Here is a 57,671-nt window from a genome sequence, read left to right as displayed (position 1 = left end):
GGTGTCCTCGGGTCGGTGATGTGAACCATTGCCTAGCAAGTGGCAAAGGTTTGGGCAAGCGTCAGGGCTGCGTCGGCTGCGCGCTGTCGGGGTCATCCAGATCGCTGCCATCGCCGATCTGCGCATTGATCCGCTGGGTCACCAATTCGGTCACGTCAATAGCGGAGATCGCCACAAAGACCGACCGGCGTTCCAGGATCACGGCGGCGCGGGCCTCTTGCATGACCTCTTGCAGGACGGGCTGCACGGTGATGGCCATCTGGCGCCGGGCCTCGTCGGGGCGGGCGCTGACGGCGCGGGCCTTGGCATCCTGTTCGCGCCGCAGCCGTTGAACCTTTTCGTCAAAAGCCTCGGCCAAGGCCTTGAAATCCTTGGCTGCCAGCGTGGCGCGCTGTTGCGTCAGGCGGCGCTCTTCATCGGCCAGTTCGGTTTCGATCCGGCGGTTTTCCTGCGACAAGGCCGCGCCTTCGGCCTCGATCTCGGCCATGATGCGCTGGCCGAAATCGCTTTCGGCAAAGACCCGTTCGAATTCGATGACCAGAACCGGGCTTTGGATCACGCCTTCGTCAAGCGGTCCGCCAACGGATTGCGCCGCCAGGCCCAGCGGCCACAGCCCAAGCACCAGCAACGCAAGCCAGCGGCGCATCCGATCAGAATTCGGTCGAAACGGTCAGGTTGAAGTTCAGCGGCACGTCGCGCTTTTCCTTCTTGATCGCCTCGGAGAAGTTCAGGCGCAGCGGACCGATGAAGCTATCCCAGAAGACCGAGACACCGACCACGTGGCGGGCGCTGAAATCTTCGTAAAGGACGTTGGCCGTGCTGCTGTCCAGACCCCAGACCGAGCCGATGTCATAGAAGACACCACCGCTGATGCCGTATTCCTCGGGCAGGCCCAGCGGGAATTCGGCCTCAAAGCTGGCGACGGCGTAGAAATTGCCGCCCAGCTTGTCGTTGACGTCGGTGCCGGGGATGTATTCGCGCGGGCCCATGCCGCCGTATTCAAAGCCGCGCATCACGTTCGGCCCGATCACGAAACGGTCGTTCACCCGGCTGCTGCCCTTGGAATAGTGCAAGGCGCCGCCTTCGAACGAGGCACGCAGGGTCACCTCTTCGTTCATGATCTTGGTCTGCGCCACGGCGCGGGCCTTGGTACGCACGAAATTGGTGTCGCCGCCAAGCCCGCCGAAATCCTGACCGAATTCCAGCAGCACGCCGGCATTGGGGTTCAGGCCGGTGCGGCGCGTGTCATAGCTGAAGGTATACCCAAGCGAGCTGTCAAACCGTTCGCCCAGCGTGCCCTCGGCGCCGATGATCTCGCCGATGGTGGCATCGGGGTCGGGCGCGGCGGGGTTATAGACGTTGGTCTGGTCCAGGTCACGCAGGTCCGAATAGCGCAGCGTATAGCGCAATTGCAGCGCGCTGTTTTCCGACAGCGGAAAGGTGATCGTCGGCTGAAAGGTGCCTTCGGCGGTGTTGTAATAGGCCGACAGCAGGCTGGTTTCGGAATAGTTCAGCCCGATGCCAAAGGCGACGTCACGTCCCAGGAACCGCGGTTCGATGAAGGCCAGCGAATAGCGGTTCGACGACGACGCGGTCTGAATGGCAAAGCTGAAAGTCTGCCCGCGGCCCAGGAAGTTGCGTTCCGAAAAGGCAATCGAGGCGCCGAAACCGTCGGTGCTGGAGTACGAGCCGCCAAAGCTGAGCGCGCCGGTGGGCTTTTCCTCGACGTTGACGTCGACGATCACCTGGTTGGGGGTCGAACCTTCGCGGGCCTGAACGTCGGCGGTTTCAAAGAATCCCAGCGCGCGGATGCGTTCGGCGCTTTCGCGGATGGCGCGCGGGTTGAACGGGTCGCCCTCGACCACGTCGAACTGTTCGCGCACGACGCGGTCCAGCGTGGTGGTGTTGCCCTCGATGTCGATGCGTTCGACAAAGATCCGCTCGCCCCGGGTCAGCTGCAGCTCTACATCCAGCGTCAGGTCGCGGTCGTTGCGGGTGATGCGCGGATCGACGCGGACAAAGTTAAGCCCTTCCTTGATCGCCAGCCGTTCCAGGCGCGCGATCTCGTTTTCGACCAGGCTGGGCGAATAGGTGGCACCGGGACGCGCCTTGACCACGCTTTGGAACAGCTCGGGATCGACGTCGGGCAAATCCGAGGTCACGGTGATCTCACCGAACTTGAACTGCTGGCCTTCCTCGATGTTGAAGGTCACGAAATAGCCGTCGCGTTCCTCGGCCAGCTCGGCGTTGACGCCGGTGACACGGAAATCGACATAGCCGCGCGAAGCATAGAAATCGTTCAACAGCTGTTTGTCGAACTCGATCCGGTCCTCGATGAAGGTATCCTTGCGGATGAAGGCGCGCAGCAGGCCGGCCTGCTTGGTTTCCAGAACGCGGCGCAGCCGGCGGTCGGAATAGGTGCCGTTGCCGACAAAGCCGATCCGCTCGATTTCCGACACGCCGCCTTCGAATACCTCGAACACCAGGTCGACACGGTTGTCGCTGCGCTTGATCACCTTGGGGGTGACGCGGGCGGCGATGCGGCCCTGCTGGCTGTAGGCTTCGGAAATGGCCTGGGCGTCGGATTCGGCCACCCGCGGGCTGAAGACGCGGCGGGATTCGGACTGCACGATGGCGGCCAGGTCTTCGTCCTTGATCCGCTTGTTGCCTTCGAAATTGATGCGGTTCACCGTCGGATATTCGACAACACGGATCACCAGGGTCGATCCCTGCGGGATCAGATCAACGGATTCGAACAGGCCGGACCCGATCAGCCGCTGATAGGCATCGTTCAGCTGCGCTGCGCTGACACGTTCGCCGCGCGCGATACCGGCATAGGACAGGATGGTGCTGCCCTCGATCCGGGCGTTGCCCTCGATCGAGACGGCGTTGAAGGCAAAGCTCTGTGCATAGGCGACCTGCGGCAGCGTGACCGCCCCCGCCCCAGCGCCAAGCGCAATAGCCAGCGCCACCACCCTGGAAGCCCTGGAAACCCGATTTGCTTTCAAAAATCTGCGCGTGCTACGCGCGGAAATGACCTGTGCCATTCTCGCCAATCCATTCCGACATGCCTGAAGAAGTCACTATCGGGAATGGTGGGCCTTGTCAAAAGCCCAAGCGCCCCTTGTGCACAAGATGTAGCGTAAGAGCAGCAAATTGGCGCAAACCGGCCCAGGCCGCCTGCGCCGCTTGCCTGTTCACACCAGCATCATGCCAAGGTAGGCCCCGAAGAACAGGGCAAAGACGATGGTCGAGATATAAAGCAGCCGGTCCCAGTTGATCGAGACAAGCAGGCTCATGCTGCGGTATCCGGCGTGAATCGTTTGCATGGATTCGGTCCCTTTGTTTGCAGGACCTTTCTGACAGGTAAATGGGGCAGGATTTTGACCCCTGCCCCGCTTATTGTGGTCAGTTGCAGAACAAATCGTTGCCCAGGCCAAAGATCATCAACGCCAGGACAACAGTCAGCCCCATTGTCATCAGAACTTTCAGCGCCGTGTCGCTGGGCGGACGCCCGGAAACGGCCTCGTAGGCGTAGAAAACAAGGTGGCCGCCGTCCAGCACCGGGATCGGGAACAGGTTCAGCAGGCCGATGGCGGTGGACAGCACGGCGATGAACCAGATGAAGTTCGACGTGCCCTGGCTGGCCATGTCCCCCGAGGTTTCGGCAATGCCCAAGGGCCCGGACAGGTTGCAGGTGCTGATCGCCCCCGTCGCCATGTGCCAGATCCCCGAGATCGAGCCCTGGATGATGCGCCAGACCTGTTTGACACCGCCCCACAGCGCCTCGGTGAAACCGGGGGTGACGGTGGCCGGCTCGAACAGGATGCCGCCGACGATGCCGATGCGGTAATAGGTTGCGAACCCGCCATCGGGCTGCGGTTCATCCACCCGGCGCGGCGTCAGGTCCAGTTCAAGGATCTGACCATCGCGCCAGACCTCAAGCGCCAGCGTCGCCCCGTCCGAGCTTTCGACCTTGTCCTTCAGCTGGTCAAAGGCAAAGACCGGCTCCTGGTCGATGCTGATGATCACGTCGCCCTGCTTCATCCCGGCATCCCCCGCGGCCGAGCGCGGCGCGATCTGGGTCACGAAGGGCGGATAGACATAGGGGCCCGAAACCGTCATCTCGGTGCCGTCGCGCAGCACGGAATAGTCAAGAACCGCCTGTTTCGGCAGGCTTTTCATAAAGGCTTCGTAGGCCACGGGATCGTCGAAACCCGGCGGCGCCTTGCCTGCGATGCCGGTGATCTGGTCGCCGACCTGCAATTCCTGCGCGCCGGGCAGCGGGCGCAGATCGCCCACGGTCAGTGGTTCGGCGACAACGCCGCGGAACATGATCACGCCGGTAAAGATCACGATCGACAGGGCAAAGTTGAACAGCGGCCCGGCGGCCACGGTCGCGGTGCGCGCCCAAAGCGGCGCCCCCTCCATGGTCGAGCGCAGCGCCTCCTTGTCGAGCGATTTGTAGACGTCTTCGTCGCGCCCGCCCGATGCATTCGCATCGCCGCGGAATTTCACGTATCCGCCAAACGGCAAGGCCGCGATCTGCCATTTCGTGCCATAGCTGTCGTGTTTCGACCACAGCACCGGCCCGAACCCAAGCGAGAAGACCTCGGGGTAGATCCCGGTTTTCTTGCCGACGATATAGTGGCCGTATTCATGGATGGTCACGATCACGGAAAGCGCGACAACGAAAGCGATCAGCGTCCAAAGCATCCCGCCGAACTGCGGGATCAGGGTGGTCATATCCAAAATTCAGCCCCCTTTTAGAGCACTCATTGTGTCATTATCTCACGCGCCTTCTGCCGTGCGAGATGGTCTGCATGATGCACGTTATCAAGAGTAACTTCGGCATCAATAAGGCCAGTATGGGCCGAAAGACTGGTTAACACCTCTTCGACAACGCCCGCCATGCGGGTGAAATTGATGCGTTTTTCGATGAACCCATCCAGCGCGGTTTCCTTGGCGGCATTGAACACCGCGCCGCTCAGACCGCCGGTCTGCATCACCTCGCGCGCCAGGCGCAGTGCCGGCCAGCGGGTTTCGCAGGCCGGGCGAAAGGTCAGCTGCCCCAGCTTGACCAGGTCCAGCCGCTCGACCGGCAGGGTCTTGCGATCGGGATAGTGCAGCGCAAAGCCGATGGCATGGCGCATGTCCGCCGGGCCGACATGGGCCATCAGCGCGCCATCGTTGAACCCGACCAGCGCATGGATCATCGATTCCGGGTGCACCACGGTTTCGATCTTGCCCGGGTCGATCTGGAAAAACTCTTTGGTTTCGATAAGTTCCAGGGCCTTGTTGAACATCGACGCACTGTCGATGGTGATGCGCTGCCCCATGTCCCAGTTGGGATGCGTCGCCGCCTGTTCCGGGGTTGCCTTGTGCAGGTCCTCAAGCGGCCAGTCGCGAAAGGCACCGCCCGAGGCGGTGATCACAATGCGTTCGACCGCGGCGATGTCTTCGCCCAGAAGCGCCTGGAACACCGCCGAATGTTCGCTGTCGACCGGCAGCAGACGCCCGCCCGCCGACTGCGCCGTGCGCAGCATCAAGGGCCCGGCGCAGACCATGCTTTCCTTGTTGGCCAGCGCCAGCGCCGCGCCGCCCTGCAGCGCGCGCAGCCCCGGTTCAAGCCCGGCGGCGCCGACGATGGCGGACATCACCCAATCGGCGGGCCGCTCGGCCGCCTCGATCAGGGCGGCGCGCCCGGCGGCGGCCTCGATCCCGGTGCCGGCCAGGGCATCGCGCAGGGCCGGCAAGGCTGCCTCGTCCGCGACCACGGCGATCTGCGCGCGCAGCCGGATCGCATCGCGTGCCAGCCGCGCGGCATTGGCGCCGCCGGTCAGGGTGACGACCTCATAGGCTTCGGGGGCGCGGGCGATCAGGTCGATGGTGCTTTGCCCGATCGACCCGGTGGCCCCTAGAATGGAAATGCGTCTCATGGCCCTATCCGAACAGGCCCAGGACGGCGGCCAGCGCGCCGACGGCCAACAGCCCGTCAAAGCGGTCCAGAACCCCGCCGTGCCCCGGAATGATGTTCGAGCTGTCCTTGACCCCCATGCGCCGCTTGATCGCGCTTTGGGCAATGTCGCCCAGCTGAGAGGCAAAGGACAGCGCCACCGCGATCAGCACGAACGGCATCAGCGCCGGGCCTTCGTCAAACAGCGCGCCATGCGACACCAGCGCCAGCACCGCTGAGCCGAACCAGCCGCCCAGAACGCCGGACCAGGTCTTTTTCGGGCTGATCGCAGGCCAGAATTTCGGCCCGCCCACGGCGCGCCCGGTGAAATAGCCAAGGGTGTCGGTCACCGCCACCAGCCCCACAAGGTACAACAGCAGCCCGCGCCCGAATTGCGCCGACACGGTCCAAAGCCCCCAAAGGCCCAGCACGAACAGCACCGCATAAAGCGCCAGCGCCCGCACGTCGGACGGGCCAAGCCCGCCAGCCTGCTGTTTGATCCGGGCGATGCGCCACAGCTCCCATGCGCCGATGATCCCGGCCACGCCCAGCAAAAGGCCAAAGGCGCCATGCCCCGAAAGGATCGCCGCTAGCCCGATCACCACCATGACAAGGGCCGAAATCAGCCGGGTGCGCAGATCGCTCCAGTTCGCGCCGCTCATGTCTTGACCGCCCCGAAACGGCGATCGCGCTGCGCGTAGGATGTCACCAGGCGGCCCAGTTCCTCGGCGCTGAAATCGGGCCAGAGCGTGTCGACGAATTCGTATTCCGCATAGGCCGACTGCCAGAGCAGAAAGTTCGATATCCGCGCCTCGCCGCTGGTGCGGATCACCAAGTCGGGGTCGGGCAGCACATGGGTGTCCAGATAGCGCGGCAGGGTTTCCTCGTCGACCAGCGCCGGGTCCAGCTTGCCGTCGGCCACGTCCTGCGCCAGCCGCTGGGTGGCGCGCGCCACCTCGTCCCGGCCGCCATAGTTCAGCGCGATGGTCAGGTTGGTGCCGGTGCAATCCTCGGTCAGGGTTTCCAGCTCATCCATGAGGTTGATCAGCTTGTCGTCCAGCCGCACGCGGTCGCCGATAAAGCGCACCTGCACGTCCTGTTTTTTCAGCGCCCGCGCCTCTTTCGAGATGTAGCGCCGGAACAGGCTCATCAGACCGGCGACCTCGACCTGGGTGCGTTTCCAGTTTTCCGTCGAAAAGGCAAAGATCGTCAGGTACTTGATGCCCAGATCGGGGCAGGCCTCGACGACCTCGCGCACGCGTTTGGCGCCGGCGTGATGGCCGAACAGGCGCGGCCGGCCGCGCATCGTGGCCCAGCGTCCATTGCCGTCCATGATGATGGCCACATGGCGCGGGCCATCGGTCTCACGAAAGGGTTTGGTCATCGGGCAATCCTTGAAAAACGGGTCGGCAGGCGGTCATAGACAATCCGCGCCGCATTGGCAAAGCCGCCGGCCCGCGTATCGGCGCCCCGGCGCCGCAGGGCGGCAATCCGGGGCTGGGCGCGGGCCTGCGCGGGTCAGACCTGCATGATTTCTTCTTGTTTGTTCTCAAGCGCTTCATCGACGTTCTTGATGTATTTGTCGGTCAGGTCCTGAACTTCCTGTTCCCAGAACTTCTGATCGTCTTCGCTCATCCCGTCGGACTTGGCCTTCTTGATCTGGTCCATGCCGTCGCGGCGCACGTTGCGGATGCTGACGCGGGCGTGTTCGGCATAGTTGCCCGCCACCTTGGTCAGCTCGCGGCGGCGTTCTTCGTTCAATTCGGGGATCGGCAGCATGATGATGGTGCCGTTCAGCTGCGGGTTGATGCCCAGCCCGCTTTCGCGGATCGCCTTTTCGACCTTGCCGACCAGCCCCTTGTCCCAGACGTTGATGGTGACCATGCGCGGTTCGGGCACGTTGACGGTGCCGACCTGGTTGATCGGGGTCTGCGAGCCATAGGCATCCACCATGATCGGCTCGAGCATCGAGCCCGAGGCCCGCCCGGTGCGCAGCGATGCGAATTCGGTCCGCAAGTTGGCGATCGCCCCATCCATACGGCGTTTCAGATCATCGGTATCCAGTTCGAAATCATCGGACATCTGCTCGTCTCTCCCATCGTCCAGGCGCGCCCCTTGGGGCGGTGTTTTGCTGTTCCTGCTATAACCCCAGAATGTCGCGCTTGTATAGGGCGCGCCGAATGGACTGGCGGCGAAAACCCCGGCGGCGGGGGGTTGATCGCCGGGCAGACTGTCTGGGCAGGGCGTCGTGGTGGCGATTTGCCCCGGTCAGATCTGGCGGACTTCCCTTTTTCATGCGGCAAATGCCCATGCCGTTGCCGTTTTGTGCTGCAACGGTCCGATTTCATGCAGGATTGCCGACACGCCGCGCCGATTGCCCAGCATCTTGGACGGCAAGGATATATTTACCGTTTTCGTGCACAAAAAGCCCAAGTCCGGGGTGAACCGGACCGCAAATGCCCAAACTCATGCACGAAAGTCCATCATGCAGGTGTCGCTTGTCTTGTTCCCGGAAATGCCGATCCTGACCTATGCCCTGACGCACGAGGTGCTGACGCTGGCCAATCGCTGCGCCGGGCGCGACCTGTTTTCGTGGCAATGCCGCACCGTCACCGGCCAGCCGATCACCACGCAAGAGGGCGTTGCCCTGCCCCCAGATCTGGCCGGTTGGCAAGACGCCGAAAGCATCGACCTGATCCTGTTGTGTGCCGGCAGCCAGCCCTTGCGGCATCTGCCCATGGGCCTGCGCGGGTTCCTTGGCCGCGCCGCCACTGCGCAATCGACGCTGGGCGGTCTGGGGACCGGCACGCTGGTCCTGGCCGAACTGGGCCACCTTGAGGGGCGCGAGGCGGTGCTGGAGGGCGCAGACCAAGTGGAACACCGCGGGAAATGGCCCGGCATCGCCCGCTCGGGCGCGAATTTCTGTATGGATCGCCAAAGGCTTACCGCCCGCAGTGGGTTGCCGGTTGTCGATGCGCTTTCGGCCTGGATCGGGCGCACCGCATCCCCGGCGCTGGCGGCGCAAGTCTCGGACGCCTTTTCGCCGGGTCCGTTGGCAAAGCCCGGCGAAACCCAGAAACTGCCCCGGACATCCGATCCGGTCTTGATGCGGATGCAGGCGGTCATGGCCTCGAACCTGGAACAGCCCATCGCGCTGGAGGTCGTCGCCCGGGAGCTGGAGCTGAGCCCGAAACAGATGCGGACCCGCTGCCAGAACGGGCTGGGGGTCACGCCGATGCATGCCTATTTGCAACTGCGTCTGGACCGCGCCCGGGCGCTGGTCCGAGAGACCGAGCTGAGCGTGCAGGACATCGCGACCGCCACGGGGTTTGTGTCGCCGTCGGCCTTTACTCGCAGCTATCGCACGCACTTCGGGGAAACGCCGCGCGACATGCGCGCGGCCCGTCGCCCCAGGGCTTAGCTGTGCACCCGGGTATAGGTGCCCTGCCCGGCCAGGATGCCCTTGAAGCCGCCCGGCTCGTCCAGCGAAAAGACGATGATCGGCAGGTTGTTGTCGCGCGCCAGGGCGATGGCACTGGCGTCCATCACGTTCAGGTGCTTGGCCAGGACATCGTCGTAGGTGACGTTGTCATAGCGCACCGCATCGGCATGCTTGACCGGGTCCTTGTCATAGACGCCGTCCACCTTGGTCCCCTTGAAGATCGCCTCGCAAGCCATTTCATTCGCTCGCAAAGTTGCCGCCGTATCGGTGGTGAAATAGGGGTTTCCGGTGCCCGCCGCAAAAATGCAGACACGCTTTTTCTCAAGGTGGCGCACGGCGCGGCGGCGGATGTAGGGTTCGGCCACCTCGTCCATGCGGATCGCGGAAATCACCCGGGTAAAGACGCCCAAGCCCTCAAGCGCGGATTGCATCGCCAGCGCGTTCATAACCGTCGCCAGCATGCCCATGTAGTCGGCGGTGGTGCGCTCCATCCCCTGGGCGCTGCCCGCGAGGCCGCGAAAGATGTTGCCGCCGCCGATGACCATGCAGATCTCGACGCCCATGTCGCGCACGGTCTTGACCTCGTTGGCGATGCGCTCGACGGTGGGGGGATGCAGGCCAAAGCCTTGGGGGCCCATCAATGCCTCGCCCGAGATCTTCAACATCACGCGATTGAACTTGGTTTGTGGCGTGCCGTTCTCGCTCATGTTGCGCTCCGTCTTGGCTGGGGGATATGATCGCGTCATGTTTGGCGCAAAACCGCAGCGGCTGCAATGGCCGAGCGCCGCGTTGCGGCGAAGCCCAGGGGCAGAAACGGACAAGGCACGATGACAACCTCGCAGATGGAGGCCGCCAGCGCAGTGGCGCGTGGGTTCGATCCCGCGCGGCACGTGTTGATCGCAGGGCCCACCGCCAGCGGCAAATCGGCCCTTGCGCTGGCGCTGGCGCGTGATCAGGGCGGCGTGATCGTCAACGCCGATGCGATCCAAGTCTATGAAAACTGGCGCATTCTGACCGCGCGCCCCAGTGCAGAGGAGGCGGCGTTGGCGCCGCATGCGCTGTATGGGCACCTGCCCGCGGATCACCCCTATTCGGTCGGCGAATGGCTGCGCGACGTGGCGCGGCTGTTGCAAGGCGGCCAGCGGTTGATCATCACCGGGGGCACCGGGCTTTATTTCACCGCGCTGACCGAAGGGCTGGCCGATATCCCCGAAACGCCTCCGCACATTCGCGCCATGGGCGAGGCGCGGCTGCAGCGCGACGGGTTGGAGGTGATTGCAGGGGAATTGGACGCCCAGACCGCCGCCAGAATCGATCTGCGCAATCCGGCCCGCGTCATGCGCGCCTGGGAGGTGCTGAAAACCACCGGCAAAGGTCTGGCGCAGTGGCAGGACGACACGCCCGCGCCGCTTTTGCCGCTGGATCATGCGCAAACCGCCCTTTTTGATGCACCAAAGGACTGGCTGACCCCAAGGATCGAAACCCGCTTTCACACGATGGTCGCGGCTGGCGCGCTGGACGAGGCGCGCGCCAATCTTGCGACCTGGTCGCCTGCCCTGCCAGCCTCGAAGGCGATCGGCGCGGCCGAGCTGATCGCCGTGCTGCAAGACCAGATGACCCTGCCCGAGGCCATCGCCCGCGCCACCATCCTGACCCGCCAGTTCGCCAAGCGCCAGCGCACCTGGTTCAAGGCCCGCATGAAGGCCTGGCAGACCATCCATCCATCGGTGCTGGCATGAGCACGGTCCCCACCTTTCTGCGCAAGGCCATGCCGCCGCCCCCCGCCCCCAAGGGGCCGATCAGTTGCGGCTCTTTCGGGCTGGCGGCGCAGGGGGCGCCGTGGAAATACACCCTGCATCATGACCGCGCCGAGAATTTCCTGCTGTGGATCACCCGCGGCCAGGGGCGCGTGACGATCAACGGCATCCGGCGCGGCGTGTCGATGCACTCGGCCTTGTACCTGCCGGCCGGAACGCTGATGTCCATCGACCTGCCAAACACCGCGCAGGCGCTGTATCTGGAAAGCCCCGCGGGGCTGACCGGCACCCTGCCCAAAGAGCCGCTTTTGCTGCGGGTGCGGGACAGTCTGGCGCAGGCGGAACTGACCGGGGCGATCGACACCATGCAGCGCGAACTGGCGCAGCGCCGGCCGTTTCTGGACGATGCCATCGCGGCGCATGTGTCGCTGGTCGGGGTCTGGCTGAACCGCCAGCTGCGCGCCGGCAGCGCCGACGCCCCCAAGGAAAAGGCTGCCGAACGGCTGACCCGGCGCTTTGCCCAGATGGTGACGCGCGACTATCGCACCCCGATGCTGATGGCCGATTACGCCGAGGCGCTGGACGTCACGCCGACGCATTTGACCCGGGTATGCCGGCAGTGCAGCGGACGGACCGCCGCCGACATCCTGACCGAACGCAAGCTGCACGCGGCCCGCATCGCCCTGGAGCGGCCCAAACCGACGGTGCAGCAGGTGGCGCGCGACCTGGGCTTTGCCTCTCCGGCCTATTTCACGCGGTTCATGCAGAACCATACAGGGTTGTCCCCCAGCGCGCTGCGCAACCGGACAAAGGCCCGCGCCTGACGCATTTCCCGCGACCTTGTCCATTTGCGCCCTTGATTGTCGCATTTGAATAAGGGACATGTCGTTTTTGAGCCATGAAACGGCGAAAGCAATCATTGACGCGGCTTGGCAAGTCATGCGCAATGGGCAGGACACGGGGGCACGTCCAGGACGCCGAAAGCGGCACAGGGACAAGAACAAGACCCCAAAACCACGAAACTTGTGTCACAGGGAGATAAACATGACGCAATCGCAAACGCGCGGCCGGATCCATCCGGCAGCCGAAATGTATGCACAGGAACTGAAGGCCGGCACGCTGAGCCGCCGTGAATTCCTGGCGCGCAGCACCGCACTGGGACTGTCGGCATCGGCCGCCTATGCCCTGGGCGGGCTTGGCAGCCCGGCTCAGGCCGCGGCGCATTCCCAGCAGGGCGGCACCCTGCGCATCCAGCAAGAGGTGCGCGCGCTCAAGGATCCGCGCACCATGGACTGGACGCAGATTTCCAACTTTACCCGCGGCTGGCTGGAATACATGGTCGAATACAACCGCGACGGCAGCCTGCGCGGCATGTTGCTGGAAAGCTGGGACACCAATGACGACGCCACCGAATACACGCTGAACCTGCGTCCCGGTGTGACCTGGAACAACGGCGATGCCTTCAACGCCGATGACGTGGTGCGCATGTTCGCCTATTGGTGTGACAAGACGGTCGAGGGCAACTCGATGGCGGGCCGCATGGCGTCGCTGGTCGATCCCGAAACCAACAAGCTGCGCGATGGCGCGGTGACCAAGATCGACGATGTGACCGTCAAGGTCACGCTGCCCACGCCCGACATCTCGATCATCGTCGGCATGGCCGATTACCCGGCAGCCGTGGTGCACGCGGACCACGACCCCGACACCATGCTGACCCAGGCCCTGGGCACCGGCCCCTACCTGCCGGACGGGCTGGAAGTGGGCGTCAAGGGTGCGCTGGTGCGCAACGAGAACCACACATGGTGGGGCGCAACCGCCGAAGGCATCGGCGGCGCCTACCTGGACCGGATCGAGTTCATCGACTACGGCACCGACCCGGCGGCCTGGATCGCGGCGGTCGAATCCGAAGAAGTCGACATGCTGTACCAGAACGTCAACGAATTCATCGACATCGGCGATGCCATCGGCTGGGAGAAATCCGAAGTCGTGACCGGCGCCACGGTGGTTCTGCGCTTTAACCAGCAGACCAAGGTCGGCGACATTGCGCCCTATTCGGACGTGCGCGTGCGCAAGGCGCTGCAGATCGCGGTCAACAACGAAACCTGCCTCGAGCTGGGCTATGCCGGTCTGGGCGTGGTGGCGGAAAACCACCATGTCGCGCCGGTTCACCCCGAATACGCCGACATCGGCGGCACCGAGTTCAACCCCGATGCCTCGATGGCGATGCTCGAAGAGGCCGGAATGGCCGATTTCGTGCACGAGCTGATCACCCTGGACGACGGGTTCACCAAGAACACCGGTGACGCCGCCGCCGCGATGATGCGCGACGCGGGCATCCAGGTGGAACGCACGGTGATGCCGGGCTCGACCTTCTGGAACGACTGGGCCAAGTACCCGCTGTCGATCACCGAATGGAACCACCGCCCCCTGGGCGTGCAGGTTCTGGCGCTGGCCTACCGGTCGGGCGAGGCCTGGAACGAAGCGGGCTATTCCAACCCCGAATTCGACGCCAAGCTGAACGAAGCCATGTCCATCGCCGATGCGGACAAGCGCCGCGAGGTGATGAAGGACATCGAAAAGATCATGCAGGACGACGGCGTGATCATCCAGCCGTACTGGCGGTCGCTGTACCGTCACTACAAGCCGGGCATCGTGGGCGCCGAAATGCACCCCTCGTTCGAGATCCACGTCTACAAGCTGGGCTTTGCAGCCTGACAATGACCAAGGCGGCCGCCCCCATCCGGGGCGGCCGTCCCTTTCCGATCTGATCGGAACCCAATGAAAAGACAGGGCAAACCCTGCTTTCACAACAACAGGGACGACCATGGGATTGTTCATACTCAGGCGCGTCGGTGTGATGATGCTCACCGCTTTGTGCCTAACCTTCATCGTCTTCTTCCTGACGAACCTCTATCCGAACCTGGAAAAGCTGGCCAAATCCGAAGGCAACTTCCGGATGACGGATATCGAGGTCGCCACCTGGCTGAGCCGCAACGGCTATCGCTCGCCCGTCGATCCCGATGTGCTGGCGCAGTTCCGGTCCGGCCAGATCACCCAGGAAGAGGCGTCATCCCTGGTCAACACCGGCTTTGATCCGCGGCTGCTGCGCAACTATGGCGAATGGCTGGGCGTGCTGCCCGGCTTTGTCATCGAAGACAGCGAAGGCAACGTCAGCGCGCGCTGCGTTCTGCCCGGCATGACGCTGGACCAGGCCCCGAAATTCTGCGGCATCCTGCAGGGGCACTGGGGCTGGTCGACCCAGTTCAAACAGCCCGTGGGCGACCTGGTCGCCACCCGTCTGGGCTTGACCGGCAAACTGATGTTCTGGGTGATCGTGCTGATGGTGCCCTCGGCGTTGATCGTCGGGGTGTTGGCGGGCATGCGCGAAGGGTCGGTCACCGACCGCGCCCTGTCGACCTTTTCGATCACCACGACCGCGACGCCGGAATATGTCTCGGGGGTGATCTTCATCGCGCTGCTGGCCAGTTCGAAATACGGGCTGTCGCCGCTGCTGGTCGAATGGGGCTGGATCGAAAGCAAGACCCTGTTCAAGGGATCGGCCGCCAGCGCCATGGACAACGCGACCTTTGAAAACTTCTTTCTGCCGGTGCTGACCATCGCGCTGTATGGCATGGGCTATATCGCGCGGATGACGCGGGCCTCGATGGCCGAGGTCATGACATCCCAGTACATCCGTACCGCGCGGCTGAAAGGCGTGAGCTTTCCCAACATCGTGATGAAACACGCCCTGCGCAACGCGCTGATCGCGCCCTTTACGGTGATCATGCTGCAGTTTCCCTGGCTGTTGAACGGCGTGGTGATCGTCGAGACCCTGTTCAGCTACAAGGGCTTTGGCTGGAACCTGGTGCAGGCTGCCGGAAACAACGACATCGAAATGCTTTTGGGCGTCTCGGTCGTGTCGGTCATCGTGGTGCTGGTGACGCAGCTCATTTCCGACATCGGCTATGTCTATCTCAACCCGCGCATCAGCGTAACCTAAGGGGCTGCTCATGGAACCGCTTACATGGACCGGCAGCCTGGGCGCTGTGCTTGATCCGATCCTTTTCTACCTGGTCCCGGCCTTTGTCGCCGTGATCGCGCTGCGCATGCTGCTGTCGGTCTTTGAACCGGACACCGGCATCCAGACCAATGCCGACGGCACGATCATCGCCACTGGCGGTGTCTGGGGTCTGGTGCGGTCGGTGTCGAACCTGCTGGGCCTGGCGCTGATCGCGCTTGTGCTGGCCTATATCGTCATCGGCGCGGCCATGGGCCCCAAGGCCGGCATCGTCGGCGCCGTTTGCCGCCAGTTCACCCCGGTCTGGGTGGCGCTGGTGCTGACCTTTGTGCTGTCGATCCGTTACAAGCGGCGGCTTGGCCTTTATGGCAAGCTGTTCGACAGCACCGTCGGGATGATCGGCTTTGCGCTGGTGATGTTCTGGGTCTACACGGCCTTTTTCACCGCCGCCTTTGACTGGATCGCCACGCACGAGGCGCTCAGCCAGGCCTCGGGCATGAAGAACAAGCTGCCCGGCACGCCTTTGCGCGGCGCCGAAGAGGGTGAGTACGCCTGGTACCTGCTGGGCGGCGACAATCTGGCGCGCGATGTCTTTACGCGCATGGTCAAGGGATCGACCATCGTGATCGCCATCGCGCCGATGGCGACGCTGTTCGCCTTCATGGTGGGGATCACCCTTGGCCTGCCCGCCGGGTACTATGGCGGACGGCTGGACACGGTTCTGAGCTTTCTGGCCAACCTGATCCTGGCCTTTCCGGTGATCTTGCTGTTCTACCTGCTGGTGACGCCGGAAATCGTGGCGACCGGGTTGCCGCAATACCTGGCGGTTTTCCTGTTCGTCTTTCCGATGATCTTTGCCGGGGGGCTGATCCATTCGCGCTATCGCACGCAACCGGCCAAGAACCTGACCTGGCTGGTAATCATCCTGACGCCGATGTTCCTGGTCTACATGGCGGCCGTGAACGCACCGGGCAGCAAGATCGGCTTTTGGCCGCTGGATTTCATCCCGATGGACGGCGGGTTGCTGACGGTCTTTGTTTCGGTCGTGTTCGTCAATTCGCCCACGGTGTTCCGCATCGTGCGCGGCCTGACCATGGACATCAAGACGCGCGACTACGTGGCCGCGGCGCAAACCCGCGGCGAACGGCCCTGGTACATCATGCTGTGGGAAATCCTGCCCAACGCGCGCGGTCCGCTGATCGTCGATTTCTGCCTGCGCATCGGCTATACCACCATCCTTTTGGGAACCCTGGGATTCTTTGGGCTGGGGCTGTCGTCCGAAAGCCCGGACTGGGGCACCACGATCAATGACGGGCGCAAGCTGTTGTCGATCTACCTGCACCCGGCGATTGCGCCGGCGCTGGCGCTGCTGAGCCTGGTGTTGGGGTTGAACCTGCTGGCCGATGGCCTGCGCGAGGAATCCTTGCGCGATTGAGGAATGTCGGACCGGGGGCGCGGCCCCCGGACCCCGCCGCGCCAAGGGCGCGCGAAAAATGAGATATTTTCGGCAAGAGGAAACTGCAAAGGTTTCCCGGCTGCTCCGATAGGGAGAAATGGAATGAAAGACGCATATGACGGGCCCATTCTGGAGATCGACCAGCTGTCGATTTCCTTTTTCACCCGGCTGCGGGAAATCCCCGCCGTGATGGATTTTTCCGTCAAGGTCATGCCCGGCGAGGCCGTGGGCCTGGTCGGCGAATCCGGCTGCGGCAAATCCACGGTGGCCCTGGGCGTGATGCAGGATCTGGGCAAGAACGGCCGCATCGTCGGCGGCTCGATCAAGTTCAAGGGCCGCAACCTGAACGAGATGAGCCAGGAAGAGCTGCGCGATATCCGCGGGTCCGAGATCGCCATGATCTACCAGGAACCCATGGCCAGCCTGAACCCGGCGATGAAGATCGGCCAGCAGCTGATGGAAGTCCCGATGATCCATCAGGGCGTGTCCAAGGACGAGGCTTACGAGCGCGCGCTGCAGGTGGTCACCGATGTGAAACTGCCCGACCCAAAGCGGATGCTGAACAGCTATCCGCACCAGTTGTCGGGCGGGCAGCAGCAGCGGATCGTCATCGCGCTGGCGCTGATGGCCGAACCGTCCCTGTTGATCCTGGACGAACCCACCACCGCGCTGGACGTGACGGTCGAGGCGGCGGTGGTCGATCTGGTCAAGGAGTTGGGCAAGAAATACGGCACCTCGATGCTGTTCATTTCCCATAACCTTGGGCTGGTTCTGGAAACCTGTGACCGCATCTGCGTGATGTATTCCGGCGAGGCGGTTGAAACCGGCAGCATCGAGGACGTCTTTGACGAGATGCAGCACCCCTATACGCAGGCGCTGTTCCGTTCGATCCCCCTGCCCGGTGCCGACAAGAACGCGCATCCGCTGGTGGCGATTCCCGGCAACTTTCCCTTGCCGCATGAACGCCCCGAGGGCTGCAATTTCGGCCCGCGCTGCGATTATTTCGAGGCCGGGCGCTGCGATGCGCAAAAACGCATCCCGATGGAAAAGATCCGCGGCAACGACCGGCATTTCTCGCGCTGTCTGAAGGTCGATGAAATCGACTGGGCGGCGCCGCCCGCCAACGTGCAGACCAAGGAAAAGCCCGAACCGGGCAAGGTTGTCCTGAAGATGGAGAACCTCAAGAAATACTACGAGGTGGCCTCGAACGCGCTGTTCGGCGGATCGGGCGCGAAAAAGGTGGTCAAGGCGAACGAAACGCTCAGCTTTGAAGCCCGCGAAAGCGAGACATTGGCCATCGTCGGGGAATCGGGCTGTGGCAAATCCACCTTTGCCAAGGTTCTGATGGGGCTGGAAACCGCCACCGACGGGCAGATCCTGCTGGATGGCCGCAACATCGAAAGCACGCCGATCGAAAAGCGCGACACGCAGACGATCGCCGATGTTCAGATGGTGTTCCAGAACCCGTTCGACACGCTGAACCCCTCGATGACCGTCGGACGGCAGATCATCCGTGCGCTGGAAATCTTTGGCATCGGCAAGACCGATCAGGACCGCCGCCAGCGCATGCTGGAGCTGCTGGACCTGGTGAAACTGCCGCGCGCCTTTGCCGACCGCATGCCGCGCCAGTTGTCCGGCGGGCAAAAGCAGCGCGTCGGCATCGCCCGCGCCTTTGCCGGCGATGCACGCATCGTGGTGGCCGATGAACCGGTGTCAGCGCTGGACGTCAGCGTGCAGGCGGCGGTGACCGACCTGTTGATGGAAATCCAGCGCGAACAGAAAACCACGCTGCTGTTCATCAGCCATGACCTGAGCATCGTGCGTTATCTGTCCGATCGCGTCATGGTCATGTACCTGGGCCATGTGGTCGAACTGGGCACCACCGACCAGGTCTTTGCCCCGCCCTATCACCCCTATACCGAGGCGCTGCTGAGCGCCGTGCCCATCGCCGATACCAAGGTGCAAAAGCAGCATATCGTGCTTGAGGGGGACATCCCGTCGGCCATGAACCCGCCGCCGGGCTGCCCGTTCCAGACGCGCTGCCGCTGGAAGGACAAGGTCGCCGGGGGCCTGTGCGAAAAAGAGGTGCCGCCGGTGCGCATGCTGGCCGAGGGTCACCAGGTGAAATGCCACCTGTCCGACGCCGATTTCGCCAGCATGGAGCCGGTGATCAAGATGGCCGCTGAATGAAACGCAAAACGCCGGGGTCAGGCCCCGGCGTTTTTTCAATGGCTTGCAAAGGCAGGGCCGAAAGGTTCAGCTGCCCCAGATTTTCTTGACGTAGTTCTTGGTCTCGCGGTAGGGCGGCACGCCGCCGTGCTTTTTCACAGCGCCGGGACCGGCGTTATAGGCCGCCAGCGCCAGCCGCCAGGACCCGAATTCCTGGTACTGCATTTTCAGATAGCGCGCGCCGCCTTCCAGGTTCTGGCGCGGATCATGCGGATCGACCCCCAGCACCTTGGCGGTGCCCGGCATCAGCTGGGCCAGCCCGATCGCCCCCTTGTGCGACCTGGCCGAGGCGTTGAAGCGCGATTCCTGGTTCACCAGCCGCAGGAACAGATCCTCGGGGACGCCATGTTTGCGTGCGGCGGCGCGGGCCATTTCGGCATATTCGCCGCGATAGCTGCCGCGATACTTGGGCAGGCTGCCCTCGAGCGTGCCGTATTTCGTCGGCGTGATGACCGAAGGCGGCTGCAGGCGGACCGAGTTGTTGTACTGCTGCGAGGCCCGCGTATCGAGCACCCGCGTCTGGCTGGAAAACAGGCGCGCGCGGCCCTGGGTGGATACCTGTTCGGCCATCGCGGTGGTCGCCACCAGCGCCAGAACCACGCCCAGGGATATGCCCCTTGTCACTCGAACCATGCCGTCACCCCGAATTGTCCCAACAAAATCTGGGTGCACTATACCTGCCTGAAAGGATTCGACCACCCCAAGCCAATGCCCCCCTTATGGTTCCGGTCGTGCTGGTGTAGGTTGCGGCAAATATCTGCCGATAAGATTCGAAGGGAAAGATGCATGGCCGGTTCGGTAAACAAGGTGATCCTGGTGGGCAATCTGGGGCGCGACCCCGAGGTGCGCTCATTCCAGAACGGCGGCAAGGTCTGCAACCTGCGCATTGCCACATCCGAGACATGGAAGGACCGCAACACCGGCGAGCGCCGCGAAAAGACCGAATGGCATTCGGTCGCGATCTTCCAGGAAGGCCTGGTGCGGGTGGCTGAACAATACCTGCGCAAAGGCTCCAAGGTGTATATCGAAGGCCAGCTGCAGACCCGCAAATGGCAGGATCAAAGCGGTCAGGACCGCTATTCCACCGAGGTGGTGCTTCAGGGCTATGGCGGATCGCTGGTCATGCTGGACGGCCCGCAGGGCGGCGGCAGTGGTGGCGGCGGCGGCGGTGGTTATGGCGGCGGCGCGGGCGGCGGCTATGGCGGCGACAGCGGCGGCTATGACGATCCGGGTTATGGCGGCGGACCCAGCCAGGGGTCGGGATCGGGCCCCGCACGGGCACCGGCGCGCGACATCGACGACGAAATCCCGTTCTAGGGCCAACCGGCCCCGAACCGAACGATACAAGAAACGGCGCAGGGGCCCCTCTGCGCCGTTTTTTATTGGCCGGGCTTGATATGGGTCGTGGCACGGCGATGCCTTGATCCCTATCTGTAGATCAAACCGGCAAGAATAGGAGCTGTCGCAATGTCCTGGTCATTCCCCCTGGGCCGCCTTCTGGGATCCGAGCTGCGGGTCCATGCGACCTTTTTCCTGCTGCTGGCCTTTGTCGCGGCCTCGGCCTATTCCGAGGGCGGGGTCACGGCGGCACTGAGCAATACCCTGTTCATCCTGGCGCTGTTCGCCTGCGTGGTGGCGCATGAATATGGTCATGCGCTGATGGCGCGGCGCTATGGCATCAAGACCCCCGATATCACGCTGCTGCCGATCGGCGGCATGGCGCGGCTGGAACGCATGCCCGAACAACCGGGGCAAGAGGTGCTGGTGGCGCTGGCCGGGCCTGCGGTCAACGTGGTGATCTGGGCGGTGCTGATCGGATTTGGTGCCTCGACCGACATGGAGGCGCTGGCCGATCCTGCCACCGCCTCGGCCTTTCTGGGCAGGCTGGCGGCGGTGAACCTGTTCCTGGCGATCTTCAACCTGATCCCGGCCTTTCCGATGGATGGCGGGCGGGTGTTGCGGGCGCTGCTGTCGTTGCGCATGGACCGGGTCAAGGCGACGCGGATCGCCGCCAGTGCCGGTCAGCTGGTGGCCTTTCTCTTTGCCTTTTGGGGGTTGAGCTCGGGGAACCTGATCCTGGTGCTGATCGCCGGTTTCGTCTTTCTGGCGGCCCAGGCCGAGGCCAGCGATGTTGCCAGCCGCGATATCGCCAAGGGGCTGTTCCTGCGCGACGCGGTGATCACCAGTTTCGAATCCCTGTCGCCGACGGACCCGATGCATGTGGCCGCGCAGACCCTGATCCGCACGACGCAGCACGAATTCCCGGTGCTGGACGAAGAGCGGCGCATGATCGGCTTTTTGACGCGCGGGGCGCTGTTTCAGGCCATGGCCGAAGGGCTGAACACCCATCCGGTCGCCGAGGCGATGACCACCCAGATCCCCACCCTGCCCCTGGCGGCGCCGCTGTCCGAGGCGCTAGACGCGCTTGCCACCGCGCCTGCCGTGGCCGCCACTGACCGCGCAGGCCGGATGCTGGGCTATCTGACGCGCGAAAACGTCGGGGAACTGATGGTGCTGCGCGCCCGGCGGTAAGGCCGGATTGGGGCTCTGCCCCAAACCCCGGGATATTTGCGGCAATTGGAAGAGCCGGGGTCTGGTTTACCGGTCTTCGAGTTGTTCGCGCAGCAGGCCAAGGACCTTGTCGGCAGGCACGTCCGAGGTGATGAAGCTGTCGCCGATGCCGCGCGCCAGGATAAAGCGCAGGTTGCCGTCGATCACTTTCTTGTCCTGGCCCATCAGGTCGAGAAGCGCCTCGGCCCCGGGCAGATCGCCGGGAATGTCGCGCAGATCGCGCTTCATGCCCATCTTTGCAAGGTGTTCGCGCAGGCGGCTTGGGTCCTCTTGCGGGCACAGGCCAAGGCGGGCAGAGAGTTCGAAGGCCAGGGCGCAACCGATGGCGACGCCTTCGCCGTGCAGCAGCCGGTCGGAAAAGCCGGTCGCCGCCTCGAGCGCGTGGCAGAAGGTGTGGCCAAGGTTCAAAAGCGCGCGGTCGCCCTGTTCGGTTTCGTCGCGCAGGACGATGTCGGCCTTCATCTGGACCGAGCGTTTCACCGCATAGCTGCGCGCCGCGGCATCGCCGGCGGCGGCCCTGGGGGCGTTTTCTTCGAGCCAGTGAAAGAAGTCGGCATCGCCGAGCAGGCCGTATTTGACGACCTCGCCGTAGCCGGCCAGGAAATCGCGCGGGGTCAACGTGCCCAGAACGTCGATATCGGCCAGCACCAGCGCAGGCTGGTGGAAGGCGCCGATCAGGTTCTTGCCCTGCGGCGCGTTGATCCCGGTCTTGCCGCCGACCGAGCTGTCGACCTGCGCCAGCAGCGAGGTCGGGATCTGCACGAAACGCACGCCCCGGCGTAGCACGGCGGCGGCAAAGCCTACCAGATCGCCGATAACGCCGCCGCCAAGGGCGATGACGATGTCGCGGCGTTCGACCTTGTTTTCCAGCAGCCATTCGACGGTGCGGGTGAAATGCGGCCAGCTTTTCGTCGCCTCTCCGGCGGGCAGGGTCAGGGACACGGCGCTGATCCCGGCCGCCTGCAGCCCTTCGAGCAGACTGCCCAGGTGCAGGGCAGCGACGTTTTCATCGCTGACGATGGCGACGCGCGGGCGGTGCAGCAGCGGCGCGATTTCAGCGCCGGCGCGGGCCAGCAGCCCCTGCCCGATCCGCACCTGGTATTCGCGCCCTTCCAGCGGGACATGGACGATTTCGGTCATTCAAGAGCCTCCAGCACATCGGGGCGGGTTTCCAGCAGCGTGTCGCAGACCAGCCGGGCCATTTCGTCCAGCGTACGATCGGCGCGCGAGGTCACGGTGATATCGGCCAGCCGGTACAGCGGCACGCGTTTTTCGTAAAGCGCGGCCAGCGTCCCCTTGGGATCGGCCGAGCGCAGCAGCGGGCGGGTGTCCTTGTGGCGCACCCGGTTCCACAGCACCTCGAGATCGGCATCCAGCCAGACCGAGACGCCCTTTTGCGAAATGCCCTGGCGGTTGTCGGCGGACATGAAGGCCCCGCCGCCGGTGGACAGAACGCAAGGCGTGCCATCCAGAAGCCGGTCGATCACCTGGCTTTCCTTGCGGCGAAAGAAAGGTTCGCCATCGCGCTCGAAAATCTCGGCGATGGTCATGTTGGCGGCCTGCTCGATCTCGTGGTCCGAATCGCGGAACGGCACGGCCAACCTGTTGGCCAGGGCCCGGCCCACCGCCGTCTTGCCCGCGCCCATCATGCCGACCATCACCACGGTCTTGTGCAGGATCAATCGATTGGTCCGCTTTGCATCGGCCATCTTACGCCCATTCGTTTCTTCGTTGCGTGAATGACGTGAACGAGACAAAAAGGCTAGGTATAAACCGAAAAAATCACCGAGGCAGGGAGACGCGCGCATGGGGCGCATATTGAAATACTTGTTCTATCTGCTGGTTCTAGGGGCCATCGGCCTTGTGGGCTATGCCTATGTGGGGCCATTCTTTGGTGCGGACTTCAGCCCGCCCCAGACAGAGATTCGCCTGCCCGTCGACCTTGATGCCCGATAACGCCCCCCTTTCCCGCCTGATCTGCGGCCTGCGCTGCGCGCTTTGGGCCGGTGTGATTGCGGGATATGGCGCGGCGGCCAGCGCCCAGAGCGAGCCTGTCGCCGACAGCGCCACCGCCCCGCGGGTCGAGGCCATGCCTCTGGGCCTGCCCGGGCTGGGCGGCGCGGGGCTTTTGTCGCCCAAGACGACGGGCCTGCCCGCGACGCTGTGGCTGGGGTCCGATCCGGAACGGCTGCGCAGCCTGATCCGCGCCGCCAAGCCGACGGTTCCGGCGCTGCGCGACCTGTTGCACACCTTGATGCTGGCCGAGGCCGATCCCCCCGCGCCGGGCGCCGATGGCATTGCCCACCTGGGCGCGCGGCTGGATTGGCTGATCGCGCTGGGCGCCGTCGAAGAGGCGCTGGCGCTGATCGACATCGCCGGACACGACGACCCGCAGCTGTTTGCGCGCTGGGCCGATCTGAACCTGTTGCTGGGACAGGCGGCAGCGCCCTGCGCCGCGCTGCGCACCCGCCCGGGCCTGAGCGACGATCTGTCCATGCGGATTTTCTGCACCGCGCGCGAGGGCGATTGGCAAAGGGCCAGCCTGCTGCTGACCACCGCCGCCACGCTGGGCGATCTGGCGCCGCGCCAGGTCGACCTGCTGGAACGGTTTCTGGACAACGAAATCGCCGAGGAACGCCCGCCGCTGATCCCGCCGGTGCGCCCCACCGCGCTGGAATTCCGCCTGTTCGAGGCGCTGGGCGAACCGCTGCCCACCGCGCCGTTGCCGCTGGCCTATTCGGTGCTGGACCTGGGCGGCGACAATGGCTGGCGCGCCCAGATCGAGGCCGCCGAACGGCTGGCGCGGGTCGGAGCGGTTCCGGCCAACCGTTTGTTGGGGCTTTATACCTTGCGCGAACCGGCGGCCTCGGGCGGGGTCTGGGACCGGGTCGAGGCGCTGCAACGCTTTGAGGCGACGCTGTCGCGCGGCGCACCCGACGCCGTCAGCCTTGCCCTGCCCCGGGTCTGGTCGCAGATGGCCAGCGCCGGGCTTTTGGTGCCCTTTTCCGAGCTGTTCGCCGACCGGCTGGCGCGCCTGCCTTTGTCGGGGCGGGCCACGCGCATGGCGGCGCGGGCCGGGTTCCTGTCACCGGGCTACGAGGATCTCAGTCTTGCTTTGGGCGACGAAGGGGTCGAAACCCGGTTCCTGACGGCCATCGCGCGCGGCCAGTTGCCACCGCCCGCCGAGGCGGTCGATCTGCCCCATGCCGCCGCCGTGGCCGCGGGCTTTGCCGGCGCGCCGGTGCCCGAGGTGCTGACCGAACAGCTGCAACAGGGCCGCCTGGGCGAAGTGATCCTGCGCGCCGTGGCGATGTTCGCCTCGGGGGCCGAGGGAAACTCGGCCGATCTGACCGATGCGCTGGCGACCTTTCGTGCCGTGGGGCTGGAAAACATCGCGCGCCGCGCCGCCCTGCAGATCATGCTGCTGGACGCCGAGCGCGCAAGACGATGAGCGCGCGCTTCTGGATTGCCAATTTCCTCGAGGCGATGGCCGCCGAACGCGGCGCCGCCGCCAACACCCTGGCGGCCTATGAACGCGATCTTGTGCATGTCCAGGATTGGCTGGGCGACCAGGGGCTGGATTTCACCGATGCGCAAAAGGCCGACGTGGAATCCTACCTGGTGCATTGCGATACTCAGGGCCTGTCCCGTGCCACCCGCGCGCGGCGTCTGTCGGCGATCAAGCAGCTGTACCGCTTTGCCTTCGAGGAAGGCATGCGCGCGGACAATCCGGCGGTTCAGATCGCCGGCCCCGGCCGCGACAAGCGCCTGCCCAAGACCCTGAGCATCGAAGAGGTGGACCGCCTGTTGCAGGCCGCCACACGGCATGGCCGCACGCCCGCCGACCAGCAGCGCAACGCCTGCCTGATGCAGCTGCTTTATGCCACCGGGATGCGCGTGACCGAACTGGTGTCGCTGCCGCTGGTGGCGGCGCGGGGCGATCCGCGCATGTTGTTGATCCGCGGCAAGGGCGGCAAGGAACGCATGGTGCCGCTGTCGCCCCCCGCCCGCGAGGCGCTGGCCCTATGGCTGGCCACGCGCGACGATCAGGACGCGGCGGCGCGCGCGCAGGGCAAACCCGTCTCGGCCTTTCTGTTCCCGTCGCGCGGCAAGGCCGGGCACCTGACGCGCCACGCCTTTTACATGCTGATCAAGGATTTTGCCGTCGAAGGCGGCGTATCACCGGACAAGGTGACGCCGCACACCCTGCGCCATGCCTTTGCCACGCATCTTTTGGCCAATGGCGCCGACCTGCGGGCGATCCAGACCTTGCTGGGCCATGCCGATGTGGCCACGACCGAGATTTACACCCACGTCCTTGAAGAACGGCTCAAGGAATTGGTTCTGGACCATCACCCGCTGGCCAAGGACTGAGCTTGCCGGCGCAGATCGGGCGGCAGGATGTCCTCGGACGGCCACCAGCCGCTGCGCAACGCGCGGTGATAGCCCTGGGTCAGCCCGGCGGCCTCCATCGCCGATGCGGCGGCTTCGAAATCATAGTCCAGTCGGCCAATTTCGGACCGACCATCGGGATACAGGATGCAATAGCGCGTCGCCGGGGCGCCGTCATTGGGCGGCAGGCCGATCACTCCGGCATTGATCCAGGCGGTGCCCGCCAGATCGCGGCGAAAGGCGATGCCGCTGTGCCCGGCCAGGATTGCGGCCGGATCGGTATTGCCACCGGCCAGCCCCTGCTGAAATTCGCCAATTTCGCCCAGCAACGCCCCGTCTGTGGCGGTGGGCCAGACAAAGCGGTTCACATGGGTGGTGCCGCCATGCACGACATATAGATCGCCCCATTCCGTCGACAGCCGCAGCACATCGGGCAGACCCGCCATCCAGTCGCGCGCCGCCCGATCGACATGAGCATTGGCATGGGTGTACCAGCCCGCCGCCAGCCTGTCGCAGGTGGTGCCCGCGTCAAAGCCGCAGCCGCAATCCAGCGCGCCTTCGGCCAGTTGCCGTTCGACATTGCCCGCAATCACATGGCAGCCCCAGTCGCGGATCTCGGCGATCGTATCCATGGGATCGGCGCAATAGCCGACGATATCGCCGGTACAGATGCAGCGTTCGGGCGCAATGCCCAGCCGCTTGGCGGTCTGCCGGATCGCGCGCGTCGCCTGAAGGTTGGAATATGGCCCACCAAAGACCAAAAGCGGTCCGGGCGGCACTGTGCCGATCTCTTGCATGGTCCTGACGAACATCACGGCTCCTCTTGAACGTGGCGCGCTGCGCCCCCATAACCATCCAAGCATTATAGGAAAGCCCGAACTATGGAACCCGAGACCAGCGTGCTGGACGCCGCCTTCTGGATCACATCCGCGTCAATCCTGGCGCTGCTGACGATGTCGGCCTTTTTCTCGGGGTCGGAAACCGCCCTGACGGCCGCATCGCGCGGCAAACTGCGGGCCGGGGCCGACAAGGGTTCGCGCGGGGCGGAAAAGGCCCTGAAGATCACCGAGGACAACGAACGCCTGATCGGTTCGGTCCTTTTGGGCAACAACCTTGTGAACATCCTTGCCACCTCGTTGGCGACGGCGCTGTTCACCCGCGCCTTTGGCGAAAGCGGCGTGGCCATCGCGACGCTGGTGATGACCCTGCTGGTGCTGATCTTTGCCGAGGTGCTGCCCAAGACCTATGCCATCACCAACCCCGAAACCGCCGCCGCCCGTGTCGCCGCGCCCATCGAGGTGATCGTGCGGCTGTTTTCGCCGATGGTGTCGGCCGTGCGCATGCTGGTGCGCGGGGTGCTGCGGCTGTTCGGCGTGCAAACGGACCCTGACAGCCATATCCTTGCCGTGCGCGAGGAAATCGCCGGAGCCCTGCAACTGGGCCACTCCGAAGGTGTGGTGCAAAAAGAGGACCGCGACCGCATCCTGGGCGCCCTGGACCTGAGCGAACGCACCGTCGAGGAAATCATGCTGCACCGCTCGGCCATCGAGATGATCAGCGCCGATGCAGAACCGCAGGAAATCCTGCAGCAATGCCTTGAAAGCAGCCACACCCGCCTGCCCGTCTATCGCGGCGATCCCGAAAACATCGTCGGCGTCATCCACGCCAAGGACCTTGTGCGCGCGATGTACAAACTGTTCGAGGATGCCTCGGCCGCCGAGGACCGCTTCAAGGGGTTCAAGGTGACGGATGTGGCGATGAAACCCTATTTCATCCCCGACACCACGTCGCTGGACGACCAGATGCGCCAGTTCCTGCGCCGCCGCACGCATTTCGCGCTGGTGGTGGACGAATACGGATCGCTCGAAGGGTTGATCACGCTCGAGGACATCCTCGAGGAAATCGTCGGCGAGATCACCGACGAACATGACCCGCAGGCCGACCACAGCATCCAGCGCGCCGAGGATGGCAACTATTGGCTGGACGGGTCGATGACGATCCGCGATTTCAACCGCGCCACCGACTGGTCCCTGCCCGATGACGAAGCCAACACCGTCGCCGGCCTGGTCATTCACGAAGCGCAGATGATCCCCACCGCCGGCCAGGTTTTCAGCTTTCATGGCTTCCGCTTCGAAGTCATGGAGCGCGAGAACAACCGCATCACCCGCCTGAAGGTGCGGCCCCTGTGACCCGGCGCGCCGGGTCCAACGGGAACACCAGCCGCAACCGATAGCCGCCCACCGCCGGCCCCGCCTGCAGCGTGCCGCCCAACTGGTCGGCGGCCGCATCCATCAGGCGCATGCCGATGCCGGTGCTGTTGCCCGCCGGGGCGCCGCCGCCGGTGCCGTTGTCCTCGCAACTCAGGACAAGGTCATGGTCTTGCTGCGTCACGGCAATCGCGACATGCCCCTGCGCGCCTTCGGGAAAGGCGTGCTTGAACGCATTGGCGGCGAATTCGCTGACGATCAATGCCAACGCCGCGGCGCGTTGCGGGCTGACCATGGCCGGGGCCAGCGCGCTGGTCACCGTGATCCCGTCCGGGGCCTGCCGCGACAGCAAGGCCACCATGCGCCCCAGGTATGTGTCCAGGGCCACCTCGCCGTGTTGGCCCGATTGGTACAGCGCGGCGTGCAATTCCGCCACCGCCGTCACACGGCGGTTGACCGCCTCGAGGATCTCGCGGGTTTCCGCGTGATCGGACCGCGACCGGTAGATGCGCAGAAAAGACGACACCGTCTGCAGCGAATTCTTGACCCGGTGGTCGATTTCATCGCGCAGCACCGCTTCGGCGGCCAGCGCGCGGCGCAGGTCCAGCTGGCGCATCACCTGGTCGGCCATGACGCGCAGCACCTCGCGCTGCGTATCGGTCAGCTGCCGGGGCTTGTCGTCCAGCACGCACAGCGTACCCAGCTTGTGGCCCGTCGGCGTGACCAGCGGTGCGCCTGCGTAAAACCGCATCTCGGCCAGCGGACCGCAGCACAAAGGGTTGTCCAGGGTGCGCGGATCGCCCAGCGTATCGGCGATCTCGGTCATCGCGTCGTCCAGTATCGCATGCGAACAGATGGATTGTTCCAGCGGGGTTTGCGTCGGCTCCATCCCGATGCGGGCCTTGAACCACTGGCGGGTTTCATCGACCAGGCTGACCAGCGCAACCGGCACATCCAGCAGCTTGGCCACCAACCCCACGACATCGTCGAACGCGGCCTCTGGCGCGCTGTCGAGGATGTCATAACTGTGCAATTCGGCCAGGCGCGCGGCCTGATCTTCGGGGACATCGGCCAGCATTGCTTTGCCTCATAACATACAGCAGGAAAACAAGTTTACCGTGTTTGCCGCTCGGCGCAACCAAAGAGCCGCCCATTGTCAGGCGCGCAGGCGTTTGCCTTCGGGATCAAAGGGCGGCACGGACAGGATGCGCGCCTTGTGCGGGCGGCCAAGGACCATGACGGTGACGTCGTCGCCGGGTTTTGCCGTGCCCGATTTGATATACCCCAGCGCCAGGCTTTTGCCGACACTGTACCCGTATCCACCGGAAGTGACGCGGCCAACCCCCTGACCTTCATGGAAAATCGGCTCTCCTCCGCTGGCATCGGCGTTTGAGGCCTTAACCGCCTCTTCATCAAGGTGAAGAATGACCAAATTCTCGCGTGGCGGGTAATCTTTGACCGCCAACAGATTGTCCTTGTTCAGGAAATCCTTGTCCAGCTTGCACAGCCGGTCCAGCCCCACCTCTTGCGGCCAGTATTCGGGGCTGTATTCGCGGCTCCACGATCCATAGCCCTTTTCGATCCGCAGGCTCATCAAGGCCCGGCTGCCCACCGGGCCTGCGCCCACCGCTTGCCCTGCCTCCAGCAACGCGCCATACAGCTGCGCCTGATCCTCGGTCCTGCAGTGCAATTCCCAGCCCAGATCGCCGGTGAACGATACCCGCAGCGCGATCACCTCGACCCCGCCCAGCACGATCCGTTGACTGGCCATAAAGGGGAAATCGGGCGTCGCCAGCGATGCATTGGTCAGCCGCTGCAACATCTCGCGCGAACGCGGCCCCGCGACGTTAAAGCCGCAATATTGCGTGGTCATCGAGGCAACCTCGGTCCCCTCGGGAAGCGGCACGGCGTTGAAAAACCGCTGGTGATACCGCTCGGCCATGCCTGATCCGATGACCCAGAATTCGTCCTGCGCCAACCGGGTCACGGTAAAATCCCCGGCGATCCCGCCGCGTTTGGAAATCAGCGGCGTCAGGCAGGATTTGCCCACCGCGCGCGGCATCCGGTTGGCGAAAAGCGCGTTCAGCCAATCCTCGGCCCCAGGCCCGGTGACGCGGTATTTGGCAAAGTTCGAAATGTCGATGATCCCGGCGTTTTCGCGCAGATTGCGCGCCTCGCGCCCGACGCTGTTCCACCAGGGCTGGCGCGTAAACCCGGCGCTGTCGGGCGTCTCGGCGTCGAAATAGGCCGGGTGTTCCCAGCCGAAATTCAGGCCAAAGACCGCGCCCATGTCCTTTTGCTGCGGATACACCGGGCGCACACGCGCCGGACGGCCCGCCGCGCGTTCCTCTCCGGGAAAGTGGATCTTGAAGCGGTGCGCATACTGGTCCTTGACCCGCGCCTTGGTGAATTTGTCATCCGCCCAATCGCCAAATCGCGCCACGTCCCAGGCGAACATGTCGTACTGCATTTCGCCTTCGATGATCCATTGCGCCGCCATCAGCCCCATGCCGCCCGACTGGCTGAACCCCGGAATGATGCCGTTGCAGCAGAAATATCCGCGCAGTTCCGGCACCGGCCCCATCAGCACATTGGCATCCGGAGACCAGATCATCGGCCCATTTATGACCCTTTTGATACCCGAAGTGCCCACCACCGGCACCCGGTCGATGGCGCGCATCATGTTGTCTTCGATCCGGTCCAGATCGTCGGGAAACAGATCATGGGCGAAATCCAGCGGCGTGCCCTGTTCGGCCCAAAGCCGCACGTCACGTTCATAGGCGCCGATCAACAGGCCCTGACCTTCCTGCCGCAGGTAATATTCGCCATCGCGATCCGCGACCGACGGCAGCCGCCGCCCCAGCGCCGCGACCTCGGCAATGGTTTCGGTCACGAAGTACTGATGCTCGGTCGGTTGCAGCGGCAGGGTCAGCCCCGCCAATTTCGCCACCTCGCGCCCCCACAAACCGGCGGCATTCACCACCCAGGGCGTGTGGATGTCTCCCTTGTCGGTGCGCACGATCCACGTGCCATCGGGCTGCTGCTTGGTCGCTGTCACGGGGGTAAAGCGATGGATTTCCGCCCCGCGCGCCCGCGCGCCCGCGGCATAGGCCGCCGTCACGCCGCTGGGATCGACATTGCCGCCGTCGGGTTCATACATGATGCAGCGAATGCCGTCGAAATTGACCAGCGGATGCAGCCGCTCGGCCTCGTCGCGGCTGACCTCGTGGAAATTCATCTTGTACAGCCGGGCCTTGGCCTCTTGCAGGCGCAGCTGGTGTTCCCGCTCAACAGTCTGCGCCAGGTACAGGGACCCAGGCTGGAACACGCCGCAACCCTGCCCGGTCTCGGCCTCAAGCTCCTTGTACAGGGTCATCGTGTAGTGCTGAAGGCGGCTGATATTGGTGCTGTCGTGCAACCCGTGGATGTTGGCGGCTGCGTGCCATGTGCTGCCGCTGGTCAATTCGTTGCGTTCCAACAGGACCACATCGGACCAGCCCAGCTTGGTCAGGTGGTACAGGATGGAACATCCGATGACGCCGCCACCGATGACGACCGCCTGAGCATGGGTGCGCATGAGACCTCTCCGCAAATCCTGATCCTTACCCTGCCCCAGCGCCATGGCGCACAATCGCCTGTTACCGACATATCGCGTCGCCACGGGCCAAGTGCTTTGGCGGTTTCTCTTTTCAAATGACGGCAAACGCGGTGGTCTGACCGCCGGTAAATTGCCTTTGGAGAGAACGCGCCATGAAAACCACCACCCGTGTTGTCGTGATCGGAGGCGGCGTTGTCGGCGCCTCGGTCCTGTATCACCTGACGAAACTGGGCTGGTCCGATGTCATGCTGGTGGAACGGTCCGAGCTGACCTCGGGCAGCACATGGCACGCGGCGGGCGGGTTCCACACGCTGAACGGCGACACCAACATGGCGGCGCTTCAGGGCTATACCATTCGCCTTTACCGAGAACTCGAAGAAATCACCGGGATGAGCTGCGGGCTGCATCATGTTGGTGGCATTACGCTTGCCGACAACCAGGAACGGTTCGATATGCTGTTGGCCGAACGCGCCAAGCACCGCTACATGGGCCTTGAGACCGAAATCGTCGGCCCCGAGGAAATCGCCAAGCTGGCGCCGATCGTGAACCTCGATGGCATCATCGGCGCGCTTTACGATCCTTTGGACGGGCATCTTGATCCGTCGGGAACCACCCACGCCTATGCCAAGGCCGCGCGCATGGGCGGTGCGGAAATCGTCACCCATTGTCACGTGAAGGAAACCACGCAACGTCCTGATGGCACTTGGAATGTCGTGACCGACAAGGGCACGATCCATACCGAACACGTGGTCAATGCAGGCGGGCTTTGGGCGCGCGAAGTCGGGGCCATGGCCGGTGTCTACCTGCCGCTGCACCCGATGGAACACCAGTATATCGTCACCGACGAAACGCCCGAGATCTACGAGCGGGACAGCGAGCACCCCCATGTCATGGACCCGGCTGGCGAAAGCTATCTGCGGCAGGAGGGGCGCGGCCTGTGCATCGGGTTCTATGAACAGCCCTGCCGGCCCTGGGCGGTGGGCGGCACGCCGTGGAATTTCGGCCACGAGTTGCTGCCAGATGACTTTGACAAGATCGAGGAAAGCATTGAATTTGCTTACAAACGCTTTCCGGTTCTGGAACGTGCCGGGGTGAAATCGGTGATCCACGGGCCGTTCACCTTTGCCCCCGATGGCAACCCGCTGGTCGGTCCGATCCCCGGCCTGCGCGGCTATTGGAGCGCCTGCGGCGTCATGGCCGGGTTCAGCCAGGGGGGCGGCGTGGGGCTGATGCTGGCGCAATGGATGATCAAAGGCGAATGCGAACGTGACACCGCTGCGATGGACGTGGCGCGCTTTGGCGATTGGATCAGCCCGGGCTATACCCTGCCCAAGGTCATCGAGAACTATCAAAAACGCTTTTCCGTCAGCTATCCGAACGAAGAACTGCCCGCCGCGCGGCCCAACCGCACGACCCCGATGTATGACATTTTTGACGGCATGGGCGCGGTCTGGGGTGCGCAATACGGGCTTGAGGTGGTCAACTACTTCGCCGAGGGCGATGAGCCGCGCTATGAAACCCCGTCTTTCCGGCGCTCAAACGCCTTTGACGCCACCGCGCGCGAGGTCAAGGCCGTCCGACAAGCCGTTGGAATCAATGAGGTTCACAACTTTGGCAAATACCGGGTCACTGGCCCGAACGCCCGTGATTGGCTGGACCGGATCATGGCCGGCCGCATCCCCGCGCCGGGGCGTCTGGCGCTGAACCCGATGCTGGCGCCATCGGGGCGGATCATCGGGGATTTCACCGTGTCCTGCCTGGATGACCAGACCTTTCAGCTGACCGCCAGCTATGGCGCGCAGGCCTATCACATGCGCTGGTTCCTGCAACATCAAGAAAGCGGCGTAACCATCGAAAATGTCAGCGATAAACTGAACGGCTTTCAGATCGCGGGCCCCAAGGCGCGCGACGTTCTGGCCGCCTGCACAAGGGATGCGGTCGATCTGAACTTCATGGATATCCGCAAGATGACGGTGGGCATGACCAACTGCCTTGTGCAACGCGTCAGCTATACCGGCGATCTGGGCTACGAGATTTTCTGCGATCCGATGGCGCAGCGGCAGCTGTGGCAGACGCTGTGGCAGGCGGGCCAGCCGCACGGCATGAAACCCTTTGGCATGCGCGCGATGATGAGCCTGCGGCTGGACAAGTTCTTTGGCTCTTGGGGGGCGGAATTCAGCCCCGATTATACCAGCGCCGAAACCGGTCTGGATCGGTTCATTGCCTGGAAAAAGCCCGCCCAGTTCATCGGACGCGCCGCCGCCGAGGCCGAGCGCGCAAGCCCGCCCGCCCGTGTTTCGGTCGCCTTTGCGGTGCAGGCCGAGGACGCGGATGTGCAGGCCTATGAACCCGTCTGGATTGATGGCGCGGTGGTGGGCTTTTGCACCTCGGGCGGGTATTCGCACCATGCGCAGCAGTCGATTGCCCTTGCCCTGGTCCCGCGCGACATGGCCCGACCGGGGCTGGAGGCCGAGATCGAAATCCTTGGAAAACGGCGCAAAGCCAAGATGTTGACCCAGCCACTGTTTGATCCTGATGGGGCGCGGATGCGGGGCTGACACAAAATCGGGCGGCGCTGACACAGCGCCCCCTGACAAAGTGACGTAGGGTCTGCTATACACACGCCATGCATGATATCGCCATTTTGATTCCCGCTGCGGGTGCCAGCTCGCGGATGCGGGGGAAAGACAAGCTGCTGGAACAGGTCGACGGGTTGCCGCTGCTGCGCCGTCAGGCCGAGCAAGCGCTTGCCACCGGCTGCCATGTGGCCGTCACCCTGCCCGATCATGACCATCCGCGCGCCGAGGCCCTGGCCGGGCTGCCGGTGCAGGTGATCGCCGTGCCGGACGCCAGTGAAGGCATGTCCGCCTCGCTGCGGCGCGGGGTTTCCCTGTTGCCGGGCGGCATGCGCGCGGTGATGATCCTGCCGGGCGACATGCCCGAGCTGACGACAGCGGATATGTCCCAGCTTATCAATGGGTTCGAGGCCACTCCACATCCAATGCTGCAACAGGCGACCAGCCTTGATGGCACGCCCGGCCACCCGGTTCTGTTCCCGGCTGATTGCTTTTCCGCCCTGATCCGGCTGACCGGCGACCAGGGCGCGCGCGACGTGGTCAAGGCCAATGCGCACCGGCTGTCCCGGATCGCGCTGGACGGGGCCCGCGCCCTGACCGATCTGGACACGCCCGAGGCATGGGCGCGCTGGCGCGCCGACACCCACGTCTGAGCAAGATCACAACAGACTGAGCAAGGCCGCCTCGTGCCGTTTCAGCGACCGGCGCGCGGCGACATAGGCCGCCAACCCTTCCCGCTGCGCAAGCTGCGGGAATATATGGAAAATCTCGGCGCGCTGATCCTGGTCAAGCGCGCCTAGCGTAACCTCTCCGGGTTGGAAACTCTCGGTCCATATCCCGGACGAGCAGACCAGTTCATGCTGATCGAACATGAAATGCACATAGGTCACCGCGCGATCGCCCGACACCTGCCGAATGCCCCGCTTGCCCAGAAGTTGCACCGCCGGAACCAACACCTCTTGTTCGCCGAACAACAGCGCCGTTTCGGGGGTCGAAATCAGGACCCGGTGCTGCGGTGACACCCGCAAGGGGCACAGCGGCAATCCCCCGCTCAGACTGCCCGCGGCGATCCGGATCGGGCGCAGGGCTGGAGATTTGGCCAACCGCCGGGGCGACAGCCGCGACGCACCGCACCAGCGCACCTGCTGATAGCCATTGTCCCGCGTCAATATCCAATCCCCGACGACGATATCGCGCGCCTTCACCTCGCCGCGTTGGGTTTTGATCCGCACGTTGTCGGCGAAACAGGCGACACCGGTGTTTTCGGCGGTGAAAAAGGCCGCGTCCGGCGTGGCATTGGTAAAGGTCAGGCTGCCCGTGCCAAAACTGTTGTTGTCCGAATAGTCGACGCCCCCGACGCCGTCGTTGGACTGGTTCAGAACGCCGTCATCGGCCTGGTCGGCGCGCAGTTCGAAAATATTGTCATAAAAGCCGGACAGGTTGATGAAATCGTTGTCGCCGGAATTACCATCATTCAAGGTGCCGGTGTTGCCGATGTTGAAATCGGTGATCGCGTCATTGCCATCACCGGCACTGTAGACAAAGACGTCATTGCCAGCCCCGCCGGAAAGCACATCGGCGCCCAGCTTGCCCTGCAGCGTGTCATTGCCAAGACCGCCCACCAGCGTATCGGCGCCCGCGCTGCCGCTGATGGTGTCATTGCCGCCCTGCCCGTCGAAATAGTTGTTGGCGACGTCACTGCCGGTGGTGATCGTGTCGTTGCCGTCACCGCCAAAGACGGTGTTGTTGCCGCTCCAGGCGTCGATGCTGTCGGCGCCGCTGCCGGCCTGAATGTAATCGTTGCCTCCGAACAGGATGTGACTGTGACCGAGGGTGGTGGCAGAGGCGTCGATGGTGTCGTTGTTGCCCGAATAGGCGAAATTCTCGACCTCGAAAATCTGGATGGTTTCGCCCGTGGCCGCATAATCGATGGTAGCGGTATAATTCCCGGAAAACACCACGTCCGCCGTGGTGTTGACGCCCCAGGAGCCGACGTAAAAGCTGTCGTCGCCGGTGCCGCCATAGATGACCTCGTTTCCGGACCCGCGGGCGGCATAAACCGTATCATCGCCCGACCCGCGGCTCTGTTGCACAAATCGCGTGAGGGATTCATCTCGTGAATCCAGCGTGGTAGCTGGGATGCATGAGCAGACCCATACCCCCGACCTACAAGACCAGAAACTGGCCAGCCTACAATGAAGCGCTCAAGCGCCGGGGCTCGCTGACGATCTGGTTCGACCCTGAGATGATCTGGGATGCCGTGCCGACAGGCAGGCGTGGCCGCCAGCAGAGCTATAGCGACGCCGCCATACAGACGTGCCTCTCGATGAAAGTGCTGTTCGGCATGGCGCTCCGGCAGACGACCGGGTTCGTCGAGAGCCTGCTGCAGCTGGTCGGTCTGAACTGGACGGTGCCCGACTTCAGCACGCTATCTCGCCGCCAGAAGACCTTGGCCGTCAACATCCCATACCGCGGCTCCAAGGGGCCGTTGCACCTGTTGATAGACAGCACCGGGATCAAGGTCGAGGGCGAAGGCGAGTGGCACGCCCGCAAGCATGGCGGCCCTAAACGCCGCGTCTGGCGCAAGATCCACTTGGGGATTGATGAGGAAACGCTGGAGGTTCGGGCCGTCGAAATCACCGGGAGCCACATCGGTGATGCGCCGATCCTACCCGACCTTCTCGACCAAATCCCGCAGGACCAGGAAATCGGTAGCGTCACGGCTGATGGCGCCTACGACACGCGCAAATGCCACGATGCGATTGCAGATCGCGGCGCCCATGCCGTCATCCCGCCCCGCAAAAACGCGAAGCCCTGGAAGACGATCACCGCCGGAGCCGTGGCGCGAAACGAGGCCTTGCGCGCGGCGAAATACCTGGGCCGCGCACTCTGGCGACGATGGAGCGGATACCACCGCCGAAGCCGCGTCGAGACAAAAATGCATTGTATGAAGTTGCTGGGCCAGCGGCTCATGGCGCGGGACTTCGACCGCCAGGTCGCGGAACTCCAGGTCCGCATTGCCGTCCTGAACGGCTACACCGCGCTCGGCATGCCCGTCACGGAAGTCGTAGGATAAGTCCGCCCGGGGAAAGGGGAAACTCGGCGTTCAGCCGATTTGTGCAACAGAGCCCCGACCCGCCATAAAGCGTGTCATCGCCAGCGCCGCCGAACAACCGGTCATTCCCGGCCTCGCCATACAGAACGTCATTACCGTCGACCGTGTCGATCTGGGACGGGCTGTCGCCATAGATCGCGTCGTTCCCGGCGCCGCCCAACAACGTGTCCGATCCGTCATAGCCCCGCATCGTGTCGTTGCCAGCGGTCCCCACAAAGGAGTCGTTGCCAGAGGTGCCGTTGATATCAGCCATCGCGCACGCCCACAGGTCCAGAGACGACCGCAGCGGCAGGCTGACACGCCAAAGGCAGGCGCACCGCAGCAAGCGCGGGATCAGACAGGGCGATTTCCGTCATTCGAGCACCGGTTACCGTCAGCAAATGGCCGTTCATTGCACCTGATAGCAGCCGCATGCTGTCGTTATGTTAAGGCGCTTATTTTCCGAATAAATTCATCGAATTGTCATAAAAAACGGGGCAGGTTTCCCCGCCCCGTTTTCGTTACGCGTTCCGGCCCCGGCAAGGGACCGGAACGAGCTGCATATTCTCGTTCCGGACCCGGCAGGGTCACTTGGTCAGCAGGTGTGCCTCGTGCTTTTTCAACGAGCGGCGGGCAGCGCCATAGGCCTTGAGGCCCTCGGCATGCTCCAGCTCGGGGAAGAGCTCAAAGATTTCCTGACGCTGGGCATTGCCGATGCCCTTGAGCGTGTAGTCGCCGGGCTGGAAGCTTTCGGTCCAGGCACCGTTCGACAGGATCACCTCGTGCTGCTCGAACATCACGTGGATGTAGGCAACGCCCAGGCTTTCGACCTCATCGACCCCTTCAAGGCCGACCAGATGCTTGGCCGCGACCAGGACTTCGCGCTCTTCAAAGTAAAGCGCGGTCTTGTCGTTGGCCACCAGGATCCGGTGGTTCGGCGACACCAGCATGTCGTGCTCGGGAAGGTTGTTCCCCAGCGCGCCCTTCTGGATCAGGATCGGCTTGAAGTGCGGCTTGCGTGCCAGGTCATGGCCGGTCAGGTCCTTGCGACCGATCCACTTGATTTCCTGGATGCCGTTGTCACGGGTGATGACCCGATCGCCGACCTGCAGCTCTTCGACCAGTCGCTCGCCCTGCGGGGTTGCGATCAGCGTGCCGGGGGTAAAGCAGGGAACCACTTCTTCGATCTCGAAGAAGTCCATGGTGCCGGTAACTTCGCCCGCGCCGTTCAGGAACTCGACGGTGCCGTCGATGCCGTTGCCGTTGCTGTCCGGCGAGGTATCGACAATGCGCCAGTCTTCACCGCGCACGCCCACGCCGGTCAGGTCGAGGACGTCAAAGTCATCCCCTTCCGCGCCGCCATCGACGGTGTCGTCGGTGCCGTCTGCCGCGCTGTCGACGATGATCACGTCACGGTCTGCACCGCCCGAGATGCTGTCCGCACCCGATCCGCCGTTCAGGGTGTCATTGCCCTGGCCGCCGATCAGCGTGTCGTCGTCGTTGCCACCAAACATGAGGTCATCGTCGATGCCACCATCAAGGACGTCATTGCCAGAACCGCCGCGCAGAGTGTCATCATCGTCACCACCAAGGATCGTGTCATTGCCAAGCGCGCCGATCAGGCTGTCGCGGTCGTTTTCCGTGTTGACGTCGATATCGTCGGTCAGTTCCAGCTCTGCCGGGGCCGAACCGTCGATATAGTCGTCGTCCTGGCCACCGTCGATGGTGTCCGAACCATGACCACCCAGCAGCGAGTCATTGCCCATGTTGCCGGTGATCAAGTCGTCGTCGATGCCACCGTCGATGGTGTCGTTGCCCTGACCGCCGTCGATGGTGTCGTCATCATCGCCGGTTTCGATGTAATCGTCGCCATTGTTGCCTTCGACATAATCACGGCCATCGTCGGTGTTGGGATCCGAGGAGAAGCCCAGCGTCGGGAAGAAGGGATCGTCGCCTTCGTAGTTCGAGAAGGTGTTCGACCCTGCGATGATCGTGTCGTTGCCCGAGCCGCCATAGATGGTGTCGGCGCCCTGCGGGTCGAACAGATAGTCGTTGCCCGCGCCCAGGTAGACCAGGTCATCGTCGATGCCGGGGTTGACCACATCGCTGCCGCCACCGGCCCGGATCGTGTCGTCATCGTCGCCGGTGCTGATCACATCCGAGCTGCTGGTGCCGTCGATGCTGTCCAGGTCGTCGCTGGGATCGGGGTCCTCGTCAAAGCCGTTGAAGGGATCCTGATCCTGAAGCGTCGGATCGACCGGGAAGATGTCCGTGTCGATGCGGCCCAGATCCTCGGGGGTGACGGTGACCACGATTTCACCAGTGTCGGTGCCGCCATTGCCGTCATCGACGGTATAGGGGATCGTGTCCGTTCCGATATAGTCCGGATCGGGCGTATAGGTCACGGTGCCATCGGGGTTCAGCGTGGCGGTGCCATTGGTCGGCGTCCCGATCGAGGTCACGGTCAGCGGATCGCCATCCGGATCGGTGTCGTTGCCGGCCGGGTTCGGGATGATGACCGGGGTGTCCTCTTCCGTCGTGGCGATATCGTCCACGGCGGTCGGGGCCTGGTTCGGGTCATCCGTCACGGTGACCGTCACGGTCGCCGTATCGGTGCCGCCATTGCCGTCATCGATCGTATAGTCAAAGGTATCCGTCCCGGTGAACCCGGTGTCCGGCGTATAGGTGATCGTGCCGTCGGCGTTCACAGCAACCGTGCCATTGGCCGGCTCGGTGGCGCCGGTGGTGGTCAGCGGATCGCTTTCCGGGTCGGTGTCGTTGCGCAGAACATCCAGGATCACCGGAGTGTCTACGGCAGTCGTGCCGCTGTCGTCGACCGCATCGGGATCGGTGTTGCCTTCGGGGGTCACGGTGACCACGATTTCACCGGTGTCGGTGCCGCCGTTGCCGTCATCGACGGTGTAGGGGATCGTGTCCTCGCCGACAAAGTCGGGGTTGGGCGTATAGGTCACGGTGCCATCGGGGTTCAGCGTGGCTGTCCCGTTGGTCGGCGTGCCGACCGAAGTCACGGTCAGCGGATCGCCGTCCGGATCGGTGTCGTTGGCAGCCGGATCGGGGATCACGATGGCCGTGTCCTCGGGCGTCGTGGCGCTGTCGTCCACGGCGGTCGGATCATCGTTCTCCGGGGTCACGGTGACCACGATTTCACCGGTGTCGGTGCCGCCGTTACCATCGTCGATGGTATAGGGGATCGTGTCCTCGCCGACAAAGTCCGGGTTGGGCGTGTAGGTCACGGTGCCATCGGGGTTCAGCGTGGCTGTCCCGTTGGTCGGCGTGCCGACCGCGATGCAGACCACCGGATCGCCGTTGGGATCGGTGTCGTTTGCAGTCGGATCCAGGGTGATCGGCGTGTCTTCGGGTGTTTCGACCTCGTCATCGACGGCGGTCGGATCCTCGTTTGCGGCCGGATCAACGGTGACCGTCACGGTCGCCGTATCGGTGCCGCCATTGCCGTCCGAAATGGTGTAGTCAAAGGTATCGGTCCCGGTGAACCCGGTGTCCGGCGTATAGGTCACGGTGCCATCAGGATTGAGGGCAACCGAGCCATTGGCCGGATCGGTGGTGCCGTTTGTGGTCAGCGGATCGCCGTCCGGATCGGTATCGTTGCCCAGCACGTCGATCAAAACGGGCGTGCCGACGGTGGTGGTGCTGGCATCGTCCACCGCATCGGGGTCGGTGTTGGGATCGTCGCTGACAGTCACGGTGACGGTGCCCTGGTCACCCAGGCCGCCGGTGTCGCGCAGCTCGTAGGTAAAGGTATCGGTCCCGGTAAAGCCGGCGTTGGGCGTATAGGTCACCGTTCCATCGGCGTTCAGAACCGCCGTACCATTGGTCGGCGTCCCGATGGCAACCACGCTGAGGTTCGCGGTCGGGTCCTCGGCATCGACGTCATTGGCCTTGGGGTCGATGATGATCGGCGTGTCAACGCCGGTCGTCTCGCTGTCGTCAAAGGCGACGGGCGGCGTGTTGGTGCCATCGTCGACGATCACGGTGACGGTTGCGGTGTCGGTGCCGCCATTGCCGTCATCGATCGTATAGTCAAAGGTATCCGTCCCGGTGAACCCGGTGTTCGGCGTATAGGTGATCGTGCCGTCGGGATTGACCGCGACAGAGCCATTGGCCGGCACGGTGGCGCCGGTGGTGGTCAGCAGATCGTTTTCGGGATCGGTGTCGTTGGCCAGGACGGTCAGAATCACCGGAGTGTCCACTGTGGTCACACCCGTGTCATCGACGGCGTCGGGGTCGGTGTTCGGCTCGTCCGTGACGGTGACCGTGACGGTCGCCGTGTCGGTGCCGCCGTTGCCGTCCGAAATGGTGTACTCAAAGCTGTCGGTCCCGGTGAACCCGGTGTCCGGCGTATAGGTCACGGTGTCATCGGCGTTCAGCACGGCAGAGCCGTTCAGCGGCGTGCCGACCGAAGCGGTGCTGAGCGTATCGCCCTCGGGATCGGTGTCGTTGGCCAGAACGGTCAGGATCACCGGAGTGTCCACGGCAGTGGTGCCGCTGTCGTCGACCGCATCGGGGTCGGTGTTGCCCGCCGGGGTCACGGTGACCACGATTTCACCGGTGTCGGTGCCGCCGTTGCCGTCATCGACGGTGTAGGGGATCGTGTCCTCGCCGACAAAGCCGGCGTTGGGCGTGTAGGTCACGGTGCCATCGGGGTTCAGGACCGCCGTGCCGTTGGTCGGCGTGCCGACCGAGGCCGTGGTCAGCGGATCGCCGTCCACATCGGTGTCGTTGGACGACGGATCGGTGATGGTGACGGCAACGCCCTCGGGCGTGGTGTCGGCATCGTCGACGGCAACCGGATCGTCATTGACCGGCTCGACGGTCACGGCAACCTCGCCGGTGGCCGCGTTCCCCTCGGGGTCTTCGATGGTGTAGGTGATCGTTGCCGGGCCGTTGTAATCGGCGGGCGGCGTATAGGTCAGCGTGTTGTCGGGGTTCACCACAACCGACCCGATGTCGACGCTGGCGCCGGTCACGGTCAGCGTGCCGTCTTCGGGGTCGCTGTCGTTGGTCAGGACGTCGATGATGATGGCGGTGTCCTCGGGCGTGGTCGCCAGGTCATCACCAGCCACGGGCGGCAGGTTCTCGCCGGTGTCGACAGTGCTGAAATGCACGTCGGACACGGTCACGCCCTGCTGCGCAAGGTCGCCGTTTTCATAAACGATTTCAATCCGCTGCACCGGCTGGTCGATCGTCACAAGGATCGACCCGGTGGCATCGGTAAAGGTGCCTTCGGTGGTGCCCGTGGCGGTCTGGCCGGTGACGGACACGGCGCTTTCGGCGGTCATGGTGACCGGCACCAGGTTGCCCTCGGCGTCATAGGCGTTGATCGTCACGATGTCCTGAAAGCCGTTCGGGTTGGCCTCGGACAGATCGCCGTTCAGCGTCGACATGTCGATGTCGTTGATCCGGAAGGTCACGGCCTGCACCTGGTCGGTGAAGTTGTCCGTGTCCAGCGCCGTAAAGGTGAGCGTCGCGGTCGAGGTGCCCGGGGCGCCATCGTTGTTCGCGTCATCATACAGCTTGAGGAACGAGTTCGGGTTCAGGTCATCTTCGGCGCCGACATATCCGTCCGCGTTGAAGGTGAAAGCCGTTGCATAGGCGTCCTGCGCAGTAAACGCGACGTTGACCGCCACACCGCCCGTGTCCACGGAAACCGTGTCCCCGTCATTCAGGTTAGTACCATAGGGGCCCAAATCGCCCCAGTTGAGAAACAGATCAGCCATGTTTCGACCCTCGTCCTTTCCCGGGGAAAACCCGGTTCGCAGTATCGGCGACAATGCGCGCGGCACTGCCCGTTTCCTCGGTTACTCGTCATGCCTGCGAAAATGCGAAGTTGGATCGCCTCTGCCTTTGCCCACGTTTTGCGCAGACGAAGAGTGTCCATAGCAGCACGGACGGTTACCCGCCCTCGCGTCACCTTCGCATCCTTGCGGATGCATCACAGTTCAGCGGCCGCCCCCGTGGCCAACAGACTTCACCCCCCAGTTGGGCTTGCCCCAATTAATACGCATCTCGGGCTTGGGTACAAAGAAGAAAATCGGTTTGCCGATCGGCCCCAGGGCGCGGAAAGGAACGATTGTGGCAGAGTTTTCGGCAAATTCGCCAGAAATTGCCCGCGTATTGTTTCGCGGAAAATAACGAAAAAGTCACGATTTTTGGGCAGACTCTTCCCGATTATGGCCGGAATCTGGCGAAACCCGCGGCGGGATGCCGGTTTTTCGGCGGGGCTTGTTTTCGAATTGGCAACAATGGGCTTGGCGGCCTGGTACGCGAACTTTGGGGCAATAGGCTGCCCAAATGTGGCGTCATTTTCGACGTTTCGCGAACCAATCCGCAATCAAGGGTTGGATTGTTTATCCACCGTACTCTTATCAGGTTTCATGGCTTCCCGAATCAACCCTTTGGCCAAGGGGCTGAAAATGCGACCGACCTTGCACCAGCAAGAATGGAAAGCGGGGCATGGCCCCATCATCCGTCCGGGCCCTGGCATTCGGGCGCAGCGGGTGGCTTGCTTTCATCGGACAGGCGACCGGAGTGGGACAGCGCCCCGCCCCCGGCGCACCGTTTTCAGGCCGTGCCGCGCACCGGGCGGTCATTGGTGATGTTGAAGATCATGCCGTCCAGCAATTCATCCAGGTCGGGCCGCGCCGCCGGGCCGTTCGAGATGTCGACCAGCATCAGCGTGCCATCGGGCCGGATGGCAAAGGCGCCCGGCTCGGCGAAAATCGCATCTGTCTCGGCCTCGGACAGCGGCTCCGAAACATAAAGCCCCAAGTCCCGCATCTGGTCCAGCGTCAAGCCGTGGCACAGATCAAAGGCCCAGCCGAACTCGGCCTTGTCGGCCAGCGCCTTGTCCTGCGTGTCCGCAGAGGTCACCACCACGTCCATGTGTTCCTGCCAGGCGGGCAGCGCCTTGTTCAGTTTGGCCAGAAAGCGTTTGCAGCGCGGACAATGCCGGCCGCGATAGACGAACAGCATGGTCCAGCGGTCCCGCGCCGTTCCAAGGGTGATCACGCGGTCCTCGCCCGCCACCTTCAGGGGCAAGGCGCCGATGGGCGCGCCGACACGGGGTTTGGGATGGGTCATGGGCTGTCCTTTCCGGGCTGCGTTCGACGCAGAGGGCCACCCTCTGCCCGCCAGGGTGCGCCAGCGTTGGCGCCTGTCGAACCTTTCCCAACCTGAAATCGAAGTCCACCCGCAACCGCACCCCGCCGCGTTTTTGGTGGTACCCGCAATAGCGATCCGCCAGGGCAGGAACCAAACGCCAAGGCAAAATCGCCCAGCGGCGCCGAGCTTGAAACCCCATAAGCACTGCGTTTATCCACGCCGCGCGGGGGCGCCGCCGATTTCCGGGAAACAGTTTTAGGGGCCCGCATCCTCCCGGACTTGAAGCACACCCTTGTTAAAGCCTTGTTCATCAGCCAGACCTGCAAACAGGCGCACCAGCCGTTGCCCGCCCCATCCGCACCGCACTTTGGTCCAAAGCCACCGCCGAACGCCCGGTTCCCTTCAGGCGACAGGCACCGGTTGACGCCCGGCGCGAATGCCCGCAGTTTGACGCTCATTCGATGACGGCAATGGGACCTGCGCGACGGTCTTCCGGCAGTCCATTCACGTGAGTACCCTAAAGAAATGTCGTTTCCCCCTTCAAACCATGTATCTCCCGAAGCGCAGCTCGAGCTGATCCGTTGGAAACAGGCTCAGTTCGCGCGCATCTCCGAACAGGTCGAGGACGCGCTGCTTGATCTGATGTCACAAATTGAAACGACGGTCGTCTCGATGTCTGCCTTTGCGGTCAGCAAGGCGCAGGTGCGCCCTGACGCCCTGTGGAAACAGCTTTTCACCCCCTGGGCCAAGGAGGTCGCCGATCAGGTCGAAACCGAGATGCAAAAAGAGGTGAACGCCCTTGCTGCTGCGCTGTCCGAAAAGGGCGCAAGCCGGGAGGCCTTGCATCTTATGCTGCCTGTCCTGGCCAATGCCAGCCTGTTGATCGGCTCGCTTGCTGCGATCCCGTCTTTGGTCGGGGCGGCGACTGTGACAAGTTCGTTCTTCTTCATCGCCCCCCAAATCTCGGTTCCGATCCTGGCGCTTGCAGGGACTGGCCTTGCCGTCGGGACACTGGTCGGCAGTCGCGGCGTCGACTGGCTGCAAGACCGAAACCGCGCGCGGCTTGTGACCCGTCTGCAGCGCCGGGCCCGTATGGCCGTGCTGGGCCACGGGCTGTCCGCGGGCCAACGCAGTTTTGTCGCCGACCTTCAGGCCGCCACCCTGCGCAGGCTCGAAGCGGAACTGGAGACCGCCTGATGCCCCTGCTCTATGAAATCCCTGCCGAACTTGTGGGCCGGATCGGCTCAGGCCAAGCCCAATTGGTCGGTGCAATCATCAAGGAGGTCAGTACCGGGCAAATTCTGGGCCACGTCCAGCAGACGCAGGGTTTGGCCAAGAAGTTGCTGCAGGCTGGCGGGTCCGCCGTGCAAGCCGGCTTTGCGCCGCTTGGTTTAATCAACGTGGCGCAGAACGAACAGATCAAGGCAAGGCTTGGGCAGTTGTCGCAAGGCCTCTCTCATTTGCAGAGCTTGCAATTTGCCAATATGGCGCTGACCGGCATCGGTATCGGCGTCATGGTCTCGGGCTTTGTCGTCATGTCCAGGCGTCTGAATGCCATCGAGGCGCATTTGGACACGTTGCGCGAAGACGTCCGCGAAATCGGCAAGATGATGCAGCAGGCAGAACTGCGCATCCTGTTCAGCGACATGCGCGCGGCACTGAAGGATCTTGAGCATGTCGCCACCCGCAAGGACCATCTTTCGCTTGCCAGCGCGCTGCAACGTCAGTTTTCGACGCAGGTCAGCCGATTTTCCGACCTTCTGGAACAGGCCATGCGCCCGGCCAAGGCCACCACATTGCCCAAAGAGCGGCTCGACCTGATCTGGTCATTGAGCTCGGCGCTCTGGCTGTGCCAGGAGGCCGAGCTGCGGGCGCTTTTCGTCTCCGAAGACATGCTCCATGTCCAAAACTACGCCGATCTCTACGTGCAGGAAAACCTGAAGCATCTGGTCGACCTGAACCCCGATGCCCTGGCGCGCCTGATCGCCGCGTCCCAAGAGGATCTGGGCAGCGCCATCGCTTTGCGACTCACCGCCGCCAGCGACCTGTCGTTGATCGCCGACGGCTTTTCCACGGCCATCGAAAACCTTGGCCAACAACGGTCCCTTGCCCAGGCGCTGGTCGACGCAGGGATCAGCGGGCGCGATTTTATCCAGGCCGCCACGGGGGAAACCGAAAAACCGTTGCTGTTCATTCCCTCCAATGCCTAGTCTTGCGGTGGCCTGAACCGCAGAGGCGCTGAACAAACCGTCCCTGACGGACACGTCCGCGTGCCTGCCGATCCGGTCACGGCCGTTGGTCAGGCCGCGCGGATGCCCGAGCATGCCTGTGACCACCGCATCCAGACCGTCGGGCGCATTTCGGGCTCCGAAAGGAAGGTCCGGATCGCAAACACCTGCATCGGCGGACCATTGCGGAAGGCCGGGCCCCATTCGGGATCGACGGCAGCCTGTTCATAGCCGCCCGCCCAGACCCCGCGCTGCGCGGGCACAAAGTCGTCGTCGCGGTCTTGCAGGATGTCGCCCTTCTCCAGCCGCGACAGGGCGCGCAGCATGGCCGCATCCATATCCGCCAACACCCCGGTCATGGGGCAATCCGACCGTTCGATCCGGCGCTGCATCACATGGCGCGTCACGTGCAGCGCCTGCACGTCGAAACTTGTCCAGCGTTTGGCATTGCGCAGGTGAAACCGGGTCCAGGCGATACGTTCCTCGGAAAAGCACGGCTGGCCGTCCTTGCGTAGGTCCACCGTCAGCACCGTGCGCAGCACGATCACCAGCCCGTCGCGCACCGCCCTGGCCAGCAGGACGCCGCGCCGCCCCGTCATGCGCGCCGCAAAGCGCTGGCGGCTGCGCGGATTGGGCGCCATGGCGCGCAGATCGGCAAGGATGCGCCCGGTGTCCGCGCTTTCGCGCGCCGCGTCATCCATCGCCTGCCGCGCCAGCCCCCGAGCCAGCGAGCCGCGGGCCTTTTCAAGGTCAAACACCTGCATCTAGACACCTCATGGTTGAAAAAATCTTTGAGATTCGTTGACAACTCGATGATTCCAGCCAAGCATGGCAAAACCTGTCACCGACATTCCACGGCGCAGGCAACTGATTCCGCAAGGGTTTTTCCGATGTCCTATACCAAGGCCGCCGATTTGCTTCGCGTCGCTGAGATGGCCATGTCGCGCTATGATGGTATCGCGCTTGCGGACCTGACCGAGGAATTCGACTGTGACCACCGCACGGCGCAGCGCATCATGCGGGCCTTTGAAACGGTCTTTCCCCAGGTCGAAATCCGCGACGACGAGGACCGCCGCCGCCGCTGGCACATGCCGCGCCACGATCCCAGATGGTTGCAGGCCCAGGGCGTACGCGACGGCGAACTGGCGGCGCTCGACATGGCGATCAAACGGGCAGAGCGCGACGCCGCCCCGGACGAGGCGCAACGGCTGAAAACCCTGCGCGACCGGTTGCTGGCGGCGATGCCCTCCAGCCAGGCCCGCCGCACCGAAGCCGACGCCGAAGCGCTGCTGGAGGCACAGGGCTTTGCCTCGCGGCCCGGGCCCAGGGTTTTCCCGGACATGGGCACGCTGGGCGTGCTGACCGAAGCATTACGCGCGCCCTGGTCGGTGACGTTGAATTACCTTTCCCCGGACGGCAGCGCCTCGGAACGGCTTTTGGAACCCTACGGGCTGTTACTGGGGATCCGGCGATACCTGGTCGCGCGCCCGGTGGGCGGTGACGGCAAGATGCGCCGGTTTCGGCTGGACCGTATCCGCGATGCAAAGATCACCGGGCAAAGTTTTTCCCGCGACGCGGGGTTCGATCTGCAGCAGTTTTCGGCGCGGGCCTTTGGATCCTACCATTCCGACGCGGAATACGGCCCGGTCGAATGGCGGTTTTCGCCGCAGGCGGCGCCGGTTGCGCGCCAGTTCGTGTTCCACCCCGAACAACAGCTGACCGAGGAAGAGGACGGCGCGCTGACGGTGCGGTTCCACGCCTCGGGGCACATGGAGATGGCCTGGCACCTCTATCAATGGGGCGATCAGGTCGAGGTCATCGCGCCGGCCGCCCTGCAAAGCATGATCGACGCGCATCGGCGCAGTGATTTCCCTGCCTTGCCCTGAAGGCGGCAGGTTTTGACACCCCATGGGGCGCACCATGGCGGAACAGATTGTAACGATTCGAAGGGTGCCGGATGCGCATTGATCCCCTGCTGACAAAAAGCCCGCTGACGGACGCGGTCCGCCACGTCACCGACGCACTGCTGGCCGAGGTCTATCTTGCGCCGGACCTGGCCACGCCAGACCTGACCACGGCGCTTGGCCCGGGCGCGCCCTGGTCGAACAGTTTCGCGGTCGCGCCGCAGGAAACCGCGCGCGCCGTCGAGGCCGGGTTGGCGTCGGTGGCACGGGCGACGCGGCGCATCGACCCCGCCGATCTTGATCCCGATGCCCTGGCGCCGGGCCGCGCGCGCAGTCACCTGACCGCGCTGCGCGATCTCTGGCGCGATCTTGGCAGCCTTCCGGGGCCGTTGAACATCTGGGCGCATGTCCTGCGCTCAAAGCCGCACGATGCCCTGGAGCCGCTGCCCCTGCTTGGGGCGCCCTGCCCCTTTGCCGCGCCCGCCGAGGCCGCGCTGGCCGATACGCTGCGCGCCCATCACGGCGATCTGCCCCACCCCGAGATCACCGCCCAGGCCGCCGCGGGTACCACGCTGCGGCACATCCAGGACAACCTTGGACGCAGTGCACAAGGCGTCGCAGCGGACGGCAGCCTGTCGTGCCATGGCCTGCGCGACCCGCGCGAAGAGGCCGAATTCGCCGCCGCCCATGCCCGCGCGCTGCTGGACAGCGGCCGCGTTGACAGCCCGCAAGAGATCGGCCTGCTGGTGCCGGACAGCCCGGCCTATGCGCTTGCCCTGCCCGAAGCCTTTGACCGTGTCGGCCTGCCCCTGTCCGGCCAGCCGGACCAGCCTGGCTTGCGCGATCTTGCGGGCGAGCTGCTGTCGCTTTTGCTGGTCCTTCTGGCCGGGCCCGCACCGCGGACGGCGCTGGCGTCGGTCTATGTGTCGGCCTTGATGCCCTGGCCCGCCGAAACCGGCCGCCAGATGGCGCGCGAGGTCATCGACAGGGGCTATTCGCGCACGGCAAGGCAACAAGACGGCGCCGCCGCGCAGGCCCTGGAGGCCCTGCGCCCCTGCCAGACCCCGGCACAGCTGTTTGCGCGCCTTGGCGCCGTGGCCCGCGCCGCGCCTGCCGCCACGCTGCATCCGCGCATTGCCGCGCTGAAGGCCGTGACCGACGAGGTCATCGACTGGCCGCTGCTGCGCCGTCTTGCTGCGCCCTGCCCGCAGCCAGCCAGCGGCCATGACCGCTTTGTCGAAGGCGTGTCGCTGTTTGGCGAAACCGCGCTGCCCTGGCGGCCGGTCCGCCAGATGCTGGTGCTGGGCATGGCCGGGCGGCACTGGCCGCGCCTGCCCGGCTCTGACCCCTTCTTTACCGAAGCCGAAATCGCCGAAATCCGCGCCAGCGGGTTGCTGCTGCATGGCCGCCAGCAGAAACTGGAACGCGGCATGGCGCTGCTGCGCCGCCAGCTGGGCGCCGCGCAAGAGGGGCTGACGCTGCTGGTGCCGGCGCTTGATCTTGCCGGGGCGCGTCTGTCGCCTTCGACGGGTCTGGCGCTGATCGCCCATATGCTGGGGGCCAAGGAGCCCGCCGACCTGGTGCAGGATCTGCGCAGCCTAGCGGCGCAGGACTGGCCCGTCGCATCCCACCCGGCGGCTGCGGTGCCGCTGGGCGGGGCGCCCGCATTGCCCGCAAACGGGCTGATCCACCTGCAACGCGGGCTTGCCACGTCGGACAAACCCGGAATCGACCTGTTGCGCCTGCGCGAAACCGGGGATGGCCCGCTACGCCATTCGCCGTCGCGCCTTGAAACCCTGCTGGTCAGCCCGCTGGCCTGGCTGCTGGACGAATTGGACGCAAAAGACCGGACCTGGGCGCCAGAGACGCTGGACGTGATGACCCTTGGCACCCTGATGCATCAGGTGCTTGAGGATGTCTTTGTCGAAGCGCGCCCTGTTCCAGCCGATGACGACATCGCCAGCGCCATTCCGGCCGTCCTGGAAAACGCGCTGGATCGGCACGCCGATTGGCTTCTGGACGCGGCCTGGGCAACCGAGCGGCGCAGCCTGGAACGCGAGGCGCGCGACATCTGCCTGTCCTGGGCCGGTTTCCTGCGCAAGGCCGGGGCCGAGATCCTGCACAACGAGATCGACCTGAAGGGCGATCACGGCGGGCTGTTGCTGCACGGCAAGGCCGATTGCCTGCTGCGCCTGCCCGACGGGCGCATCCTTGTGATCGACCACAAGCGCGCCAGCGCCCGGGGGCGGCGCGATCGCATGGCCAGGGGCTGGGACCTGCAGGTCGCGCTTTACCGCGCCATGCTGGAACGGCCGTCCGAGCAGACGCCCCTGACGCAGCTGGTGCGGGGCGGCGCCAAGGTTGCCACCGCCTATCACACCTTGATCGACGGTTCGGTTCTGTCCGATGCCGATGGCGCCGGGCTGGCCGGAGTCGAATGCGTTGGGGAAAACGCCTCGGACCATGCCATGAAACACCTTGCCCAGATGCTGAGCGAGGTCGGCGCGGGCACCCTTCGGCTGAACCATGCAGGCGATGCCCGCCGCTTTGAAAAAGAGCGCGGCATCAAGGCCTATGCCCTGGACAACGCGCTGGTCGAGGCCTTCTGCCTGCCCGACCCCGAAGCAGAGGAGGAGGACGCGGAATGACCGATCTGTCCCTCGTGCCCGCCGGGGCCGGAGCCGGCAAGACCCATCACATCCAGAAGACGCTGGCCGATTGGGTCGTGCGCGGCGACGTTGCCCCGGGCCGCATCCTGGCCGTGACCTTTACCGAAGCCGGCGCCGCCGAGATGCGGGGCCGGGTGCGCGCCGAACTGATGGCGCGGGGACGGATCGCCGACGCGCTTGAAATCGACCGCGCCTATGTCGGCACGATCCATGCCCTGGGCCAGCGCCTGTTGACCGAACACGCCTTTGCCGCCGGACGGTCGCCCGAAAGCCGTTTGCTGAGCGAGCCTGAACGCGACCTGCTGATCCGGCTTGAAATGGACCGCTGCGAAGCGCTGCAACCGCTGATGGCCGACCTTGGCCGCTATGGCTATTCCTGGGACTTCCTCTCGGGGCGCAGCGCCGAGGACAGCTTTCGCGCCGATGTGCTCAGGACCGTTGACCTGATCCGCGGTCTGGGGGATCGCGGCCGGTCGCCAGACATCCTTGCCCCCGCCCTGGAGGCCCTGACCCGGGGCTATGGCCCCTGTGATCCGGACGGCGCGGCCCTGACGGCGGCGCTGCGCCGCGCGGTTCAGGCCTTGTTGAAAGGTTTCCCCGACAGCCTTGCACCGCTGTTTGAAAACACCGTGCGCGACGCCTTTGCGAAGAACCACCAGCTGCTGCGCCTGGCCAACCGCCCCGGCACGCTGGAAAAGGACTGGGCCAGCTGGCAAAAACTGCGCGGGCTGCGGGTCTCGAATTCCCGGACCAAAACGCCCGAAGGCTATGACGCGCTGGCCGAGGCGGTGATCGCCGCCGCCGATGCGCTGCCCCGCCACCCCGGCCCGCTTGCCGATGCGCGCGCCCACCTCAGCGCGCTGGTCACCGGCGCGCAGCAGGTTCTGGACGCCTACAGCCAGGCCAAGCGCCGGGCCGGGCTGATCGACTATGCCGACATGATCGCCGAGGCCGAGGCGCTGCTACGCACCCGGCCGGAAATCCTGCAATCGGTGCTGGGCGAAATCGACTGCGTCGTCATCGACGAATTCCAGGACACCAACCCGGTGCAATTCGCCCTGCTTTGGCAGCTGGCGCGCGGCGCGAAACGGGCGCTGATCGTGGGCGATACCAAGCAATCCATCATGGGGTTTCAGGGCGCCGATCCGCGCCTGTCGCAGGCCCTGGCGCAGAAGCACCCCGACAAGGTCACCCCGCTGGATCGCAACTGGCGCTCCGAGGCGCGGATCATGGACATGGTCAACGCGCTTGGCCCGGTGCTGTTCGACGACTACGACGCGCTGCGCCCGCAGCGCGCCGCCGGCCAGGACAGCGCGCTTGAAGTTGTCTGGAAACCCAAGGGGCGCAAGGACTGCTCGGCCGAGGCGATTGCCAACCGGGTGGCCGATATCCTTGCTGCGCAAACGCTGGTCGAGGACAAGACAACCAAGGCGCTGCGCCCTGTGCGGCCCGGCGACATTGCGGTGCTGACCTACACCCACCAAAAGGCGACCAAGGCCGCTGCCGCCCTTCAGGCGCATGGCCTGCCGGTGCGGATCCAGCAGGACGGTTGGCTGGCCTCGCCTGCGATGCGCGCCGCCCGCGCGGCGCTTGCGCTGGCGGCCGACCCCGATGACAGCCACGCGGCGCTGACCTGGCTGACGCTTGGCCCGCCGCGCCTGCCGCTCGAGGATGCTCTGCGCAACGCGGTCGATGGCGTTCTGGGCACCCATGCCGCGCTTGGCCCGATCACCGCGTTGACCGGCGACATCGAAACGCGGTCCGTGGCGCAAAGCGTCGCCGCCGTGCTGCGCGCCGGCGCCCTGCGCGATTGGGCGGCGGGGCTGGCGGATCCCGGCCAGGCGCTGGCCGATCTGGCCCGGCTCGAGGCCGAGGCGCAGGAATTCGACGCCATGGCCCATGACCTGCGCGCCGCCGCCGGATTTCACGGCGCCGGTTTGCAGGTTTTCCTGGGCTGGATCGCAGGCCAGTCCAGCCGCGACTGGGATCGCCATCCGGACCCGGACGGCTGGTCCGCCTCGGGGATCGAGATCTGCACCTGGCATGCCTCCAAGGGGCGCGAATGGCCGATCACGGTGGTTGCCGGGCTTGATCAGCCCATCGCCGAACGTCCGGGCACCCTGCGCGCGGAATTCGACCACTTTGACGATCTTGGCAATGTGCTGGACCACGCGGGCATCGGCGTCTTGCCGAATTTCGCCGCGCCCGAAAGCCAGGCCCCCTTTGCCGAAAGCCGCCGCCCCGAGGACGAACGAAGTGCTGCGCGCGAGCTTTATGTCGCGCTGACCCGGGCGCGGGATCGGCTGATCCTGCTGATGCCGCGCGTGCCGAAAAACCTGCCAGAGCACCCCAAGACCATGGCCGACCTGCTGCGCGCCCGTGCCGGGTTTGGCATCGGGGGCGGGTCGTTGACCATCGCGAACCAGACCTTTGCCGCCCGTGTCTGCGAAGGGCTGGAGGACGGGCCGGAAACACCCGCCGTCCGGACACCCCAGGGCGCGCTTCGCCTTGGCGTGCCCCGGCCCCATGCCGGCACCCCCCGCACGCCCTGGCGGCGCAGCCCCTCGACCATCGAGGCCAGTGCGCCTGCCGCCAGCCTGCCCTTGCAGACCATTGCGCTGGCCGCCGGGGTCGAGGAAACCCGCACCACCAGCGCCGCTGATCGCGGCACCGCCTGGCACCTGGCCTTTCGCGTGCTGGCCAGACGGCCCGATCTCAGGCAGCGCCTGGGCGCCGCGACCGGCCTGCCCGAGCGCAGCCTGGACCAGATCGCGCGGCAGGCCGAGGCCTTGACCGGCTGGCTGAAAGACCAAGGCTACGACAGGCTGCATTTTGAGCTGCCCTTGCAGGAAACCGCAGCCGACGGGTCGCAAACCAATGCCATCCTTGACTGCCTGGCCATCGGGCCGCAGGGCCTGTTGATCCTCGATCACAAATCCGGCCCCTGCCCCGATCCTGCTGCGCGCTTTGCGACATACCTGCCGCAGCTGTCCGCCTATGCCGCGATGGTGCGCCGCCGATGGCCCGACAAGGCGTTGAACGGCGTCGCCATCCACTGGATGAGCGAAGGCAGCCTGTCGATCGCGCAGCTGCACGCAAAGGAGACCGCCTGATGTCCTTTCTGGGGCTCTGTTGCACAAATCGCGTGAGGGATTCATCTCGTGAATCCAGCGTGGTAGCTGGGATGCATGAGCAGACCCATACCCCCGACCTACAAGACCAGAAACTGGCCAGCCTACAATGAAGCGCTCAAGCGCCGGGGCTCGCTGACGATCTGGTTCGACCCTGAGATGATCTGGGATGCCGTGCCGACAGGCAGGCGTGGCCGCCAGCAGAGCTATAGCGACGCCGCCATACAGACGTGCCTCTCGATGAAAGTGCTGTTCGGCATGGCGCTCCGGCAGACGACCGGGTTCGTCGAGAGCCTGCTGCAGCTGGTCGGTCTGAACTGGACGGTGCCCGACTTCAGCACGCTATCTCGCCGCCAGAAGACCTTGGCCGTCAACATCCCATACCGCGGCTCCAAGGGGCCGTTGCACCTGTTGATAGACAGCACCGGGATCAAGGTCGAGGGCGAAGGCGAGTGGCACGCCCGCAAGCATGGCGGCCCTAAACGCCGCGTCTGGCGCAAGATCCACTTGGGGATTGATGAGGAAACGCTGGAGGTTCGGGCCGTCGAAATCACCGGGAGCCACATCGGTGATGCGCCGATCCTACCCGACCTTCTCGACCAAATCCCGCAGGACCAGGAAATCGGTAGCGTCACGGCTGATGGCGCCTACGACACGCGCAAATGCCACGATGCGATTGCAGATCGCGGCGCCCATGCCGTCATCCCGCCCCGCAAAAACGCGAAGCCCTGGAAGACGATCACCGCCGGAGCCGTGGCGCGAAACGAGGCCTTGCGCGCGGCGAAATACCTGGGCCGCGCACTCTGGCGACGATGGAGCGGATACCACCGCCGAAGCCGCGTCGAGACAAAAATGCATTGTATGAAGTTGCTGGGCCAGCGGCTCATGGCGCGGGACTTCGACCGCCAGGTCGCGGAACTCCAGGTCCGCATTGCCGTCCTGAACGGCTACACCGCGCTCGGCATGCCCGTCACGGAAGTCGTAGGATAAGTCCGCCCGGGGAAAGGGGAAACTCGGCGTTCAGCCGATTTGTGCAACAGAGCCGCTGCCAGGAACCAAAGTCATCCGCCAAAGCCAGTACACCGCGCGTGCGCTCAAGGAACGCAGGGATACTGATCGTTGGGACGCCATGCCCGGTGATTTCCGCACTAAAGCAAGTGAACCGACTTCCTGATCTCCAGAACAAGGAGCTCAGAAATGAACATCGCCACCCAACCCCTCGCGGTGAAAGACACGAAGGCTGCCGCCATGCTCGACATGTCCGCAACTGATTTTCGCCGTCTCGTAGGTCAAGGCGCATTGCCGCCTCCCAAAGAGATAGGTGGCCGTCAACGCTGGAGCGTGGCGGAACTGATGGCGGTTGTAAGTGGTGAAGGTCGGAAAGCCTGCATCGATGACGACTTCGAATAATAAGAAACCGCCAAAGCCGAAAGTCAGCCGTGAGCGGCTGAAGTGGGTCTGGCCCAAGAACGGGACCGATTGGGTTCCCTACCACCGCTTCACTTGGTCTGACAGCAGCGGTAAGCGCAAGGAAAAGGCCGTGCGACTTCAGTGGGAAGGCGACCTGCGGAAGTTGGACGAAGAGTATTGGGCAGCAGAAGCAGGGCGGCACCCCTCCCAAGTCAAGCCAACCAAGTACACCTGGCGCGAATGTATCCGTCTGTGGAGATCTGATCCAAAGAAGGCAAAGAAACTGAAGGCCAGCACGCGGAATTCGTACAACCGCGAGTTCGAGAAAATATTGGACAAAAACGGCGACAAGCCGATGCCATCCACATCTCGCCAAGCTGTGCGTCGAAAGCACGCCTCTTTGGCCGACACGCCGCGGGCTGCTGACTGGATGCTACAAACGGTCTCCCTATTGTGGAACTATGCAAAGGACACCCTGGACTGGCCCCTCGGAGACAACCCCGCAGCCAAGATCGAAAAATTCGGCGCGCAAAAAGAGTTTCCGTCCTGGCCGGACTGGTTGCTCAACGAGCTGCCGAATGCACCGGACAAAGTGCACATTGCGGGTGAACTGATCCGTGGCACAGGCCAAAGGCCCTCTGCTGCCGTCAAGACACCCTGCTCTGCCTTCGAGGGTGAATGGGTAACGGTCCAAGACGAGAAAGGCGGCAATACCTTCCAGATCTACTGCCCTGGGCGCTTGCGAAACCTTATCGCGAACTTGCCCAAAGGAAACGCGCATGTTCTCGCGAAGTCGAAAACCACGGCGCTTTCATACAGCGCCGTGGAAAAGGAATTTCGCACATGGCGCGCTACACTCACCGAGCTTGCGAATGCGCATGGCGACGACGTCATGAAGTATAGCCTGCATGGTCTTCGAAAACGGGCCTGCGTGGAACTGGCTGAGGCAGGTTGCTCGGACTCCGAGATCCAGGCGGTTACCGGTCAAAGCCTTGTGACTGTTGCCAAGTACCGCAAGGAAGCGAATCGAAAGAAGCTCTCACAGACGGCCCAAACCCGTCGAGCAGAATAGCTATGTGGGAGTCTTGTGTGGGAGTCAGCGCCATTCCGAATTGCCCTGGATCGTGGGGACATGCGGAATGGCCAGTAAAACAAGTGGTGCCCAAGGTGGGATTCGAACCCACACGCCTTGCGGCGGGGGATTTTGAATCCCCTGCGTCTACCGTTCCGCCACTTGGGCACGGGTTGTGGTTTAGCCCCCCGCATTTGGATCGTAAAGAGGGATTGCGCATCAGGGGCCTGCATGGTTTCTGGCGCCAAACATGAAGGAGCGGGCATGCTGCGTGGGCTGTACAACTGGACGATGGCCAAGGCCGAACATCCAAAGGCGATCTGGTTTCTGGCGCTGATCGCCTTTATCGAATCCTCGGTCTTTCCGATTCCGCCCGACATCCTGATGATCCCGATGGTCCTGGCCGCGCCGCGCCGCGCCTGGCTGATCGCCGGGGTGGCGACGCTGTCGTCGGTGCTGGGGGGGATGCTGGGCTATGCCATCGGCGCCTTTTTCTACGAAGGCATCGGAGAGCCGATCCTGCAGGCCATGGGCAAGGCCGACGCCATGGCCGAGTTCAACACCCGCTTCAACGATGTCGGTTTCTGGGCGGTGCTGATCGCCGGGGTCACGCCCTTTCCGTACAAGGTGATCACCATCATGTCGGGCTGGACGGCGATGCCGCTGGGCACCTTCATCGTCACGTCGATCCTGGCGCGGGCGCTGCGGTTCTTTGTGGTGGCCGGGCTTTTGCGGATCTTCGGCGCACCCATTCGTGATTTCATCGAACGCTACCTCGGGCTTGTCTTCACCGCCTTCGTCGTGCTCCTGTTGGGGGGCTT

At 64.2% G+C, this 57,671-nt stretch carries 45 protein-coding genes and 1 tRNA gene (1 of these 46 only partly in view); 25 read left to right on the top strand and 21 right to left on the bottom strand.

Annotated features, from left to right (window positions below; genetic code table 11):
* Positions 1–61 precede the first annotated feature (61 nt).
* The 8 genes from QF118_RS12770 to frr form a co-directional block, all read right to left on the bottom strand.
* On the bottom strand, positions 62–646 hold the full coding sequence (locus QF118_RS12770) for an OmpH/Skp family outer membrane protein (RefSeq protein WP_282299437.1): 585 nt from the start codon (positions 644–646) through the stop codon (positions 62–64).
* Positions 647–650: 4 nt separating this feature from the next.
* On the bottom strand, positions 651–3,047 hold the full coding sequence (bamA, locus tag QF118_RS12765) for an outer membrane protein assembly factor BamA (RefSeq protein WP_282299436.1): 2,397 nt from the start codon (positions 3,045–3,047) through the stop codon (positions 651–653).
* Positions 3,048–3,197: 150 nt separating this feature from the next.
* Positions 3,198–3,329, bottom strand: coding sequence for a hypothetical protein (locus tag QF118_RS12760; protein ID WP_282299435.1), 132 nt, complete (start codon positions 3,327–3,329; stop codon positions 3,198–3,200).
* Between the two features lie 79 nt (positions 3,330–3,408).
* Positions 3,409–4,752: an RIP metalloprotease RseP gene (gene rseP / locus QF118_RS12755; RefSeq protein ID WP_282299434.1), complete on the bottom strand. Its 1,344-nt coding sequence runs from the start codon at positions 4,750–4,752 to the stop codon at positions 3,409–3,411.
* Positions 4,753–4,775: 23 nt separating this feature from the next.
* The gene (gene dxr, locus QF118_RS12750) at positions 4,776–5,939 is read right to left on the bottom strand and encodes a 1-deoxy-D-xylulose-5-phosphate reductoisomerase (protein WP_282299433.1); all 1,164 of its coding nucleotides are present in this window, start codon (positions 5,937–5,939) and stop codon (positions 4,776–4,778) included.
* Positions 5,940–5,943: 4 nt separating this feature from the next.
* Positions 5,944–6,618 (bottom strand): phosphatidate cytidylyltransferase, encoded by a 675-nt coding sequence (locus QF118_RS12745; RefSeq protein ID WP_282299432.1) that lies wholly within the window; start codon positions 6,616–6,618, stop codon positions 5,944–5,946.
* On the bottom strand, positions 6,615–7,340 hold the full coding sequence (locus tag QF118_RS12740; RefSeq protein WP_282299431.1) for an undecaprenyl pyrophosphate synthase: 726 nt from the start codon (positions 7,338–7,340) through the stop codon (positions 6,615–6,617). Before QF118_RS12740 ends, QF118_RS12745 begins: the two co-directional genes overlap by 4 nt.
* A 134-nt stretch (positions 7,341–7,474) precedes the next feature.
* Positions 7,475–8,038 carry a ribosome recycling factor gene (gene frr / locus QF118_RS12735; RefSeq protein WP_282299430.1) on the bottom strand — a complete coding sequence of 188 codons (564 nt, stop codon included), beginning with the start codon at positions 8,036–8,038 and terminating at the stop codon, positions 7,475–7,477.
* A gap of 403 nt (positions 8,039–8,441) precedes the next feature.
* On the opposite strand from frr, the gene QF118_RS12730 reads away from it, so the two are divergent.
* The gene (locus QF118_RS12730; protein ID WP_282299429.1) at positions 8,442–9,377 is read left to right on the top strand and encodes a GlxA family transcriptional regulator; all 936 of its coding nucleotides are present in this window, start codon (positions 8,442–8,444) and stop codon (positions 9,375–9,377) included.
* Here QF118_RS12730 and pyrH read toward each other — a convergent pair.
* Positions 9,374–10,105, bottom strand: a complete 732-nt coding sequence (gene pyrH / locus QF118_RS12725) for a UMP kinase (protein WP_282299428.1) — start codon at positions 10,103–10,105, stop codon at positions 9,374–9,376. The two genes, QF118_RS12730 and pyrH, sit on opposite strands and share 4 nt — an antisense overlap.
* A 120-nt stretch (positions 10,106–10,225) precedes the next feature.
* Between pyrH and miaA the strand changes: the two genes are divergently transcribed.
* From miaA to QF118_RS12695, 6 genes are all read left to right on the top strand, one after another.
* Entirely contained in the window at positions 10,226–11,137 is a 912-nt protein-coding gene (gene miaA / locus QF118_RS12720; protein WP_394357059.1) for a tRNA (adenosine(37)-N6)-dimethylallyltransferase MiaA, read from the top strand.
* Positions 11,134–11,979, top strand: coding sequence for a helix-turn-helix transcriptional regulator (locus QF118_RS12715; RefSeq protein WP_282299427.1), 846 nt, complete (start codon positions 11,134–11,136; stop codon positions 11,977–11,979). The genes miaA and QF118_RS12715 overlap by 4 nt, the downstream gene beginning before the upstream one ends.
* A 220-nt stretch (positions 11,980–12,199) precedes the next feature.
* Positions 12,200–13,870 (top strand): ABC transporter substrate-binding protein, encoded by a 1,671-nt coding sequence (locus QF118_RS12710; RefSeq protein ID WP_282299426.1) that lies wholly within the window; start codon positions 12,200–12,202, stop codon positions 13,868–13,870.
* Positions 13,871–13,979: 109 nt separating this feature from the next.
* Positions 13,980–15,155, top strand: coding sequence for an ABC transporter permease (locus tag QF118_RS12705; RefSeq protein WP_282299425.1), 1,176 nt, complete (start codon positions 13,980–13,982; stop codon positions 15,153–15,155).
* Positions 15,156–15,165: 10 nt separating this feature from the next.
* Complete coding sequence (locus tag QF118_RS12700) at positions 15,166–16,608, top strand: ABC transporter permease (RefSeq protein WP_282299424.1); 1,443 nt, start codon at positions 15,166–15,168, stop codon at positions 16,606–16,608.
* A 123-nt stretch (positions 16,609–16,731) separates the two neighbouring features.
* The gene (locus QF118_RS12695) at positions 16,732–18,819 is read left to right on the top strand and encodes a dipeptide ABC transporter ATP-binding protein (RefSeq protein WP_282299423.1); all 2,088 of its coding nucleotides are present in this window, start codon (positions 16,732–16,734) and stop codon (positions 18,817–18,819) included.
* Between the two features lie 66 nt (positions 18,820–18,885).
* On the opposite strand, the gene QF118_RS12690 is transcribed toward QF118_RS12695, so the two are convergent.
* The gene (locus QF118_RS12690; RefSeq protein WP_282299422.1) at positions 18,886–19,491 is read right to left on the bottom strand and encodes a lytic transglycosylase domain-containing protein; all 606 of its coding nucleotides are present in this window, start codon (positions 19,489–19,491) and stop codon (positions 18,886–18,888) included.
* Positions 19,492–19,644: 153 nt separating this feature from the next.
* Between QF118_RS12690 and ssb the strand changes: the two genes are divergently transcribed.
* Together ssb and QF118_RS12680 are read left to right on the top strand one after the other, a co-directional pair.
* Positions 19,645–20,175 (top strand): single-stranded DNA-binding protein, encoded by a 531-nt coding sequence (gene ssb / locus QF118_RS12685; RefSeq protein WP_282299421.1) that lies wholly within the window; start codon positions 19,645–19,647, stop codon positions 20,173–20,175.
* Between the two features lie 150 nt (positions 20,176–20,325).
* A complete protein-coding gene (locus QF118_RS12680) occupies positions 20,326–21,390 on the top strand; it encodes a site-2 protease family protein (RefSeq protein WP_282299420.1) in 1,065 nt (354 codons plus the stop codon).
* Between the two features lie 66 nt (positions 21,391–21,456).
* On the opposite strand, the gene aroB is transcribed toward QF118_RS12680, so the two are convergent.
* Entirely contained in the window at positions 21,457–22,569 is a 1,113-nt protein-coding gene (gene aroB, locus QF118_RS12675) for a 3-dehydroquinate synthase (protein ID WP_282299419.1), read from the bottom strand.
* Complete coding sequence (locus QF118_RS12670; RefSeq protein WP_282299418.1) at positions 22,566–23,138, bottom strand: shikimate kinase; 573 nt, start codon at positions 23,136–23,138, stop codon at positions 22,566–22,568. The genes aroB and QF118_RS12670 overlap by 4 nt, the downstream gene beginning before the upstream one ends.
* A gap of 97 nt (positions 23,139–23,235) precedes the next feature.
* Here QF118_RS12670 and QF118_RS12665 point away from each other — a divergent pair, with 97 nt between their 5' ends.
* From QF118_RS12665 to QF118_RS12655, 3 genes are read left to right on the top strand one after another with little or no spacing between them, the layout of a single operon-like run.
* On the top strand, positions 23,236–23,385 hold the full coding sequence (locus tag QF118_RS12665) for a hypothetical protein (RefSeq protein ID WP_282299417.1): 150 nt from the start codon (positions 23,236–23,238) through the stop codon (positions 23,383–23,385).
* Positions 23,375–24,880, top strand: coding sequence for a hypothetical protein (locus QF118_RS12660; RefSeq protein ID WP_282299416.1), 1,506 nt, complete (start codon positions 23,375–23,377; stop codon positions 24,878–24,880). Before QF118_RS12665 ends, QF118_RS12660 begins: the two co-directional genes overlap by 11 nt.
* Positions 24,877–25,803, top strand: a complete 927-nt coding sequence (locus QF118_RS12655) for a site-specific tyrosine recombinase XerD (RefSeq protein ID WP_282299415.1) — start codon at positions 24,877–24,879, stop codon at positions 25,801–25,803. Before QF118_RS12660 ends, QF118_RS12655 begins: the two co-directional genes overlap by 4 nt.
* Here QF118_RS12655 and QF118_RS12650 read toward each other — a convergent pair.
* Positions 25,782–26,633 (bottom strand): metallophosphoesterase family protein, encoded by an 852-nt coding sequence (locus QF118_RS12650; protein ID WP_282299414.1) that lies wholly within the window; start codon positions 26,631–26,633, stop codon positions 25,782–25,784. The genes QF118_RS12655 and QF118_RS12650 overlap by 22 nt on opposite strands.
* Before the next feature lie 69 nt (positions 26,634–26,702).
* Between QF118_RS12650 and QF118_RS12645 the strand changes: the two genes are divergently transcribed.
* Positions 26,703–28,010, top strand: coding sequence for an HlyC/CorC family transporter (locus QF118_RS12645; protein ID WP_282299413.1), 1,308 nt, complete (start codon positions 26,703–26,705; stop codon positions 28,008–28,010).
* On the opposite strand, the gene QF118_RS12640 is transcribed toward QF118_RS12645, so the two are convergent.
* Complete coding sequence (locus QF118_RS12640) at positions 27,982–29,106, bottom strand: histidine kinase dimerization/phosphoacceptor domain -containing protein (RefSeq protein WP_282299412.1); 1,125 nt, start codon at positions 29,104–29,106, stop codon at positions 27,982–27,984. The genes QF118_RS12645 and QF118_RS12640 overlap by 29 nt on opposite strands.
* A 78-nt stretch (positions 29,107–29,184) precedes the next feature.
* Positions 29,185–31,605 carry a GcvT family protein gene (locus QF118_RS12635; RefSeq protein ID WP_282299411.1) on the bottom strand — a complete coding sequence of 807 codons (2,421 nt, stop codon included), beginning with the start codon at positions 31,603–31,605 and terminating at the stop codon, positions 29,185–29,187.
* Positions 31,606–31,778: 173 nt separating this feature from the next.
* Between QF118_RS12635 and QF118_RS12630 the strand changes: the two genes are divergently transcribed.
* Together QF118_RS12630 and QF118_RS12625 are read left to right on the top strand one after the other, a co-directional pair.
* Positions 31,779–34,184, top strand: a complete 2,406-nt coding sequence (locus QF118_RS12630; RefSeq protein ID WP_282299410.1) for a GcvT family protein — start codon at positions 31,779–31,781, stop codon at positions 34,182–34,184.
* A gap of 68 nt (positions 34,185–34,252) precedes the next feature.
* On the top strand, positions 34,253–34,855 hold the full coding sequence (locus QF118_RS12625) for a nucleotidyltransferase family protein (RefSeq protein ID WP_282299409.1): 603 nt from the start codon (positions 34,253–34,255) through the stop codon (positions 34,853–34,855).
* Positions 34,856–34,861: 6 nt separating this feature from the next.
* Here the strand turns inward: QF118_RS12625 and QF118_RS12620 are convergent, their stop codons facing one another.
* Positions 34,862–36,295, bottom strand: coding sequence for a Hint domain-containing protein (locus QF118_RS12620; RefSeq protein WP_282299408.1), 1,434 nt, complete (start codon positions 36,293–36,295; stop codon positions 34,862–34,864).
* A gap of 50 nt (positions 36,296–36,345) precedes the next feature.
* Here QF118_RS12620 and QF118_RS12615 point away from each other — a divergent pair, with 50 nt between their 5' ends.
* The gene (locus tag QF118_RS12615) at positions 36,346–37,278 is read left to right on the top strand and encodes an IS5 family transposase (protein ID WP_282299042.1); all 933 of its coding nucleotides are present in this window, start codon (positions 36,346–36,348) and stop codon (positions 37,276–37,278) included.
* On the opposite strand, the gene QF118_RS12610 is transcribed toward QF118_RS12615, so the two are convergent.
* The 3 genes from QF118_RS12610 to QF118_RS12600 all read right to left on the bottom strand — a co-directional run bounded on the left by QF118_RS12610 (position 37,259) and on the right by QF118_RS12600 (position 44,415).
* Positions 37,259–37,570 carry a calcium-binding protein gene (locus QF118_RS12610; protein WP_282299407.1) on the bottom strand — a complete coding sequence of 104 codons (312 nt, stop codon included), beginning with the start codon at positions 37,568–37,570 and terminating at the stop codon, positions 37,259–37,261. The two genes, QF118_RS12615 and QF118_RS12610, sit on opposite strands and share 20 nt — an antisense overlap.
* Positions 37,571–37,883: 313 nt before the next feature.
* Positions 37,884–43,052 carry an Ig-like domain-containing protein gene (locus tag QF118_RS12605; protein ID WP_282299406.1) on the bottom strand — a complete coding sequence of 1,723 codons (5,169 nt, stop codon included), beginning with the start codon at positions 43,050–43,052 and terminating at the stop codon, positions 37,884–37,886.
* An 844-nt stretch (positions 43,053–43,896) separates the two neighbouring features.
* Positions 43,897–44,415 (bottom strand): redoxin domain-containing protein, encoded by a 519-nt coding sequence (locus QF118_RS12600; protein ID WP_282299405.1) that lies wholly within the window; start codon positions 44,413–44,415, stop codon positions 43,897–43,899.
* 546 nt (positions 44,416–44,961) lie between these two features.
* On the opposite strand from QF118_RS12600, the gene QF118_RS12595 reads away from it, so the two are divergent.
* Both QF118_RS12595 and QF118_RS12590 read left to right on the top strand, forming a co-directional pair.
* Entirely contained in the window at positions 44,962–45,633 is a 672-nt protein-coding gene (locus QF118_RS12595) for a hypothetical protein (protein WP_282299404.1), read from the top strand.
* A gap of 32 nt (positions 45,634–45,665) precedes the next feature.
* Positions 45,666–46,646, top strand: a complete 981-nt coding sequence (locus tag QF118_RS12590) for a hypothetical protein (protein ID WP_282299403.1) — start codon at positions 45,666–45,668, stop codon at positions 46,644–46,646.
* Positions 46,647–46,735: 89 nt separating this feature from the next.
* Here the strand turns inward: QF118_RS12590 and QF118_RS12585 are convergent, their stop codons facing one another.
* Positions 46,736–47,428, bottom strand: a complete 693-nt coding sequence (locus QF118_RS12585; protein WP_282299402.1) for a hypothetical protein — start codon at positions 47,426–47,428, stop codon at positions 46,736–46,738.
* A gap of 126 nt (positions 47,429–47,554) precedes the next feature.
* Here QF118_RS12585 and QF118_RS12580 point away from each other — a divergent pair, with 126 nt between their 5' ends.
* The 6 genes from QF118_RS12580 (at position 47,555) to QF118_RS12555 (ending at position 56,850) form a co-directional block, all read left to right on the top strand.
* On the top strand, positions 47,555–48,550 hold the full coding sequence (locus tag QF118_RS12580) for a helix-turn-helix transcriptional regulator (protein ID WP_282299401.1): 996 nt from the start codon (positions 47,555–47,557) through the stop codon (positions 48,548–48,550).
* A gap of 71 nt (positions 48,551–48,621) precedes the next feature.
* The gene (locus QF118_RS12575) at positions 48,622–51,216 is read left to right on the top strand and encodes a PD-(D/E)XK nuclease family protein (protein ID WP_282299400.1); all 2,595 of its coding nucleotides are present in this window, start codon (positions 48,622–48,624) and stop codon (positions 51,214–51,216) included.
* Complete coding sequence (locus tag QF118_RS12570) at positions 51,213–54,350, top strand: UvrD-helicase domain-containing protein (RefSeq protein ID WP_282299399.1); 3,138 nt, start codon at positions 51,213–51,215, stop codon at positions 54,348–54,350. Before QF118_RS12575 ends, QF118_RS12570 begins: the two co-directional genes overlap by 4 nt.
* Before the next feature lie 75 nt (positions 54,351–54,425).
* The gene (locus QF118_RS12565) at positions 54,426–55,358 is read left to right on the top strand and encodes an IS5 family transposase (protein WP_282299042.1); all 933 of its coding nucleotides are present in this window, start codon (positions 54,426–54,428) and stop codon (positions 55,356–55,358) included.
* 207 nt (positions 55,359–55,565) lie between these two features.
* Positions 55,566–55,778 (top strand): helix-turn-helix transcriptional regulator, encoded by a 213-nt coding sequence (locus QF118_RS12560; RefSeq protein ID WP_282299398.1) that lies wholly within the window; start codon positions 55,566–55,568, stop codon positions 55,776–55,778.
* Complete coding sequence (locus tag QF118_RS12555; RefSeq protein WP_282299397.1) at positions 55,762–56,850, top strand: site-specific integrase; 1,089 nt, start codon at positions 55,762–55,764, stop codon at positions 56,848–56,850. The genes QF118_RS12560 and QF118_RS12555 overlap by 17 nt, the downstream gene beginning before the upstream one ends.
* Before the next feature lie 84 nt (positions 56,851–56,934).
* Here QF118_RS12555 and QF118_RS12550 read toward each other — a convergent pair.
* Positions 56,935–57,018 (bottom strand) — tRNA-Leu (locus QF118_RS12550).
* Between the two features lie 96 nt (positions 57,019–57,114).
* Between QF118_RS12550 and QF118_RS12545 the strand changes: the two genes are divergently transcribed.
* Positions 57,115–57,671, top strand: partial view of a YqaA family protein gene (locus QF118_RS12545; RefSeq protein ID WP_282299396.1) — the 5' portion only. It continues 22 nt past the right edge of the window; 557 of the gene's 579 nt are visible here — the first part of the coding sequence; its start codon is at positions 57,115–57,117; its stop codon lies off the right edge, out of view.

Origin of the sequence: Tropicibacter oceani, from assembly GCF_029958925.1 — a bacterium.
GTDB classification, from domain to species: Bacteria; Pseudomonadota; Alphaproteobacteria; order Rhodobacterales; family Rhodobacteraceae; genus Pacificoceanicola; species Pacificoceanicola oceani.
Note: the sequence above shows the minus strand (reverse complement) of the source record. Positions and strands in the feature narration are given on the sequence as shown.

Bases quoted from the DNA above. Each gene is read 5' to 3' on its own strand.
- QF118_RS12650 (WP_282299414.1), bottom strand. From the start codon at position 26,633: ATGTTCGTCAGGACCATGCAAGAGATCGGCACAGTGCCGCCCGGACCG.
- QF118_RS12605 (WP_282299406.1), bottom strand. From the start codon at position 43,052: ATGGCTGATCTGTTTCTCAACTGGGGCGATTTGGGCCCCTATGGTACT.
- QF118_RS12600 (WP_282299405.1), bottom strand. From the start codon at position 44,415: ATGACCCATCCCAAACCCCGTGTCGGCGCGCCCATCGGCGCCTTGCCC.
- QF118_RS12560 (WP_282299398.1), top strand. From the start codon at position 55,566: ATGAACATCGCCACCCAACCCCTCGCGGTGAAAGACACGAAGGCTGCC.
- QF118_RS12595 (WP_282299404.1), top strand. From the start codon at position 44,962: ATGTCGTTTCCCCCTTCAAACCATGTATCTCCCGAAGCGCAGCTCGAG.
- QF118_RS12565 (WP_282299042.1), top strand. From the start codon at position 54,426: ATGAGCAGACCCATACCCCCGACCTACAAGACCAGAAACTGGCCAGCC.
- QF118_RS12700 (WP_282299424.1), top strand. From the start codon at position 15,166: ATGGAACCGCTTACATGGACCGGCAGCCTGGGCGCTGTGCTTGATCCG.
- QF118_RS12630 (WP_282299410.1), top strand. From the start codon at position 31,779: ATGAAAACCACCACCCGTGTTGTCGTGATCGGAGGCGGCGTTGTCGGC.
- QF118_RS12730 (WP_282299429.1), top strand. From the start codon at position 8,442: ATGCAGGTGTCGCTTGTCTTGTTCCCGGAAATGCCGATCCTGACCTAT.
- QF118_RS12635 (WP_282299411.1), bottom strand. From the start codon at position 31,605: ATGCGCACCCATGCTCAGGCGGTCGTCATCGGTGGCGGCGTCATCGGA.
- QF118_RS12625 (WP_282299409.1), top strand. From the start codon at position 34,253: ATGCATGATATCGCCATTTTGATTCCCGCTGCGGGTGCCAGCTCGCGG.
- frr (WP_282299430.1), bottom strand. From the start codon at position 8,038: ATGTCCGATGATTTCGAACTGGATACCGATGATCTGAAACGCCGTATG.
- QF118_RS12555 (WP_282299397.1), top strand. From the start codon at position 55,762: ATGACGACTTCGAATAATAAGAAACCGCCAAAGCCGAAAGTCAGCCGT.
- QF118_RS12670 (WP_282299418.1), bottom strand. From the start codon at position 23,138: ATGGCCGATGCAAAGCGGACCAATCGATTGATCCTGCACAAGACCGTG.
- QF118_RS12665 (WP_282299417.1), top strand. From the start codon at position 23,236: ATGGGGCGCATATTGAAATACTTGTTCTATCTGCTGGTTCTAGGGGCC.
- QF118_RS12705 (WP_282299425.1), top strand. From the start codon at position 13,980: ATGGGATTGTTCATACTCAGGCGCGTCGGTGTGATGATGCTCACCGCT.
- QF118_RS12640 (WP_282299412.1), bottom strand. From the start codon at position 29,106: ATGCTGGCCGATGTCCCCGAAGATCAGGCCGCGCGCCTGGCCGAATTG.
- QF118_RS12660 (WP_282299416.1), top strand. From the start codon at position 23,375: ATGCCCGATAACGCCCCCCTTTCCCGCCTGATCTGCGGCCTGCGCTGC.
- QF118_RS12770 (WP_282299437.1), bottom strand. From the start codon at position 646: ATGCGCCGCTGGCTTGCGTTGCTGGTGCTTGGGCTGTGGCCGCTGGGC.
- QF118_RS12570 (WP_282299399.1), top strand. From the start codon at position 51,213: ATGACCGATCTGTCCCTCGTGCCCGCCGGGGCCGGAGCCGGCAAGACC.
- QF118_RS12575 (WP_282299400.1), top strand. From the start codon at position 48,622: ATGCGCATTGATCCCCTGCTGACAAAAAGCCCGCTGACGGACGCGGTC.
- QF118_RS12610 (WP_282299407.1), bottom strand. From the start codon at position 37,570: ATGGCTGATATCAACGGCACCTCTGGCAACGACTCCTTTGTGGGGACC.
- QF118_RS12655 (WP_282299415.1), top strand. From the start codon at position 24,877: ATGAGCGCGCGCTTCTGGATTGCCAATTTCCTCGAGGCGATGGCCGCC.
- QF118_RS12645 (WP_282299413.1), top strand. From the start codon at position 26,703: ATGGAACCCGAGACCAGCGTGCTGGACGCCGCCTTCTGGATCACATCC.
- QF118_RS12695 (WP_282299423.1), top strand. From the start codon at position 16,732: ATGAAAGACGCATATGACGGGCCCATTCTGGAGATCGACCAGCTGTCG.
- miaA (WP_394357059.1), top strand. From the start codon at position 10,226: ATGACAACCTCGCAGATGGAGGCCGCCAGCGCAGTGGCGCGTGGGTTC.
- ssb (WP_282299421.1), top strand. From the start codon at position 19,645: ATGGCCGGTTCGGTAAACAAGGTGATCCTGGTGGGCAATCTGGGGCGC.
- QF118_RS12585 (WP_282299402.1), bottom strand. From the start codon at position 47,428: ATGCAGGTGTTTGACCTTGAAAAGGCCCGCGGCTCGCTGGCTCGGGGG.
- aroB (WP_282299419.1), bottom strand. From the start codon at position 22,569: ATGACCGAAATCGTCCATGTCCCGCTGGAAGGGCGCGAATACCAGGTG.
- QF118_RS12740 (WP_282299431.1), bottom strand. From the start codon at position 7,340: ATGACCAAACCCTTTCGTGAGACCGATGGCCCGCGCCATGTGGCCATC.
- QF118_RS12715 (WP_282299427.1), top strand. From the start codon at position 11,134: ATGAGCACGGTCCCCACCTTTCTGCGCAAGGCCATGCCGCCGCCCCCC.
- QF118_RS12690 (WP_282299422.1), bottom strand. From the start codon at position 19,491: ATGGTTCGAGTGACAAGGGGCATATCCCTGGGCGTGGTTCTGGCGCTG.
- QF118_RS12760 (WP_282299435.1), bottom strand. From the start codon at position 3,329: ATGCAAACGATTCACGCCGGATACCGCAGCATGAGCCTGCTTGTCTCG.
- pyrH (WP_282299428.1), bottom strand. From the start codon at position 10,105: ATGAGCGAGAACGGCACGCCACAAACCAAGTTCAATCGCGTGATGTTG.
- QF118_RS12680 (WP_282299420.1), top strand. From the start codon at position 20,326: ATGTCCTGGTCATTCCCCCTGGGCCGCCTTCTGGGATCCGAGCTGCGG.
- QF118_RS12710 (WP_282299426.1), top strand. From the start codon at position 12,200: ATGACGCAATCGCAAACGCGCGGCCGGATCCATCCGGCAGCCGAAATG.
- QF118_RS12745 (WP_282299432.1), bottom strand. From the start codon at position 6,618: ATGAGCGGCGCGAACTGGAGCGATCTGCGCACCCGGCTGATTTCGGCC.
- dxr (WP_282299433.1), bottom strand. From the start codon at position 5,939: ATGAGACGCATTTCCATTCTAGGGGCCACCGGGTCGATCGGGCAAAGC.
- QF118_RS12615 (WP_282299042.1), top strand. From the start codon at position 36,346: ATGAGCAGACCCATACCCCCGACCTACAAGACCAGAAACTGGCCAGCC.
- bamA (WP_282299436.1), bottom strand. From the start codon at position 3,047: ATGGCACAGGTCATTTCCGCGCGTAGCACGCGCAGATTTTTGAAAGCA.
- QF118_RS12580 (WP_282299401.1), top strand. From the start codon at position 47,555: ATGTCCTATACCAAGGCCGCCGATTTGCTTCGCGTCGCTGAGATGGCC.